16 protein-coding genes (2 of these 16 only partly in view) are annotated in these 57,671 nt (G+C 68.8%); 3 read left to right on the plus strand and 13 right to left on the minus strand.

From position 1 onward, the window contains the following. From ACVJ6E_RS02590 to ACVJ6E_RS02620, 7 genes are all read right to left on the minus strand, one after another. Positions 1-299: the beginning of a prohibitin family protein gene (locus ACVJ6E_RS02590; protein ID WP_120269023.1), read on the minus strand. It extends 568 nt beyond the left edge of the window; the window shows 299 of its 867 coding nt (coding positions 1-299); the start codon lies at positions 297-299; its stop codon lies off the left edge, out of view. Positions 300-442: 143 nt separating this feature from the next. Continuing rightward, entirely contained in the window at positions 443-20,779 is a 20,337-nt protein-coding gene (locus ACVJ6E_RS02595) for a non-ribosomal peptide synthetase (protein WP_120269022.1), read from the minus strand. Continuing rightward, complete coding sequence (locus ACVJ6E_RS02600) at positions 20,776-22,113, minus strand: NAD(P)-binding domain-containing protein (RefSeq protein WP_120269021.1); 1,338 nt, start codon at positions 22,111-22,113, stop codon at positions 20,776-20,778. Before ACVJ6E_RS02600 ends, ACVJ6E_RS02595 begins: the two co-directional genes overlap by 4 nt. Further along, entirely contained in the window at positions 22,110-42,806 is a 20,697-nt protein-coding gene (locus ACVJ6E_RS02605) for an SDR family NAD(P)-dependent oxidoreductase (protein ID WP_120269020.1), read from the minus strand. The genes ACVJ6E_RS02600 and ACVJ6E_RS02605 overlap by 4 nt, the downstream gene beginning before the upstream one ends. Further along, entirely contained in the window at positions 42,803-45,151 is a 2,349-nt protein-coding gene (fabD, locus tag ACVJ6E_RS02610; protein WP_199681178.1) for an ACP S-malonyltransferase, read from the minus strand. Before fabD ends, ACVJ6E_RS02605 begins: the two co-directional genes overlap by 4 nt. Positions 45,152-45,159: 8 nt before the next feature. Next, entirely contained in the window at positions 45,160-46,809 is a 1,650-nt protein-coding gene (locus ACVJ6E_RS02615; protein WP_120269018.1) for a cyclic peptide export ABC transporter, read from the minus strand. 2 nt (positions 46,810-46,811) lie between these two features. Further along, entirely contained in the window at positions 46,812-48,449 is a 1,638-nt protein-coding gene (locus ACVJ6E_RS02620) for a cyclic peptide export ABC transporter (protein WP_120269017.1), read from the minus strand. 419 nt (positions 48,450-48,868) lie between these two features. On the opposite strand from ACVJ6E_RS02620, the gene ACVJ6E_RS02625 reads away from it, so the two are divergent. Together ACVJ6E_RS02625 and asnB are read left to right on the plus strand one after the other, a co-directional pair. Continuing rightward, the gene (locus tag ACVJ6E_RS02625; RefSeq protein ID WP_120269016.1) at positions 48,869-49,117 is read left to right on the plus strand and encodes a phosphopantetheine-binding protein; all 249 of its coding nucleotides are present in this window, start codon (positions 48,869-48,871) and stop codon (positions 49,115-49,117) included. Positions 49,118-49,171: 54 nt separating this feature from the next. Next, positions 49,172-51,181: an asparagine synthase (glutamine-hydrolyzing) gene (gene asnB / locus ACVJ6E_RS02630; protein WP_120269015.1), complete on the plus strand. Its 2,010-nt coding sequence runs from the start codon at positions 49,172-49,174 to the stop codon at positions 51,179-51,181. On the opposite strand, the gene ACVJ6E_RS02635 is transcribed toward asnB, so the two are convergent. The 6 genes from ACVJ6E_RS02635 to ACVJ6E_RS02660 are packed head-to-tail and all read right to left on the minus strand — an operon-like array spanning position 51,145 to position 56,737. Next, positions 51,145-51,918: an enoyl-CoA hydratase/isomerase gene (locus ACVJ6E_RS02635; protein ID WP_120269014.1), complete on the minus strand. Its 774-nt coding sequence runs from the start codon at positions 51,916-51,918 to the stop codon at positions 51,145-51,147. The genes asnB and ACVJ6E_RS02635 overlap by 37 nt on opposite strands. After that, a complete protein-coding gene (locus tag ACVJ6E_RS02640; RefSeq protein WP_120269013.1) occupies positions 51,915-53,135 on the minus strand; it encodes a beta-ketoacyl synthase N-terminal-like domain-containing protein in 1,221 nt (406 codons plus the stop codon). The genes ACVJ6E_RS02635 and ACVJ6E_RS02640 overlap by 4 nt, the downstream gene beginning before the upstream one ends. Then, a complete protein-coding gene (locus ACVJ6E_RS02645; RefSeq protein WP_067339097.1) occupies positions 53,116-53,361 on the minus strand; it encodes an acyl carrier protein in 246 nt (81 codons plus the stop codon). Before ACVJ6E_RS02645 ends, ACVJ6E_RS02640 begins: the two co-directional genes overlap by 20 nt. A 44-nt stretch (positions 53,362-53,405) precedes the next feature. Next, entirely contained in the window at positions 53,406-54,662 is a 1,257-nt protein-coding gene (locus tag ACVJ6E_RS02650) for a hydroxymethylglutaryl-CoA synthase (RefSeq protein ID WP_120269012.1), read from the minus strand. Beyond that, positions 54,659-55,915 (minus strand): cytochrome P450, encoded by a 1,257-nt coding sequence (locus ACVJ6E_RS02655; protein ID WP_120269011.1) that lies wholly within the window; start codon positions 55,913-55,915, stop codon positions 54,659-54,661. The genes ACVJ6E_RS02650 and ACVJ6E_RS02655 overlap by 4 nt, the downstream gene beginning before the upstream one ends. Before the next feature lie 15 nt (positions 55,916-55,930). After that, the gene (locus ACVJ6E_RS02660; RefSeq protein ID WP_158592691.1) at positions 55,931-56,737 is read right to left on the minus strand and encodes an FkbM family methyltransferase; all 807 of its coding nucleotides are present in this window, start codon (positions 56,735-56,737) and stop codon (positions 55,931-55,933) included. A 127-nt stretch (positions 56,738-56,864) separates the two neighbouring features. Here ACVJ6E_RS02660 and ACVJ6E_RS02665 point away from each other — a divergent pair, with 127 nt between their 5' ends. Beyond that, positions 56,865-57,671, plus strand: the 5' portion of a protein-coding gene (locus ACVJ6E_RS02665; protein WP_120269009.1) for a metallophosphoesterase family protein. Its footprint extends 60 nt past the window's final position; only the first 807 of its 867 coding nucleotides appear in the window; the start codon lies at positions 56,865-56,867; its stop codon lies beyond the right edge, outside the window.

Raw genomic sequence — 57,671 nt, forward strand, 5'->3', positions numbered from 1 at the left:
GTCAGCAGGCTGTATTGGCGCTGCTCGGTCTGCAAGCGGACATTGTAGACATACATCCGGTTCCAGGGCCACATGATGTGGAGCCCTTCACCGTAGATGTTGTTCATGTCCGTTCCGGAAATCCATCTGTAGAGCACACCGGCTTCGCCCGAATGGATCGTGACGACCACCCTGTTCCAGAGCGTTACCAGCCCGACCCCGAACAAAAGCAAAATCAGCAAAGTATAGATCTGGATCCGACGCTGGCGTTCGCTGCGAAGAAATTCTTCATAATCTTCGAACTCATCGTCCAGCGCCATTCGGCCGACTCGCCAGTCTTTACAGTGAACAGGACGGCAGTATAGGGCGGGCCCAGCCGTGGTTCCAGCCTGCTATAAGCCGGGTTCTTGCTCTCGATTGCAAGGCCGGCATGCCTGGGCCCTCGCCCATATTGCCAGATTTTTCATGCCCGTGCCGCCAGTCCGGCAAGGGCCTGCGAAAGGCGCCCCGCCCAACCCTGAAGATGCGGCGGCTGCAGGAAGCCATGGTGGTCGCCGCCGGTCTCGTGCAGGACGAAGCCGCCGCCGGCAAGCGCCTGCCAGGCCGCTGTTCCGAACCGCGCCAGCCCCTGCTCCGTGCGAACCAGCGTCAGCGGCGCCGCACAGGAGGCCGGCTCGTATTCCGCCAGCGCCGCCTGGTTGGCAGCAAAGACCGCAAAAAGGCGGCGCAGGTCCGCAGCGCTCATGCCGGGATGCCGGCGGGTGAAGGCCGGGAATGCCAGCAGCTGACCGGCAAGGTCGTCGCCTGCGGCAAGCGCCAGGGCTTCCCCACCCAGAAGATCTTGGACGAAGGCCGTCCGGCAGGCCTGCTCCGCCGTTTCTCCCGTCGCGGCATCGCCGACAAGCCAGGGCTCGATGCGCGAAAGCTCCTGCGGTGTGTAGCTGTCCAGCAGAGCCAGGAAGTCCACGCGCTCGCCGGCGGCCTCCAGCTGACGCGCCATCTCGAAAGCAAGGACCCCGCCCATCGACCAGCCGGCAAGGCGGTAAGGCCCCTTCGCACGCAGGGCACGCAGCTGTTCGACATAGTGCGAGGCCATGGCAGGCAGGCCGGTGATCGCCGGACTTTCCCCCGCAACGAGGCCAGAGGCGCGAATGCCATAGACGGACCAGCCTTCGGGCAGCGCGGCGGCAAGGCCGGCGTAGCACGCCACGGTGCCGGCAACCGGATGCACGAGGAACAGCGCCGGAGCATCGTCCCGTCGCGCGACGCGCAGGGGCACGATCAGCGATGGCATGCCCGCGGCATCTGCCTTGCGCGGGATGGCGTCTGCCGGCAGACGGCGGCGCAGCAGGCTGGCCTGTTCGCCCAGCGTTGCGGCCGCGCCGAGATCGGAGACGGACAGGGTGACGCCGAAGCTGCGCTCGATCCCTCCGAGCAGACGCACGGCGGCAAGGCTGTCGCCGCCGCTGTCGGAGAAGCTGACGCTGCGCCGCAGCTGCCCGGCATTCCTGTTCAAAGCCCGCGCCCAGACCTCCAGCAGGAGGGCCTCCACCTCGTCCGGCACGTCATCGGCCTCAGCGGCGTCCTGCGGTACGGTCGGCCGCTCGGCCAGCCTGCGCAGCGCCCGCCGGTCGACCTTGCCGCCGGGCCCGACCGGGAGCGCGTCGATGCGGTGGATCGCCGAGGGCAGCATGTGCAGCGGCAGGCGCGCGGAAAGCCGATCCCGCAAGGCAGCCGCATCGAAGCCCGCCTCGGGCACCGCCACGAAGGCGACAAGGAAGGCCCTGCCCTCGCCATCCGCTTCCGCCAGTACCGCGACCTCGCCCAGCCCCTCGGCCGCAAGGGCTGCCTCGACCTCTCCCGGTTCGACGCGGAAGCCGCGGATCTTGACCTGATCGTCGATACGGCCGTGGAAGGCGACCGTGCCGCCGCTGTTCGGCAGGAAGGCCGCAAGGTCCCCGGTGCGATAGAGACGTACCGGCGGCTCGCCGGGATCGATGGTGCGCAAGACGAAGCGCTCGCGCGTGAGGTCGTCGCGGCCGTGGTAGCCGATGGCAAGGCGGGCGCCGCCGATATGAAGCTCGCCGACGACGCCATCGGGCACCGGATTGCCGTGAGGATCGAGAATATAGATCCGGGTGCCGGCCAGCGGCCGGCCGATGGGCACGGGAGCGCCACGGTCGTCCGGTGCCACATCGTGCACGAGGGCGGTGATCGTTGCCTCGGTCGGGCCATAGGCGTTGAGCAGGCGCGCCCGCTTGAGCCCGCTGTCGGCCCAGAGGGCAACGACATCCGGGCCCAGCGCCTCGCCGCCGCAAATCAGCAGGCGGAGGGAAAGCCCGGACAGGTCCGAGCCGCCGCCCTTCCAGGCCTGCAACAGCTCGCGCAGATAGACCGGCGGCAGGTCGGCGACAGTGATGCGTTCGCGCTCGAGCAGCTTCAGGAAGTCGGAAGGCGCACGGACGGCCGTGCCACCGAGGACGAGACGGGCTCCGCTCGCCAGAGCCGGCAGGATCTGCTCCAGCGCGGTGTCGACGCCGGGCGAGGCGAATTGCAGCACGGCGTCCCGCTCGCCGAGGCCATAGTGATCGACGACCGCCCGGCAGTGACCGGCAAGCGCGCCGTGGGACACGGCCACGCCCTTGGGCGTTCCTGTCGAGCCGGACGTGTAGATGATGTAGGCGGGATCTTCCGCGCGCAGGGAAACAGGACGGCGGCGAGCGAGCTGCGGGCGCAGGTCCCAGCCGTCGCGGTCGAGCCGGACGACGCGGACGCCGGTCGCAGCCAGTTTGCGCGCGCGGGCGGCCAGCCCCTTGGGCGCCAGAACGAGCGTTGCCCCTGCATCGCGCAGGATCAGCGACAGGCGCTCGTCCGGGTGATCAGGATCGAGCGGCACCCAGACCGCGCCGATGGACAGCACCGCCAGCAGGCCGGCTATGCCGACCGCCTCACGCCCGGCGAGCACTGCAACGCGGTCGCCCTGCCGGATGCCGCAGGCCGTCAGGGTGAGGCAGAGGCGCTCGACCTGCCGTTGGAGCTGGCGGCCGGTGAGCGTTTCACCCTGACCGCCGAGAACCTCGGCGGACGGCGCCTGTCGCAGGCGGGCCTCGATCCACTCGTGAAGCAACCCTGCCGGCGGCGCAGCCTCCGTTGCCGCGCTCCAGCTGTAGAGCGCCCGCTCGCGCTCGGCGCGGGTGAGCATGGCGAGTTCGCCCAGCGGCGTTTCGAGATCGTCAAGCATCGCGCTGGCGAGCGTCTGGTAGTGACCGAGCATGCGCTCGATCCGGGAGGTGGCAAACCGTTCGCCGTCGAAACTCGCGACCAGCAGGAGGCCCCCGCCTTCCTCGTAGACCTCAAGGCCGAAGGGCGTGTCGCCCGGCTGGCGGATCTGCGGCAGATGCTCCACCCGGCCGAGTTCCGGCGGCAGGTCGATGCCGGTGCCTTGCGGGAAGTTCTGGTAGGCGTAGCCGACCTGCCAGGGCGCCCGCCCGTCGGCCGCGCCGCCGAGCCCATGCGCGACAGTGGCAAAAGGCACATCGGCGCGGGCCATCCCTTCGCCCAGCGCGCGCTGTGCGGTGTCGAGCAGTGCAGCGGCCGGGAGCTCGCCGTCGACGGCAATGCGCACCGCCATCATGTTGGCGCAGTAACCGATGGTTTCCTCGAACCGCCGCTGCGGCCGGCGCAAGGTCGGCACGCCGACAATCAGGTCTTCCTGGCCGGTGTGACGGTAGAGGAGCACCGAGAGAACCGCGAGGTGAAAGGCGGCGGGGCTGGTGCCACGCTCCTGCAGGATCTCTCGCATGCGGGCGACCAGCGCCCGAGGCAGCCGCTGCTCCACCACGCCATCGCGGCGACCAGTCTCCGCCGCCAGAGTGTCCCTATCGGCCGCAAGGTCGAGCCCCGGCAGCTCGCCAGACAGCGTCTCGCGCCAGTAGCGTACCTGTTCCTCGCCGCGCGCAGACCCAATGACATCCCGTTCCCAGGCGATGAAATCCGCATAGTCGGCACGGTTGGCGGCAGCGGCAGAAGGCGGCGTTCCGCCGGAGGCGAAGGCCGCGTAACCCTGCCAGAGCAGACGGGCTGCGACGGCAGCGGACGCGCCGTCGATGGCGATGTGATGGAAAGTGACGAGGACCAGGCTTTCGCCGGGGCCGAGCGTTCCGCCCTGCAGCAGCTCGAAGCGCACCGGTGCGTCCTTGGCGAGGTCGAAAGGCCGCGCCAGCCGGCGGCGGGCGAATTCAGCCGGCTCGATCTCCTTGGGGATGGAGAGGGTCTCAAGGCGCGGAACGGCGCCGGCCTCCAGCCTTTCGCCCTGCCCCGCAACGCGTGCGGTCAGGACCGGGAAGCTCTCGCACAGCCACAGGCAGGCGCGGAACAGGGCCTGCTCGTCGATGCCGCTCACGCGGAAGGCCAGCGGCACGTTGTAGTCCGTTCGGCCGGGATAGAGCGTCTGGAGGACCCAGAGCCCTTTCTGTCCCTCGCCAAGCGGAGACTGCCAGGGACCGTCCCTCACCGTGGGCGCTGCCACCGGCAGCGCAGCCGGCTCGTTTGCCGCGATGCTGGCGGCAAGCGCTGCAAGCGTCGGATGCCGGTCGAGATCGTCATGGGTCAGCGCATGCCCGTGCGCCTCCTCGACCGCGTAGACCAGCCGCATCCAGCCCATGGAATCGATACCGAGGTCGCGAAGCGGCCGATCCGTGGGAACCTGCGCGGGCAACACGCCCCGGATGGCGGCAACCGTTTGCCGGAGCGTCTCCAGAGGTGTGCTGCCGCTCGCGGTGCTGCCAGGCGCCGATGTCGGCTCCAGTTCCGGAGATGATGCCTCCGGCAGCCTGCCAATCCAGTGGCGCTCGCGAGCAAAGGGATAACCGGGCAGGACCAGCAGGGCGCGCCGGTCGCCTTCCTCGTCCATCTGCGGCAAAGGCGCCATCGACGGGTTGGTCGCGGCGGCCTCCAGCCCGGCGGCCAGTTCGTCCACCGAGGAGGCAGTCAACTCGACGCCGCAGGCCATCGCCTCGCGGCCGAAGCGCAGCGTGCGCGACAGGCGATCCAGCGACACATCCGGCGTGGCCCTCACGAAGGCAGCGAGTTGCCGCAGCACCGCCGCAAGCTGGTCCGGCGTGCGCGCCGAAACGGGGAAGCGGAACGGAGCTGCAGCTTCAGGACCGCACTGCGCAGACGCTGAGGCCGGCGCTTCCTCCAGCACCAGGTGAACATTGGACCCGCCGGCGCCGAAGGAACTGACGCTCGCCCGCAAGGGCTGCGCCTCGCCGTCGACGATGCGCGGCTGCCAGGGCTCTGCCTCAAGCTGCGGCACGAAGGGCGTTCCGGCGAAGGGAGAGCCGGCGGCTTCAAGGCCCGGTAGGCCGGGCGACGGGACGAGACGGCGATGCTGGAACTGCAGCAGGACCCGGGTGAGCTGGGCCATGCCGGAGGCGGCCTCCGCATGGCCGAGATTGGCTTTCACCGAACCGAGCGGAATGCCTTGCGCCCCCGCGAACACCCGGCCCAGCGCCCTCAGCTCGATGGCATCGCCGATGGATGAGCCGTTGGCGGCGGCCTCGACATAGCCGATGGAGCGCGGATCGATACCTGCAGCTTCGAGATTTTCCGCGAGCAGGCGGGCCTGCGCATCGACATTGGGCACCGCATAGCCGGCGGAATGGCCGGCATGGTTGGCCATGCTGGCGCGGATCACGGCAAGCACGGTGTCGCCGTCGGCCAACGCATCGGCCAGCGGCTTCAGCAGCACCGCGCCGACGCCCTCGGACGGCAGGTAGCCGTCGCCGCCGGCAAAGCTGCGGCTGGCGGCATGGCTGCCGACAAGACCGGCCTGGCTGAGCCCGACATATTTTTCCGGCAGCAGCGACAGGTTGACGCCGCCGGCTATCGCCAGCCGGCATTCGCCGGCGACAAGGCTCTGGCAGGCCTGATGCACGGCCTGAAGGCCCGACGAGCACATGCTGTCGACGGCAACGCTCGGCCCCTGCAGATCGAAGAAGAACGAGGTGCGGTTGGCAATCGCCGAATAGGACGAGAGCAGCAGCAGCGCCCGGCTTTCCGCATCCATTTCCAGCGCCTTGTAGTGCTGGTACATGGCGCCGACGAAGACACCGACGCGGTTGCCGTAGCGCTTTCCGAGCCAGGCGCGCGTGTGGCCGGCGCGCTCCAGCAGGTGCCAGGCCGTTTCCAGGAACAGCCGCTCCTGCGGATCGGCGAGCGCCGCCTCGCGCGGGCTGTAGCCGAAGAAGCCGGCATCGAACCGGTCGACGTCGTCGATGAAGCCACCCCAACGGCAATGGCTGGCAAGGGGCTGGCCCTTGCGCGGCGACCAGTTGGTCTCGACATCCCAGCGCTCTGCCGGCACCTCGCGAACGCAGTCGCGCCCCTCTTCCAGCGCCTCCCAGAACTCCTCCACCGTTCGCCCGCCGGGGAAGCGTCCGGCAACGGCAATCACAGCGATGCCATTGGAAGCGGTGGCAGGAACTGCCGGGACCGGCGCGGGAGCCGGCGCCTCCTTGACGCTCGCGACCGTGCCCCGGCCCATTGCCTCAAGCTCCGCCGCCAGCCTCGCGATGGTCGGATGTTCGAAGAGAAGCGTCTGCGGCAGAGAGCCGAAGCGCGTTTCGAGCGCTGCCACGATGTCCAGCGCCGAGACGGAATCGACGCCGAAACGGTCGATCGTCTCGTCCGCCCCCAGCCGCTCGGCGGGGATCTTCAGGACTTGCGAGAAACACGCCCGCACCGCATCGAGAACGGCACCGCTCGCAACTTCAACGGCAGCGCTCTTCACCTCCGCCGCGCGAGCCGGCATCGCAGCTGGGCTGGAGGGCGGCGCAGAGGCAACCGCCGCGTTGTCCGACGGCCGCACGAGCTCACGCAGACGGCTCTTGTCGCCAGCGAGCACAAGGATCTGGTCTTCGCCGGAACGCTGCAAGGCGAAAGCAAGCGTTGCAAGCGCCGCTTCGGTGGCAAGCGGCACGGCGCCGGCCTGCCGCTCCATCGCGGAGACCACCGCCTTGGGCAGGCGCATGCCTCCATCCTGCCAATAGGGCCAGTCGATGGAGAGCGTGCGGCCGCAGCACGCGCCGCGCGCGGTCCGGCGATTGCGCTCCTGCGCAAACGCATCGAGGAACGCATTGGCCGCCGCATAGTCGGCCTGCCCCGGATTGCCCAGGGCACCGGACGCGGAGGCAAAGAGCACAAGGAAGTCGAGCGGATCGCCGCCGAGCGCCGCATCGAGCGCCAGAGTGCCGGCGACCTTGGGCGCCAGAACCGCACGCAGATCGGCCTCGGACTTGTTGGTGATCAGGCTGTCGCGGGTGAGGCCGGCTGCATGTATGACCCCATCCAGATGACCATGCGTTGTCCGGATCTCCGCGACCAGCGCCCGCATCGCGGCGCGGTCGGTGACATCGGCCTGACGGTAGACGGCGCGCGGCCCGAAGCGGGCAAGGGTCTCCTCAAGCGCGGCCGGGCGTGCGGACCTGCCGGTGAGCCAGACGGTCGTGCCGGGCGTGGTCGCCAAGATATCGGAAGCCACATGCAGCCCCACGCCGCCGGCCCCGCCGGTGACCAGATAGACGCCGTCCGGCTTCCACGGCACGGCCAGCGCCTGGGCGTCGGCCTCGACATCCCGCCAGCTCCGCACGAGACGCTGGTCCCGGCTGTGGCGGATATCGTGATCGGACTGCGCAACTGCGGCCTCGCGCGCCAACACGCCGGCCAGATCCGGCCGGGTGAGGTCGAGCGAAATCGCCTGACAGGCAAGGGTCCGATGCTCCAGGCGCGCACAGCGCAGCAGTCCGGCAAGCCCTTCGGCCAGCGTGTCCGCGGCGGGAAGCACGAGCTGCAAAGTGGTGGTATCCACGCGGCTCGTCGCCACGTCCTTGACGAGGGCAAGCAGCCCGGCGGCGTGATCGGCGAAGCGCTCGCCCTCCTCCGCACCCCGGCTCTCTAGCGCCACGATCCGGGCTTGCGGCATTTGCAAACGCAGGCGGGAAGCGGTTTCAGCTGTCGCTCCGCACAGCGCGACCACATGCCGGCCCAGTGAAGCCAAGGCAGCGGCGGGCAAGTCCTTTTCCTGCCAGTGCGGACGGAACAGCAACGGCAAGGCGGGGGCTGGCGCCTCCCTCCGATGGTCCACGGCGGCGCCCTCGGGCAGCCAATAACGCTCACGGGCAAAGGGATAGGTCGGCAGGCCGATAGGAATAGGGCGGGCGCCGCCGCGCAGCTGTCGCCAGTCCACCCGCGTGCCGCCGACCCAGGCAGCAGCAGCGGCCTCGAGCGATGCGGGCAGCGTATCCTCGTTGCGATTGCACGGGGCACGGCCGCGCCAGATACCGGCCCTCTCGCCGCCCTGCAGCGCCGCGTCCAGCAGATGGGCCAGCTCCGCCTTGTCGCCCGCGACGATGGCAAGCCGCTCCTCGAAGGCCTCGCGCCCCTCCTGAAGGGTCGCGGCAGCAGCGGGAAGATCCGCCTCGAGCAGGACGTCGAGGCATGCGCGGAACCGCTCCAGCACCTGCTGCAACTGTCCCGCTTCGCGGGCGGAGAAGGGATAGACCGAACGGGCGGACGCGACCTCCCGGCGAGCGGGTGCCGGGTAGTCCTCGATGATCAGATGGGCGTTCGACCCGCCTGCGCCGAACGAGGAGAGCGCTGCAAGATGCGGCAGCTCGTTGCCTTGCGCGTCCCGCCGCTGCGGCCAGTCTTCCAGGCGTTGCTGGACGCGGAAGGGCGAGGCAGCGAAATCGATCTCGCGGTTGAGCGTCGCCGAATGCAGCGAAGGCGCCAGCCGGCCGTGGCGGAACTGCAACAGGACCTTGGTCAGGCCGGCGATGCCGGCCGCGCTCTCGCCATGGCCGATGTTGGACTTGACCGAGCCGATGGCGCAAAAGCCGCAAGCCTCTGTCTCCCGGCGATAGGCGCGGGCCAGGGCGGCGATCTCGATGGGGTCGCCGAGGCTGGTGCCGGTGCCGTGCGCTTCGACATAGCCGATGTCCTCGGCGCGCACGCCCGCGCGCTGCATGGCGCGGCCGATGACCGCCGCCTGCGCCAACGGGTTCGGCACGGTGTAGCCGTTGGTCTTGCCGCCGTGGTTCAGCGCCGAGGCGCGAATGACGCCGTGGATGCGGTCGCCGTCGGCAACGGCGCGCGACAGCGGCTTCAGCAGCGCCGCGCCGACACCCTCGCTCGGCACATAGCCGTCGCCGCCCTCGCCGAAGCTTTCGCAGCGCCCGCTGCTCGACAGGAAGCGCCCCTGCGCCAGCGCCAGATACTTGTTGGGATGCAGGGTCAGGTTGACGCCGCCGGCAAGAGCCACGCTGCAATCGCCGGCACGCAGGGCCTCGCAGGCAAGGTGGATCGCCGTCAGCGAGGAGGAACACATGCTGTCGACGGCCATGCTGGGGCCGTGGAAATCACAGAAATAGGAGACCCGGTTGGCGATGGAGGCTGCGCTGCCGGACAGGGCGAGCGGCCGGCCGGCGGCAGTGCTTTCGGCACCGTAGAGCTGATACTCCTCGTACATGACGCCGACGAAGACGCCGACATCGCCTCCCGCAACGCCATCGCCGGACGGCGCCACGGTCTCGCGGGTGTAGCCGGCATCCTCCAGCGTTTCCCAGGCGCATTGCAGGAACAGCCGCTCCTGCGGATCGATATAGGGCGCCTCGCGCGGCGCGATGTTGAAGAACAGCGGGTCGAAGCGGTCAAAATCCTCGACGAAGCCGCCCCACTTGCCGCGCGGCAGCCCGCCCCGCCCCTCGGGATCGTGAAACCTTGCATGGTCCCAGCGCTCGGCCGGTATCTCGGTGATGCTGTCGCGCCCCGCCGCAAGGTTTCGCCAGAACGCCTCGACATCGCGCGCGCCGGGATAGCGTCCGGCAAGCCCGATGATGGCGATGGGCTCGTCCCTTGCCCCGCCCATGCGCTCACGGGCGGGCGGAGTGGCGGGCGCAGCAATCGCCGACCGTCTGTCGACGGGCGCGGGCCCTACGATCTCCGAGAGCTTTTCCGTATGGGCGGAGGCGAAATGGCCGGCCAGCGAGGCGATCGTCTGGTGCTCGAAGAACAGCGTGCTGGAGAGCGGGCCGAACACCTTGCCAAGCGTGTCGGTCAGCCGGGTGATCAGCAAGGAGTCGATGCCGTAGGTCTCAAGAGCGGCCTGCGGGTCGATCTCGCCAACCGGAACCTCGGTCTCGCGCGCGACGACCTCCGCAAGGTAGCGCTCGGCGGCCGTGACCAGCGAGGCGGAGGTTTCCGGTTTCGCCGGCGAGCGGATCTCGTCCGGCGACGGCGCTCCGCTCACCAGACGCAGGGTGAAACCGCGGATCGCGACGCGGACGGTGCCTGCGCTGTCGGCGAGATCGATGTCGATGCGGCGCAGACCATCGGCTGCCGGCTGCTCGCGCAGATGCGCCCACATCTCCTCGTCCGTCGGGCCGAAGACATCCATCCGGTTCAGCGCGAAGGGCAGCGCCGCCGTACCTCCGGGCTCTCCGTGGAAGAGGCCGAGCGCCACGTGGAAGGCAGCGTCGAGCATCGACGGGTGGAGATGGAACGTCTCGCCGCGCGCCGCCTCCGGCAGCCGCAGGCGGGCCAGAGCCTCGCCGTCGCCGGCCTGAATCTCGACCACACAGCGGAAGGCCGGACCATAGGACAGGCCGAGCGCGGCATAGCTCGCATAGAGCCAGTCGCGGTCGAGCACGGCCGGGCAGTTTCCGCGCCGCGCCGAAATGTCGAGAGGCGCCGGGGCCGAGCCGGTCGGCAGGGCCGAGACGCTGCCGCGCATGTGCTCGGTCTTGGTTCCCGAAAGCAGGCGGAAGCCCTTGGCGCCAGCCTCGCCATCTTCCAGCGGCAGCCGCACCTCGACCGAGCCGGAGGCGAGCTCCAGCGGCCGGCGCCATGTCACATTCTCCAGGCGCACGGGATCATGCCCGCCGGCGGCGATGAAAGCGCTGCGCGCAAGTTCCAGCCCCATTGCGGCCGGCAGGATCGGCATGTCGCGGAAGCGATGATCGTGCAGGTAGAAGGCCGAGGCCTCGAGGCGGCGGACGAAAGGACCGTCGATCTTCTCGGCAACCGCCGCCGCTTGCGCTGCGTCTGCGGGTTGGGACCGCTCGACGCTGCCGCCGGCACGGTAGATGTCGCGGGCGAAGGGATAGCCCGGCAGACGGATGCGGCGGCGCGGGCCGGCTGCTTCCGCGAAGCCGGAAAGGTCGCCGCCGGTCACGAAATGCCGCGCCCAATCCTCAAGGCTCGCCGGCTCGGACATGGGGGTACGGACGGATGCGGCATCGTCTCCGACCAGAAGGCCGGGGGCAGATGCGCCGCCGAGATACGCCGTCAGCATGCGCACCGCGTCCGCCAGAGAATGCGCGACGAATGCCAGCCGCTGCTTCATCGGCGTGCGGCCGATACGCAGCGTGAAGGCGATGTCGGCAAGGTCGGCATCGGTGAAAGACCCGGCTTCCAGCGCCTCGACAAGATCGCTCGCGCGCTCGCGGAGGCGCGCCGCATCGCGAGCGGAAAGAACGATCAGTTGCCCGCCGGGCGTTGCAGCAGGCTGCGGCGACGATGGATAGTCCTCCAGCACCACATGCGCGTTGACCCCGCCGAAGCCGAAGCTGCTGACGCCTGCCCGCAGCGGCAGCTCGCGGCCCGCAGCATCGCGCACAGCCGTCCAGGGGCGCCCCTGCCGGACGACCTCGAACGGGGAGCCGGCAAGCTCGATATACGGATTCAGCGTATCGCAGTGGAGGCTCGGCACCAGCTGGCGATACCGCATCTGCAGCAGCACCTTGGCAACGCCCGCGATGCCGGCGGCGAGTTCCAGATGGCCGATATTGGTCTTCACCGAGCCGATGCCGCAGGAGCCCTGCACCCGGTCGCCGGCAAAGACCGCCTTCAGCGCGTTGATCTCCACCGGGTCGCCGAGCGCGGTTCCGGTACCGTGCGCCTCGACATAGCCGACGGTCGACGGTTCGATGCCGGCATCCCGATAGGCCGCGTGCAGCAGATCGGCCTGCGCCTGCGTGTTCGGCGCGGTCAGAGAGTTGGCGCGGCCGCCGTGATTGACCGCCGTGCCTCGGATGACCGCGAGGATCGGGTCGCCGTCGCGCAGCGCATCGGAGAGGCGACGGAGGAGGACCATGCCCGCGCCTTCACCCCGAACATAGCCATTGGCTTGCGCCGAGAAAGTCTTGCAGCGCCCGTCCGGCGCGAGCATGCCGGCCTTGGCGAAATTGATATGCGCTTCCGGCGTGACGATGGTGTTCACCCCGCCGACCAGCGCCATCTCGCAGTCGCCGTCGCGGATCGAGCGCACCGCGCGATGCAGGGCGACGAGGGAGCTGGAACAGGCCGTCTCGACCGGCTCGCTCGGCCCGTGCAGATCGAGGAAATAGCTGATGCGGTTGGGCCCGACGGATGCCACCGCGCCGGTCGCCACATAGCCGTCGCCGCCCGTGTCGCTCGCAACGAGATCACGGTAACCGCTGGTGGAGGTGCCGACGAAGATGCCGACCTTGCGCCCGGCGAGATCGCCCGGCGCGTGGCCGGCATCCTCGATGGCGTTCCAGGCATGCATCATCATCAGCCGCTGCTGCGGGTCCATCAGCCGGGCTTCGCGCGGCGAGATACCGAAGAACAGCGGATCGAACTCGAACACGCCATCGATGAAGCCGCCCCAATGGATGTTGGTGCGACCCGGCTCCTCCCTGGGGTCGCCGTCGATGTCGCGCCAATCCCAGCGGTCGGGCGGAATGCGGGTGATGCAGTCGCGCGCGGAAACGAGGTTCTGCCAGAAGGCGCCGGCATCGCGCGCCATCGGGAAGGCGCAGCTCAGGCCGACGATGACGACCGGGTCGTCTGCGGCAAAGGCGTCGTCTGCGGCAGGACGCGGCGCGTCGACCACGGGCGGCAGATCCGCAACAGCGGGCTGCGGATCTGCAAGAGCCGGCGCTGCAACGAAATCGGCCCCGACCAGACCCGCGACATGCCGCGCAAGGCGCGCCAGCGTTGCGAACTCGAAGAAATCCGCCGGTGTCAGCGAGAGGTCGAGTTCGTCGTTGATGGCGGATGCAAAGCCGGTCATCGTGATGGAATCGAAACCGAATTCGCCGAGCTCCGTCTCCGTGTCGAGAACGGAAGGATCGACTTCCAGGACGCGCGCGGCGATTGCGATCACGCGGTCTAGAACCGCAGCAGATACCTCGGCCGGCCGCACGGAAGGCGCCTCCTCCACCGACGACCGACCAGCCGGCGGCGGACTGACCGTGCGGGCGGAAAATCCCTCGAAAAGCGCAAGAACACGACCTGCCTCGTCGCACAGGCGCACGGTATGCGTCGCCCCGTCCCGTTCGCCGACCGCCCACATGACAGGCTCCGTCGGACCGATCACGACGAGACGGCGCAGCGCATAGGGAACGGCAAGCGCGGCCTCGTCGTCCACGGGCAGCGCCAGCAAAGCTTGCAGCGCGCCGTCCAGCATGGACGGATGCAAGGCCATGCCGTCCGTCACACTTGTCGGAAGCTCCAGCCGCGCAAGCACGCGCCCCTCGCCGGTCGCCAGGCTGGTGATCGGCCGGTGGGCAGGCCCGTAACCAAGACCCAGCGCCGCGAACCCCGCATAGAGCCCGGCCGGATCGACCGTTCTAGACATGCCCCTGCGCAGGGCGTCGAGATCGACCGGCGGCAACACGATGTCCGGCGCGGCGCGAACGCGGCCCTCGCCATGCACATGCCGGCCCTCACGACCAGAGGTCAGGATACGGTAGCTGTCGCCGGCCTCGCCCAACTCGACCTCTAGCCGTACGGGCGCCTCGTCGACGGCGACCGCACGCGTCCAGACATGCCCGGTGAATTCCAGCGGCAGGCCGGCAAGACCGCGTCGTTCCAGCTCGGCCCTGACCTGCTCGAACTGGACGACACCCGGCAAGATCTTGCGGCCGCCGACAAGATGATCGCGCAGGAGACTCTCGCTTCCATCGAGCAGCAGGCTTGCGGACCTTGCCGAGGCGGCTTCGCTGCTGCGCACCCAGTGGCGCGTGCGGGCGAAAGGATAGCCCGGAAGCCGGACGCGCCTGCGTCCGGCGCTGCCGGGAAGCTGGGTCCAGTCCACATCGAGACCGCGCACCCAAAGGGCCAGCAACTCATCATGCCGGCCGCGAGAGACGAGGCCGGTTGCCGCCTGCCGGAGATCGGCGTCGCCCTCCAGTACTGAGATGACGGCACGGTTCGCCCGCACCCGACCGACATGCAGCCCGCCCGCCTCATCGCCGGCGAGAAAGGCATCCAGCCGCTTGAGCGCTTCGCTGCGACCGCTGGCGACAAAGGCCAGGCGGTGCTCCATGGCATCGCGCGCTACCTGCAACATGTACGCGACATCGGCCAGCGGCACCGCGTCTCCTGTCTCGTCGAGATACCGGCGCAGATCGCTCGCCATCGTCCGCAACTGGTCCTCGCTGCGGGCGGAGAGGACCAGGACGGCCGGCCCGCCGGTTTCGGCCGGCTGCGCAACCGGCGCGGCGACGTGCTCTTCCAGAACGACATGGGCGTTGCTGCCGCCGAAGCCGAAGGAACTGACGCCCGCCCGGCGCGGCAACTCGCGGCCCGACGCGTCGCGGATGCGCGGCCAGTCGCGCGCCTCGCGCACGACGAAGAAGGGACTACCCTCCAGTTTGAGATACGGGTTCAGCCGGTCGCAATGGAGCGTCGCTGCCATCTTTCCGTGCCGGATCTGCAGCAGCACCTTGATCAGCCCGGCAATTCCGGCGGCGAGCTCCAGATGGCCGATGTTCGACTTGACCGAGCCGATGCCACAGGACGGCGCGGCGCCTGCGCCGAAGCGCCCTTCCGCCTCTCGCGCGAGATCGGTGAAGGCGGCGGACAACGCCTCGACCTCGATCGGATCGCCGAGCGGCGTGCCGGTGCCGTGCGCCTCGATATAGCCAACGGTGCGCGGATCGAACCCTGCGGCGCGATAGGCGGTGCGCAGCAGCTCTCCTTGCGCCTTCGGGTTGGGCGCGGTCAGGGACGCGGCATGGCCGCCGTGGTTTTCCGCCGAGGCACGGATCACGGCAATGATGTCGTCGCCGTCGCGTTCGGCCGCCTCCAGCGGCTTCAGGAACACGAGGCCGACACCCTCGCCCCGCGCATAGCCGTTGGCCGCATCGGAAAACGGCTTGGAGCGCCCGTCGGGCGACAGCATGCCGGCGCGCGAGAACCCGACAAAGGCTTCCGGCAGCAGCAGGGCGTTGATGCCGCCGGCAATCGCCGCATCGCAGTGGCCGGAGCGGATCGCCTCGACCGCGCGGTGGACGGCGACCAGCGCACTGGAACAGGCGGTCTCCACGGCAATGCTGGGGCCATGGAAATCGTAGTAGTAGCTGATCCGGTTGGGCCCGAGCGAAGGCGCAAGACCGGTCATCGAGTAGCCTTCGACGCCGCTGCCGGACGCCGCGACCAGGCGGCTGTAGCCGGTGTCCGCCGTGCCGAGGAAGACGCCGGTGCGGGAGCCGGCAAGATGCGAGGGCGCGTAACCGGCGTCCTCCATCACCCGCCAGGCCTCGGTCAGCAACAGGCGCTGCTGCGGATCGATCATGCGGGCTTCGGGCGCGGAAATACCGAAGAAGGCGGCGTCGAACTCCGCCAGCCGCTCTCCGATAAAGCCGCCCCATTTCACATTGGTGCGGCCGAGCTCGCGCTGCGGATCGCCCCACCAGTCGCGCCAGTCCCAGCGCTCGGCCGGCACCTCCGAAATGCTATCGCGACCCTCGAGGAGGTTCTGCCAGAAGCTGGCGACATCGGCAGCGCCGGGGAAGATGCCGCTCATGCCGATGATGGCAACGGCGCTGGAGGCAGTCTCGGCGACAGCGGCGGGACGAAGGACGGTCGCTGGCGCCGGCGCGGCGGCAGGCGCGGAAACCGTTGGGGCAACCGGCTCCTCGGCTTGCGGCGCCGGTGCACCGCCCAGAACGGCGACCATCTCGTGGGGATGACGATCCGCCAGATGCTCCGCAAGCGTCTCCAGCACGGGATACTCGAAGAACAGGGTCGGCGTCAGGTCGAGGCCGAAGCGGTCGTTCAGCCGATTGGCGAACTGGGTGAAGCTGATGGAATCGAACCCGTATTCGGTCAGCTCCACATCCGGGTCGAGATCGTCGAGCGCGACCTTGAGGATCGCACCGGCCTCCTCGGAGACCGCGCGCAGGACCCGCTGCCGCAGATCGCCCGTATCGACCTTTGGGGCGGCGGCAGGCTCCGGCGCGCTCTCGGCCCTTACCTGCGGGCGAGAAACGGTGCGGGCAACGAGATCGCGGATGCGCTCCCGCTCGCCCGCTGTGACCAGCACGCGGGCGGCGCCCGGCGCGATCTCGTCGGCCAGCAGGGCGGCCAGCACGTTGACGCCGGCGGCGGTTTCCAGCGGCACGAGGCCGGTGGTCCGGCGCATAAGGGCCTCGGTGGCGGCATCCATGCCCATGCCCCCGTCCCGCCACAACGGCCAGGCGATGGAGAGCGTGCGGCCCTGACACGCGCCGCACCGGCGCCGTGCCTCGCGGTCCTCGGCGAAACCGTCGAGGAAGCCGTTGGCGGCGCCGTAGTCGGCCTGTCCCGGATTTCCCAGGACGCCCGAAATCGAGGAGAAGAGGACCAGGAAGTCGAGAGGAGCCGTGCCCAGGGCGCGGTCGAGATTGACGAGGCCTCGAACCTTCGGCGCGAAGACCTCTTGCAGCTGCTCCGCTGTCTTCCTGTGCAGCGCCTCGTCGCGCAGCACGCCGGCAGCATGGAACACGCCGTCGAGGCGGCCATGCCGCGCGCGGATGCCGTCGACCAGTGTCTGCGCCGACTGTGCGTCGGACAGGTCGGCCGTGGCATAGGACAGGCCATCTTCGGCACGCGGCGCGGCGGCGCGGCGGCTGGCAAGCACCACCTTCGCACCCGGAGCCGAGGCAAGGATCGCCCGCGCCAGATGTCGGCCGAGACCGCCGGTTCCGCCGGTTATAAGATAAACGCCGCCGGCGCGAAGCGGCAGCGCCCCCTCGCCGCGCGAGCTGCGCGTCTCCTCCCCAAGCTCTTCCCAGGTTTCAGCCTCAAGGCCACCCGACCCAAGGCGGAGGCGGTCGAGCGGAAGATGGCCGGCGGCCTGCAAGAGGTGCGCGGCGACCGATGCCGCATCGACACCCGGCTCCGACGCAATCAGCTGTCCGTTCATCAGCCCGGCATGCTCGCGCGCGGCGCTGCGGAGCAAGCCGACGAGGCCGGAGAACGCCTGCCGCCCCTCCCCGCCCGGCACAACCACCTGCACCAAGGCGCGGCCGGACTGCGCCTTCAGCATATCGAGAAGCTGCAGCGCTGCTGCCTCGAACCGCACGGCAGGATCCCCTGCGGGATCGCCCGCGAGCTCGACGACCTCGGCATCGGTAAGATGCAGCACAAGCTCATCGCGTTTGACGGCATCCGGCGCAACGAGCACGAGGTGCCGGCCGGCTAGATTTGCCGCGCCTTGCCCCTCCACCGGACGCCAGACCGGCACGAAGCACGGCGTGTCCTGAGGCAGCGCATCGACATAGCTGCGGGTCGCGAAGCCGCGCAGGGCAACGCGTGCGTTTCCGGCATCGTCCAGCAGCAGGAGATCCATGCGCCGCGTACGGGGATCGCCGCCGGATGCAGGGCGCGGCTGGATATGCACCCAAAGGTCTGTTTCCAGCGGCCCGAAGATCTCGACACCCTCGACGGCGAACGGGAGCGCTGCCCCTTTTGGCGCGGTCCCGTCCTCCTCCATGACGAGGCCAATGGCCGCCTGGAACGCCCCGTCCATCAGGCTGGGATGCAGAGAATAGGCGCTGGCCGTCGCCGCTATCGCATCCGGCAGGCGAAGGCGGGCCAGTACCGAGCGCTCACCATCCGCGCCGGGTCCAAGGGCAAGAGAGGCAATCGCCCTGTGCCCCGGCCCATAGGCAAGGCCCATGGCATCGAACGCGGCATAGACCCGCTTCGCCGGGATCATGCGCGGATGCGCCAGCTTCAGGGCCGCCAGATCAACCGCCGCCGGGGGCGCAACGAGAGCGTCCGTCACCAGCATCTGCGCATGCAGGTGCGGCTCCTCGCCGGCCGCAACGCTCAGAACCTCTGCGCGGCGGGCGCCATCGGCGGCCTGCGTGAAGACGACCCGCAAGCGAACGGGGCTTTCCACGCCAAGCGGGCTCATCCAGACGACCTGCCGCAGGAGCGGCCGTGTCAGGCCCGCCTTCACTGCGGCAGCCCGCACCAGCTCCAGATAGGCGACGCCGGGCAGGACCGGCCGCCCGCCGATCCGATGATCGGCAAGGAAGAACTCGCGCCCCGTCAGATCGATCTCGAACGTACCGGCACCGGTCGGGTTCGGCGAAAGACCGCTCGCGGGCGCCGCCGGCGCGGCTTGCAGCGGCAACCAGTAGCGCTTGCGCTGGAACGGATAGGACGGGAGCGCGAGGCGCCGACGCGTCGTGCCCGCATGCAGCTGCCGCCAGTCGATGCCGGCGCCGCCGACCCAGGCACGCGCGACCTCGAGCGGATCGCGGCCGGCAGGGTCGAGTATCGCCTCTTCGGCGCGCCGTCCGCGCGGAACCGTGCCGCGAAGCGCGTCGCCATCCGCCCCCGCCTGCACGGCATCCATCTGGCGCAGGAGATCCTCGGCATCGCGGGCGACAAAGGCGATCCGCTCGCGCATCGCATCGCGCCCGACCTGCAACGTCCAGGCAAGATCACCGAGATCCGAGCCCGCCACATACGGCCGCAGGCGGCGGATGGCATCGGCCAACGCGTCCGGCGTGCGGGCCGACAGCGGCACGATCATTGGAGACGAAATGGGCGTCGGCACAGGCTGCGGCCCGCGATATTCCTCGATCACCATGTGGACGTTGGCACCGCCCGCGCCGAAGGAACTGAGCCCGGCGCGGCGCGGCTGCTCGATCCCGTCGACGACCGGGCGGTCCCAGTGTCGCGCGGCCTGCAGCAGATAGAAGGGACTGCCCTCCAGCTGCAGAAGCGGGTTCGGTTCCTCGCAATGGAGCGTGCGGAACAGCGTGCCGGTGCGCATGGCCAGCAGCACCTTGATCAGCCCGGCAACGCCGGCCGCGGTTTCCGCATGGCCGATGTTCGACTTGACCGAGCCGAGGCCGATATGCGGGACATCCGGCGCAGGCAGGCCCTGCTCGCGGTAAAGCTCGGCGAAGGCGGTCTTCAGCCCCTCCACCTCGACCGGATCGCCGAGCGGCGTGCCCGTGCCGTGGCACTCGATCAGGCTGATGCTGCGCGGATCGATGCCGGCAAGGCGGTGTGCCTCCGCCACCAGACGAGCCTGCGCCTTCGGGTTCGGCGCGGTCAGCGAGGTTGCCCCCCCGCCGTGATGCTCGACGGACGCGCGGATGACGCCGAGGATCGGGTCGCCGTCGCGCTCTGCAAGGTCGAGCCGCTTCAGCAGCACCGCGCCGACACCATCGGCGCGGGCATAGCCGTTCGCATCGGCGGAGAAGGTCTTGCAGCGCCCGTCGGGGGTGATCATCCCGACCTGCGAGAACATGATGTGCTGCATCGGCGACAGCATCAGGTTCGAGCCGCCGGCAATCGCCATCTCGCAGCCTTCATGGCGGATGCTCATGATCGCGCGGTGGATGGCCACCAGCGAGCTGGAGCATGCCGTGTCGACGACCGAGCTCGGCCCGTGAATGTCGAGCAGGAAGGACAGCCGGTTGGGGCAGAAGGCGTGGCCGAGGCCGGTAAGCTGCTGGGCATCCATGATGCCGGCCCGGTTCACCATGTCGGTGTAATCGAGCAGGTTGATGCCCAAAAACAGCCCGACCTTGCGCCCGGAAAGCGAACCGGGTGCATGGCCGGCCTTCTCGATCAGGCTCCAGACGCATTCCATGAACAGCCGGTGCTGAGGGTCCATCAGCTCGGCTTCGCGCGGCGAGATGTTGAAGAAGGCAGCATCGAACAGGTCGTGCCCCGGCGTGAACCCGCCGTATTTCACATCCGTGAAAGGCCCCTTCTTCGGATCGCCATGGACGGCCCGCCAGTCCCAGCGGTCCGCCGGCACTTCCTCGATGCAATCGTCCCCGGCCGCCAGATGCGCGGCGAAGGTCTCGAGATCCGGGCTTTGCGGAAAGCGCCCCTCCATCGAGATCACCGCGATGGGCACCTGCTCGCCGACGCTACGCATATCCGGCCGGGTGTCCGGTGCAGGTCGTGGAGCCTCTACCGCCCCTTTGGCCTTCTCGCTGTTTGCGAAGGCGCGGTGGCGGGCGAGCCAGTCCTCCGGCACATTGGTGGCCCCATCGGTGCCGGCCGTCGGAGGCGAGTGCGGCGGGGCGACCGTCGAAGCCGGCTGGGCAGCCACCGGCTCGGGCACGCGGGTGGCATATGAGGCTTCCACCGCCTTGCCGTAGCGGGCCAGCAGGATCGCTGCCAGATCGTCGAGATGCTTCGCCTCGAAGAAGGTCGTCGGGGCGACGGTGATCGCGAAATGGCGGGAGATGCGCGCCATCACCTCGGTGATCGCGATGGAGTCGATGCCGAGATTGGCGAGGTTTTCCGTCGGATCGAGCTTGTCCTGCGGGATGCGCAAGGCCTCGGATGCCAGCCGGTGGACGTCTTCGGCAAGCCGGGCGGACAGCGTTGCCGGCGCTGACGGCTCGTTCACGCGATCACGCTCCGGCCGGCGCGAGGCGGCGCGCGCACGGGCGCGCTCGACCAGCTCTTGTTCGAGCTGCCGCGCCATCCGCGCCTTCAGGTCCTCGGGCCGCCGGTCGTCGGTCATCGGGCCGGCACCTCCGTCAGCTCATGACCCGTTGCCGGATCCCCTTCTGCCAGCATGTCGCGATAGCGGCGCATGTGGGACAGCAGCTTCCACAGATCCGCCTCCCACTGGTGACGGTAGCTGTCGATGAAGTACCCTTCGCCCAGGTCTGGACGGTCGGTCTTCTTCGCCGCCAGGAAGCGCTCGAGCCCGGCGCTGCGGGCGAAAAGGGCCCGGGCGTAGTTGCGCACGAAGAGCCCTTGCGTCTTCAGCCCGTCGCCGAGACCGCCCGCGGCATTGATGAAGCCCATGAACAGCAGGTTGTCATGGTTGCGCGGGGTCGAGTGCAGGAAGAGGTCGGGGATCTCGCCCTTCCACTCCAGCATGTCCCGGTCGAGGAAGGGAAAGTCGCGGCTGTAGCCGGTGGCGTAGAGGATCGTGTCGAACTCGCCCGAGCTGCCATCGGCAAAGGCGACCGTGTTGCCCTCGAGCGAGGCTATGTCGCCCTTCGGCACGATGTCGCCATGGCCGATGTGATAGAGGATCAGCGAGTTCATCACCGGATGGGCCGCGTCGAGCGGATAGTCCGGGCGCGGCAATCCGTAGTCGGCTCCGTCATAGCCGGCGAAGCGGAACACTTCCTCGATATAGGCCAGTGTCTCCTCGCGGGTGGCGAACTTGTTGCCGAGCTCCATCATCCATTGCGGGGTCGGCTTCCCGTTGATGAACTTGGGCTGGTAGTAGTAGCCGCGGCGGGTGCTGTGATGCACGCAAGCAGCCGTCCGGACCGCATCGACGGCGATGTCGCACCCTGAATTGCCTCCGCCCACGACCAGGACGCGCTGATCCTTGAGCTGCTCGGCGCTCTTGTAGTCGCGGGCATGAAGGATGGTGCCGGTGAAGGTCCCGAGCCCGCTCGTATCGGGCAGGCGCGGCACCCGCTGCAGCCCGTTGCAGACCACGACCAGACGATAGGTTTCAAAGTGCCCGGCAGCCGAGCGAAGCGTCCAGCCGCCCGCTACCGGCTCCAACCGATCGACCGCCGCGTTGAAGCGGGCACGGTCGTAGATGCCATGCGCACGGGCATAGTCGCGGATATAGGCCAGCATCTGGCGATGGTTGGGATAGGGCGGATAGTCCTCAGGCATCGGAAAATCCGGCACCTGGGTGTTGAATTTTGGCGAAATCAGGTGAAGCGAGGCATAGGCGCGCCCACAAGGGGCCTCGGCATTCCACACCCCGCCGAGATCCGCTTCGGCCTCGTAGAGGTCGACCGCGAACCCGTCCTCGATCAGCTCGCGCGCGACGCCGATGCCGGTCGGGCCGCCGCCGATGATCGCGATCTTTCCGCTCATCGCACGCTCTCCCCGGCAAGACCGATCCTGCCGCCGTCGGCCTCCATCGACCCCAGCCGCACGTCCCGCATCACCATGCACGCATTACCCTGTTCGTCGTAAAGCGAAAGAACCAGCGGAAGGCTGTTGCCACCCTCCACGTGAAGCACGGCCCGCTCGCCGGCGCTCGCCCATGCGGCCATGCTCTCGATGGCAACGGGCGGCTTGAGCGCACCGGCGGTCGCCGGCGCCGCCAGATGCCCACTGAAGCGGAAGGCGAGCAGCCGCCAGGCCGCATCCAGCCATGCCGGATCGAACAGCATGGCACCGGTCGACCCTGCCTCGCCGCGCGGACGCCGGAGCTCGGCAACGAGGCGATCCCCGACGAGGCTCACCCTGCCGACACTAGCGGCCTCGGGCGCTGCCGGTCCCGAATGGATGGCGCAGCGCTCCGAAAAGGCCCGATAGGCATCGCCCAGGTCAGTGCCGTCCCCTGGCGCGAGCGGCTCCACCCGGCCGGGCCTTCGTGGAAGCTGATCTTCTGCGGCGGCGGCGCCGAAATGCCAGGGCTCGGCCTCCTCACCGTCCGCCACGACACGATACAAAAGCCCTTGCCCGTCGTCGCCGACCACGACCGTCAGCTGCCGCGCATGGCCGTTGACCGAAAGCGGGCTCCCCCACAACAGGTGCCGCAACCCATGAACCGGGCGGCCACTTGCACGCTCCAGCGCGCCGCGCGCAAGCTCGGGCAGGAAGAGACCGAGAACCAGCCGCCGGTCGGCGGAAAGATGGCTGGTGAGAGAGGGTTCATCGCCCGTGAGCGCGACGGAGAAGCGAGCAATCTCACCGCGTGCAGCGGCGCCGTCCAGCATCGGATGCGGTTGCAGCGACGACGGCACCACTGTCGCCGGCTCCTCGTTCACGGCTGTCTCGCCCGGCTCGACCCAATAGCGCTCGCGGGCGAAGGGATAACCCGGCAGGCGGAGACGGTCTTGCGACGGCAGGACCGACCAGCCGATGGAAAGCCCCTTGGCCCAGAGCTCACCGACACGCGACAGGCGGTCCATCTCGCCGGACGCAAGCCAGCGCGCGACAAGTGCCCTTGCATCCTCGTCCGTCTCGAACGGCGCGGTCGCGGCCCGCTCGCCATCGGAGACATGCAGCCCGGCGAGCGGACGTCCCGCAGCGACCGAGGCGAGCGCACGCAGCAGGTCTTCCCGGCTTGCGAAGGCAACGGCCAGCCTGCTGGCGAACGCGGTGCGTCCGACCTGAAGCGTGTGCACCAGCGCGCCGAGATCGAGGTCTGGATGTGCCGCGACGAAGCGCTCGAGGCCTGCAGCATGCTCCTGCAAGCGCTCGCGATCGCGGGCCGACAGGACCAGCAGCCAGGGACCCGGCGTTGCGGAGCGGCGCGCAGGGGCCGGCGCCTCCTCCAGCACCAGATGCGCGTTCGTACCGCTGAAGCCGTAAGAACTGACGGCAGCACGGCGCGGCGCGGCGCCTCTCGCCGGCCACGGCTCGGCCTGATGGGTCAGCGCGAAGGGCGTGCCTTCAAGCGAGATATGCGGGTTCAAACTGTCGAAGTTCACCACCGGCGGCCGTTCGGCCTGCTCCAGGGCGAGCATCGCCTTCAGCGCACCGGCGACACCGGCAGAGGCGAGACAATGGCCGATATTGCTCTTCACCGAACCGATCCGGCAGTCCGCGTCCACCGGGACGCCGTGGAAGGCATCTCGCAGCCCCTCGATCTCGATGGGATCGCCGAGCGGGGTGCCCGTGCCGTGGCATTCGACAAGGCCGATGGTCGCCGGATCGATCCCGAAGCGAGCCTGCACCGAGCGCATCAGCGCGGTCTGGGCCTGCGGGTTGGGCGCGGTAATGCCGTTGGTGCGGCCATCCTGGTTGGTTCCCCAGCCGCGAAGCACGGCGCGGATGGGATCGCCGTCGCGCAAGGCATCGTCCAGCCGCTTCAGCAGAACGGCTCCGACCCCCTCGCCCGGCACGAAGCCGTTGGCGCGCGCATCGAAGGTGAAGCATCGCCCGTCCTTCGAAAGCATCGAGACCTTGGACGTGTCGATGAACATCTTCGGGCCGACGAGAATGCAGGCACCACCCGCCAGCGCCATGTCGCAGGTGCCGGCGGTCAGGCTCTCGCAGGCCTCGGCAATCGCCACCAGCGAGCTGGAGCAGGCCGTGTCGATGGACAGGCTCGGGCCGCGCAGGTCGAGCAGGTAGGACATGCGCGCGGCGAGGATCGAGCCGGAACTGCCGAGCAGGCTGTAGGCGTTGCGCTCCTGGATCAGGTCCTCGTAGCCGCTGGGGCCGGAGGAGACATAGATGCCACAGTTTCGGCCCGCCAGCGACTGCGGATCGATGGCGGCATCCTCGATCGCGTGCCAGGCGACCTGCAGGAACAGCCGCTGCTGCGGGTCCATCAGCTCCGCTTCGCGCGGGGTGATGCCGAAGAAGCCGGCATCGAACTGATCGACACCATCGAGCGCACCCATCCACTTGCAGTAGGACGCGCCGGGATGCGCCGGATCGGGATGATAGAAGCGCGCGACATCCCAGCGGGAGGCCGGCACCTCCTCGATACAGTCGCGCCCCTCACGAACATTGCGCCAGAAGGCGTCGAGATCGCCCGCCTTGGGGAAGATGCCGGAGGCGCCGATGATCGCGACGGCGGGCGGCTCGTCGGACTTCGGAGCGGGTGTAATGGCGACGGCAGCGGCTGGCGCGGTAGAGGCTGGGGCCGCGATCTGGGCCACGACCGTGGCGACCGGCTGCGCAGCAGCTTTGGCCGGGACGAGCCCGGAGACATGGGCCGCGAGCGCGCCGACGGTCGGATGCGCGTAGACCACGGTAGCCGGCAGTTCGATCTCGAAAAGCGCGTTCAGCTTGCGGATCCAGGTAACCGCAAGGATCGAGTCGAGCCCCAGCTCCAGGAAGCCGGCATCGTCGCGGATCTCGCTCACGTCGATCATCAGGTCCTCGGCGAGCGAGGCGACAAGCCGCTCGCGGATCGCTGCATGAGGCACGTTGGCCCCGTTCGCCATGGGCGACGCTGCGTCGACAACAGGCGCTGCCGGCTCCGGCACAGCCTGCGGAAAAGCCTGCAACGGGACAAGTCCGGCGACATGGGTCGCAAGCGCTCCGACCGTCGGATGCGCATAGACCGCGGTCGCCGGCAGCTCGATCCCGAACAGCGCGTTCAGCTTGCGGATCCAGGTGACCGCGAGGATCGAGTCGAGCCCCAGTTCAAGGAAGCCGGCGTCGTCGCGGATCTCGCCTGCGTCGATCATCAGGTCATCGGCGAGCGAGGCGACGAGCCGCTCGCGAACACTCGGCCGCGGGTCGGCACGCCCGGCGGAGGGGGGCGCCGGCTGCTGCACCGGGGCGAGCGACGCGTCGCCGAATTTCTCCGCAATGCGGGCACGAACGCGGTCGTTGCCGATGAAGGTCGTCTCGTGCATGGCGAATTCGCGCCGCAGCACCTCGTCGAGATGCCGGGCGACGGTGGCCGCGCCGTCCGCCTTGGCGGCGGTGAGGTCTGCCCTCGGCTGGCGGGCCAGCGCATGCGCGCGCGCCAGCGCCTCGTCCAGAACGCGCGCGGCCGGCAGCACATCGAGATGGGGCGCCCGGCCGGCCAGCTCGCGGCCGCGATACTCGCGCGCGCTGAAGAGCACTTCCCGGCCGAGATCATCCCCCAGCCGATGCGGGAAGATCAGCGTCGCGCCTGCGCCCGGCGTGAAGCCGTACCAGAGGTAGTTGCTGTGATAGAGGCCTTCGGTCGCGAAGATGGCCTCGTCGCAATAAAGGCCGAGCGACCATCCCGCGCCGATGCCGTGCCCCTGCATGGCGGCGATCACCGGCAGCGGACAGGCGAGCGGCAGGCTGTAGATTCGTCGGTCGGTGAAGCGTGCCTCGCCGGCCTGCAGCTCGGTCAGTCCTTCGGACGTCCCGCCGCAGGCGAAGTAGCCGTCGTGACCGGTCAGGACGACAACCTTGGCCTCGGGCATCGTCGCGATGGCGGCAAAGGCCTCCTCGATCCCGTCCATGAAGGCGGTGGTGAAGGTGTTGCGCCCTGCCCGCTCCAGCATGCGCAGCAGCACGACGCCATCGGGGTAGGCTTCCAGCTCCATCACCGGGGTCGCCAAGGGCACCCGGCGCGAAGACATTGCAGGCGGACTTGAGGTCCCCCCATCCCGCATGAGCTGTCGCAGGCGGTCGAGACCCGACGATCCCGTGAGCTCCGCGCCAACAAGCTGGGGCATGGCCTTGCGCATATGCGCCTTCAGCAGCACCAGCGCCTCGCGCGGCGCGCCGGCGATGGAGGCGGCAAGCTCCGTCGCGGCGGCCTCGACGCGATCCACAGCCACAGTCTCCATCTCCGTCTCGATCCGGCGCGCGGCAAGCTGCCAGGGCAGCCCCTCCGGCAGAACCGGCAAGGACGAGATGGCCGCACCCTCGGCACGGACGACGAAATCCGCCAGCAGCGCGGATGCTGCGCCGTCTCCTGCGACCGGGGCGTCAAGGACGGCCACAACCGGCAACGGGCAGTCGAGCAGCGCGGTGGTCATCGTGTCGCCGGCTGTTGCGCTGGAAGCGCTCCATGCCTCACCACCCTGGACGATGACCGCGCGGAGCGCCTGGTCCTCTCCCGCTTCGCGCAGGGTGCGCTCGAGATCGCGGCGCGTTGCCTCGCCCCAGCGGCCCGTCAGCTCCAGTCGGCGCACGCCGTCCTGATCGCCAGCTAGGCGTACGCCGCCGGTTTCCTGAGGATACGGTGCCATGGCAGGAGCGGCCATCGCCTCCAGCGGCGCAAGCCTGACGGACGGCTTCCGTCCGCTCATCGCCTCATAGGGCCCCGCGAGCGCTTCCGGAGCGGCAAGGCGCAGCGGCATCGCCGGCTCGGCAGAGACAACAGGCGCAGACCGTTGCTCAGCGCGAGGCGCATCAGTCGCCACGGCGCGAGGGGTAGGCTGACGGGCGGCGTCCTTCTGCATCTTCGACGCCCAGTAAGACTTTGCAGCAAGCGGCGAGGCCGGCAGCGGCACCCGGCGGCGGCCGGCACCGAACAGCCCGGTTCCGTCGATTTCCGCGCCCAGGACCCAAGCGCCGGCAAGCTGATGCAACCCCTCGCCCCACGCTTGCGGATCCGCCCCCTGCGAGGCTTTGAGAGCCTCGACGATCCGGCGGCAGTCGGCCGCAAGCGCTGCATTGCCTCTGTCGTCCGTGGGCGATGCCGACGCGCGGTGGACGCCCTCCAAGCTCTCGCCACGCGCCCATGCCCGCAGCCGCGCGGCAAGATCCCGCATTCCGCCCGCAACAATGGCCAGCCGCTCGGCCATGGGGCGACGGCCGACCAGCAGCGTGTGGGCGATGTCGGCGGGCTCGATGCCGTCTGCCGTCTCCAGATGGGCGGCCATGCGTTCGGCGAGCTGGCGCAGCAGCGCCTCGTTGCGCGCGGAAAAGACGAAGAGGAACGACGGCAGTCCGCTTGCCGCCTGCGGCTGGGCGGGTGCTTCCTGCAGGACCGCATGCGCGTTCGTGCCGCCGAAGCCGAAGGAGCTGACCGCGACCCGGCGGGGCGCCCCGCCCTTCGTTGGGAAGGCAAGCGGCTCGCCGTTCACCCGGAACGGGCTTTGCGAGAAATCGATGGAAGGGTTGCCGCTGCCGAAATGCAGCACCGGCGGCACCATGGCGTGCTTCAGGCTCCAGACCGCCTTGATGAGGCCCGCAATGCCGGCGGCCGTCGTGGCGTGGCCGATGTTCGACTTGACCGAGCCGAGCAGCTTTCCGCCTGTCTGCCCGCTCCCGTGCACACGGGCAAGAGCCGCATGCTCAATGGGGTCGCCGAGCGGCGTGCCGGTGCCGTGCGCCTCGACAACGGCGATGCTCTCCGGATCGATGCCGAAGCGCTCGTAGACGTCGCGCATCAAGCGCTCCTGCGACAGGGCGCTCGGGGCGGTGATGCCGTTGGTGGTGCCGTCCTGGTTGGTGCCGCTGCCCAGAATGACGCCGTGCACCGTATCGCCGTCGGCCAGCGCCTTCGACAGGGGCTTGAGCAGGACGGCGGCCACGGCCTCTCCCGGCACGATGCCGTCCGCACCCGCCCCGAACGGGGCACAGCGCCCGCTCGGCGACAGCATGTTGGCCTGGTTGGCATAGAGGAAGAAGCGCGGCGAACTCTGGACGAAGACGCCGCCGGCCAGCGCCATGTCGCACTCGCCCTCGCGCAGACTGCGGCAGGCCATATGGACGGCGACCAGCGAGCTGGAACAGGCGGTATCCACCGCAATCGCCGGCCCCTTGAGATCGAGCCAATAGGAGAGCCGCGAAGGGATCAGCGATGTCGTGTTGCCCCAGAACGCCTGGCCCGGCGGCTGCTCGCGGAACAGCTCCTGATAGTCGCCATGGGCGCAGCCGACGAAGACGCCGCAGCGCGAGCCGACGATATCGGAGCCCGCATGGCCGGCATGCTCCAGCGTCTTCCAGGCTTCCTCCAGGAACAGCCGCTGCTGCGGGTCCATCCAGGTCGCCTCGAGGCCGGAAATGCCGAAAAACACCGCATCGAAGCGGTCGACATCCTCGATGAAGCTGCCATGCCGGCCATAGCTGCCCTCCGGCACGCCCCGGTAATGCGGCGCAAGGTCGAAGCGGGTCACCGGGCCGACGAGGTCGTCGCCCGCCATCAGGTGCTGCCAGAACTCCTCGACGGTCTGCGACCCGGCAAAGCGTCCGCTGACACCGATGATGGCGATGGGCTCGGCAGGGCTTTCCGTCGACCGTGCCAGAGCAGGTGCCGGAGCGGCGAGCGGCGTGGCGGGCACGGCATCCGTGCTGTTCAGCGCGGCCACCGCGTCGGCATGCTCGCGCCGCAGGAAGGCCTCCAGCTGGCCGACGCTGGCGAAATCGAACAGGCGCGTCTGGTCGAACGGGATGCCAAGCGCCTTGCGCAGGCGATGGGCGAACTCCGCGCCGAGGATCGAGTCGAGGCCGTAATCCGCGAAGCTGCGCGTCACGTCGATGCTCTCGGGCGCGACATTCAGCGTCGTCGCGACAAGCCCGCGCAACAGGCCGCGCAGATCCTGGCGGACATCGCTTGCCGCCGCCTGCGGGCGGGATACCGCCACCGGTTCGGCAAACGGCCTTTCCGCGGGCGCCGCAGCGGACGCGCTGGCTCCGATCGCCCGCGCGGCAAACAGCTGCTGCCCCAGTCGCCGCTCAGCCTCTCCCGAACCGGCAATCCAGTCGAAGCCCGCCTCCCGCAGGGCCGCGGCCCAGCTTTCAGGCGCCAGCGACGGCGTGCCGGGAATACGGCGCTCGCCATCGGTGAAGCGCCACCAGCCCTCCAACAGACCGAAGGTGACGTGGGTGAACAGCGTCGCCCTGCTCGTCTCGTTGACCAGCAGAACGCCTTCGGGCGCCATGGTCTCGCGCACGGTCTTGAGCGTGCGGACGATGTCCGCCGTCGCATGCAGGACGTTGGCGGCGACAACAAGATCGAAGCGTCCCGGCTCGACAGCCTGCCCGGCGAGCGGCTTTTCGATATCCAGCAGCGCGGTCCTCAGGCCCGGCACCCGGCTCGCATAGCTGCGCTCGGCATGGATCAGGAAGGCACGCGACACATCGGTGTAGCAATACTCAGTGATGCGACCGGCAAGCGGCGCGAGCGCCGCGAAGACCGGCTCGCTGGTCCCGCCTGTCCCCGCGCCGATCTCCAGGATGCGCAAGGGGCGGTCCGTCCGGCTTGCGCCAACGTGTTTCGCGGCGGCCTGCGCGAGGACCTTGCTGAACCGCGCCGCAACCGCATTCTCCTTGTAGACCGCTTCGACCAGCTCCAGCGAGCCCTGCGGGAACAGCACGTCCGTCGCCTTGCGCGCTCCCGTCAGAATGTCCGGTAGGGCCGCCAGCGAGGCTTCCGCAAGGCGCATCTGGGCTGCCAGACCGCCCGCCTCGCGGCTGGCGTGCCAGCGGGCCCAGGCGTCGTCCTCGGAAAGGGCTTCACTGTCGGTCTGCGCCAGCAGGTCGCGCGCGGCGCGATACCAGCGGCGAAGACCCTGCGTGACGGCCTCCTCGGGCACCCGGGCAAGCTGCGCCGCCAGCACCGACGCGACAAGCCGGTCGAGCCGGTCCTGCTCGGCCACCAGCTGCTCATCGCCCTGCGCTGCGGTGATCGCCTGTTCCAGCTCTCCGCCCACCGGCGTTTCGGTCTCCGGCAGCCAGTAGCGGTCCCGCGCGAAAGGATAGGTCGGCAGCGAGACAATGGCCGGGCGGGTGCTGCGCGGCAGCCGCGCCCAGTCGATGTCGATGCCCCCGGCCCACAGGGCCAGCAGCTTGTCGAGCCGGCCTTCCTGCCAGGCGCGTTCCGCGAGTTCCTGCAACACGCCATCGCCGCGCAGGGTCGCGAGCAGGCCGTCGACGCCCTTCGCCTCTCCTGTATGGATGCCGGCGCCCGCCTCGCCCGACAGCCAGTCGCCCAGCCGTGTGACCAGTTCGTCGGTGCTTGCCGCCTCGATGCCGAGGCGATGGGCAAAGGCCTCGCGCCCGACCTGCAGCGTATAGGCAACCGCCTCGAGCGGCAGGGCCGCACTCCTCTCTGCCGAAAGCCCTTGCGCAGCCACGGTCTCGGCCAGCGTCTCGATGGTGGCGAACCGGTCGAGCAAGGGCAGCCGGGCGGCGGGCAAGCGCTCTTCGAGCCGGCGCCGCAGCGCCAGCAGTTCCGGCCTCTCCAGCCCCAGAGCATCAAAGCTCTCGCCCGGATCGATATCCGCCACCTCGACGCCGAGCACGGCGGCAAGGTCTTCCGCGATGCCGGCCGCAACGGCCTGCAGCGAAACAGGAGTGCCCGTCGCAATGCCGGACCGAAGCGCCACCAACAGGTTCTCCGCCTGCGCGCGCAGCTGCTCCGGCGTGCGGGCCGACAGGACGATGGCCTGGGGTGCAGGCGCGGGCGCGGCGCTTGCAGGGCCCTCCCGCCACTCTTCGACGATCACATGCGCATTGGCGCCACCCGCCCCGAAGGAGGAAATGCCGGCAATGCGCGACCCGTCCGTGCGCCACTCCGCCGCCTGTCGCTGGAGCGCAAAAGGCGTTGCAGCAAGGTCGAGATTGGGATTGACCGTCTCCGAGTGGAGGGTCGGCGCCAACATGCCGTGGCGCATCTGCAGGATCACCTTGGTCAGCCCCGCGATGCCGGCTGCCGCCTCGAGATGCCCGATGGCGGATTTCACCGATCCCAGCGCACAGAAGCCGGTGTCGGCCGTATCCGGCGCAAAAGCCTGGGTCAGGCCGTCGACCTCGATGGGATCGCCAAGCACCGTGCCGGTGCCATGCGCCTCGATATAGCTCACATCGCGCGCCGACAGTCCCGCCTGTTCGAGCGCGGCGCGCACCACGTTGCGCTGTGCCGCCGGGCTCGGCACGGTGTAGCCGTTGGCGCGTCCGCCGTGGTTGATCGCGCTCCCGCGGATCACCGCATGGATACGATCGCCGTCGGCGAGCGCGCGGGAGAGCGGCTTGAGCAACACGCAGCCGACACCCTCGCCGGGCACGAAGCCGTCGGCTGCTGCGCCGAAGCTGTGGCAGCGCCCGCTCGGGCTCAGCATGTGCGAAGCACAGAGCTCGACGTAGTTCGAGGGGTGCAGGTAGAGATTGACGCCGCCGGCCAGAGCCATGGCGCAATGACCGGCCCGCAGCTGCTCGCAGGCTTCGTGGATCGCCGTCAGCGAGGAAGAGCACATGGTATCGACCGGCAGGCTCGGCCCGGCAAGGTCGAGCGCGTGCGAAACCCGGTTGGCGACGCTGGCGAAGGAAGTCGACGGGCGCACCATCGCCCCGCCCTCGCCCCGGAACGGGCCGTGCAACGCGTAGCCGGTCTTGGTCACGCCGGCGAAGACGCCGACATCGGCGCCCTCCCGGCCGCCGGCCACAGCCTTCAGCCGCGCGCGGGTGTAGCCGGCATCCTCGCAGGCCTCCCAGGCGCTCATCAGGAACAGGCGCTCCTGCGGGTCCATCGCCGCTGCGTCCCTCGGCGAGATGCGGAAGAACAGCGGATCGAAACCGGCAAAGTCCTGAAGGAACGCTCCCCAGCGCGAATAGCTGCGCTGCAAGGCGACCGCTTCGTCGGCATCCGGCTCGAAGAAGCCCTCAAGGCCCCAGCGCTCGGCCGGGATCTCGCCCACCATGTCGCGGCCGGACCGGAGGTTCTCCCAGAAGGCATCCAGGGTGTCGGCGCCCGGATACCGGCCGGAAAGGCCGATCACCGCAATCGGCTCGGCGCGTTCCATCGGTCCACGGCGCAATGAAGCGGCGCTCGCTTGTGCCGGCGCAACGAAGGCCGGCGCGGACGCTGTGACATCGCCCAGGCCCGTCCAGCGACGGCAGGCCTCGGGCTGGCGCTCGGCGAGCCAGCCGGCAATCGCGGCGAGCGTGCGATACTGGAAGAACAGGGTTTTCGGCAACGCATCGAAGATCCCGGCCAGCTCGCTGTTGAGCCTGGTGATCATCAGCGAGTCGATGCCGTAGTCCTCCAGCGGAGCCTGCGGATCGATCCGCCCGGCAGGATGACCGCTGATCGTCGCGAAGAGCTCACCCAGCCGCACCGTCGTGCGGGACAGCAGCTCCGAGGAAACAGCACTACGGCCCGTCATCGCCTGAGGCTCGCTTGTCAGAACTTCGGAAGCGTCCTGTCGCGAGAAGAACCGACGAGCGAGCGCCGCGTCGCCAGCAATGACAGCGGCCTGCGCATGGCCGGCGCCGAGAATGGCGTGCATCGCGGCAAGCCCTGTGCCGGTTTCCAGCGGTCGCTGGCCCATGCGCTCGAACAGCGCCGCCTGCACCTCCTCGCCGGCCTCCATCCCACCGCCCAGCCAGAGCGGCCAGCCGATGGAGGCGATCCGGCCGCCCGAGTGCTCTGCCAGCGCGTCCAGGAAGCCGTTTGCGGCAGCGTAGTCGGCCTGTCCGGCATTGCCGAAGGCGCCGGCAAGCGAGGAAAACAGCACGAAGGCGTCGAGATCCAGCCCGCTGCACGCCTCGCGCAGGGCCAGCGCACCCGTCACCTTGGGGGCGAGAACCTCGGCAAGGTCCGTCTCCCGCTTCCAGGCGAGATGCGCGTCGCGGAGCGTCCCGGCGCAATGCACCACCGCATTCAGCGTGCCGTGCACCTCGATCACATGGGCAACGAGACCTGCGACAGCCTCGGCATCGCCCATGTCCACCTGCCGGTAGCCGGCAACCGCGCCGAGCGCCCGGAGCTCGTCGAGGAACGCCTCGCGGCTGCCGTCGAGCGGCCGCGAGCCGGTCAGAACCAGCACCGCCCCCTTTGCCGTTTGCGCGATATCGCGCGCGACCAGCCGGCCGAGCCGCCCCATGCCGCCGGTGACCAGTACGACACCGCGCGGCCGCCACTGGAAGCCCGCACCGCCTGCCGGCACCTCGCGCCAGGTGCGCTCGAGGCGTTGGCCGTTCGAATAACGGATCCGCGTGCCCGCCCCGGTCCCTGCCTCACTCGCCAGCAGCCGGGCGGCATGATCGGGCGCCAGCCCTTCGGGCAGTTCGATCACCTGCCCGAGGATGCGCGGATCCTCGATGCCAGCGGTGTCGAGCATTGCGCCAAGCCCCGCAAGCAAGGCGCCCTCGCGCGCCGGCGACAGTGCCAGCTGCACCAGGACCTTGCCCTCGCCGGGCTGTTTTACGAGGTCGCGCAGCACGCCCAGCAGATGCGCCGCCGCGCGGCCATAACGCGCCGTAACCGCGCCTCGTCCGAGCGCAAGCGAGACGAGTTCGCAGCCCGGCCTTGCTTCGACGGGAACGTCGCAAGCAACGACGATGCGCCGGCCCGCAAAGCCTACGGCCGGGGCTTTCTGCTCTCGCCATTCCGGCACAAAGACAAGCGTCTCGCTGCTTGGGGTCTCGTCCGCAGGCGAGATCCCGGGGATCCAGTGGCATGTGGCGGCAAAACGGCGCGGCGGCAAAGGCCGGCGCTGGGGCGGGTGCTCGCCCGCGTAGTCCTCAAGCACCACGTGGGCATTGGTTCCGCCGAAGCCGAAGCTGCTGACGCCGGCACGGCGCGGCAAAGGAGCGCCGGTCGCATCGACAGGCCGGGGCCACGCCTCGCGGCTCCGCACCAGACGGAGCGGACTGCCGGCAAGGTCGACATGCGGATTGATCTCGTCGCAGTGAAGCGTAGGCGGCAGCTCGCCCCCTTGCATCGCCATAAGCACCTTGACGACACCGGCAAGCCCCGCAGCAGCTTCCAGATGGCCGATGGACGACTTGACCGTGCCGAGCCCGATATGCGGCTCCGCAACGCTCTCGCGCCCGCTCAGGTTAGCGAAGGCCCGCTTGAGGCCGTTGACCTCGACCGGGTCGCCGAGATGGGTACCGGTTCCGTGCGCCTCGATATAGCCGATGGTCGCGGGATCGATGCCCGCCATCGCCTCCTCGACAAGCGCCGCCTGCGCCTTCGCATTGGGGGCGGTCAGGGCACCGGCGCGGCCGCCATGGTTCTGTGCGCCGCCGATGATCGTGCCGAGAATGCGGTCGCCGTCACGCTCTGCGTCACGCAGCCGCTTGAGCACCAGCACCGCGACACCCTCACCGCGGGCATAGCCGTCCGCTCCGGCGCCGAAGCTCTTGCAGCGCCCGTCCGGCGACAACATGCCCGCATTGTGCGGTCCCTCGAAGCCTTCCGCGGCGAGGCAGAGATTGACGCCGCCGACGAGTGCGGTCTCGCAACGCCCGTCCTTCAGCGCTTGGGCAGCACGCAGCAGGGCGACGAGCGAGCTGGAACAGGCCGTGTCGATGGCCTCGCTCGGGCCGGAGAGGTCGAAGGCATGCGACACCCGGTTGGCGACCATCGCCAGCGAGTTTCCGGTCGCGACATGCCCGTCCGCGGCGACCTCGTGGGCGGCAAGAAGCGCCGCATAGTCGAGGCTGGTCACGCCGACGAAGACACCGGTCGCCTTCGGCAGATCGGACGGCTCCACACCGGCGTTTTCGACCGCATGCCAGGCGGTTTCCAGCAACAACCGCTGCTGCGGGTCCATCCGCTCGGCCTCGGCCGGCGAGATGCGGAACGCGGCCGCATCAAAGCGGTCGATGTCGGAGAGGAACCCGCCACGCCGGGGGAAGGATGCGGCCGCAACGCGGGTACGATAGGTCTCCCCGTACCGCTCGAGCGGCAGGTCCCGCGTCAGGTCGCGCCCGGCCAGCAGGTTGTCGAAGAAACTCTCGATGTCCGGGCTGCCGGGGAAGCGGCCGGCCATGCCGACAATCGCGATACGGTCATCTTCGCGTGTCTGCGCCGCTCCGGCGACCGGCTGCGAGATGGTCGGAACCGCGGCTGCTGCCAAGGGCGCGGCGCGGTGCGGGGCTGCTGCGGGCACGCTCTCGGCCGGCGGCGCGATGTCGTGGCGTCGCACCAGATGGTCGGCCAGCGCCTCGACATGCTCGCATTCGAAGAAGATCGCCGGCGAGAGCTCGATCCCGAAGGCGGACCCGATTTCGCCCGCATAGCGCGTCAGCGAAATGGAATCGAAGCCGAGATCATGGAAGAGATCGCGCAGGCCGAGATCGTCGGGATTGAATTTCAGGATCCCGGCGGCGATCCGGCGGAGCTCCTGTGCCGCCCAGTCCGCCGTCGGGCTGGTGTCCTGTGCGACCGTCCTTGCCGGCTCGGGGGCCGGAATGGATGCCGAGGCCACGAAGCGAGCCACAGGCACCGTGGCGACACCCTCGCAGCGCGCGAGAATGCGCCCACGCCTGTCCAGGAACGAGAGGTCGAACGCGCCGGAGCCGCCCGGCTCGCAGAGTACGGCTGCGACATCGCCGGTTGAAACCTCAGTGCGTGTGACACTCGCCAGCGCCAGCGGTTCGCCGCCCGCCGCCAGCAGTTCCAGCGCCTGCCAGCCTGCTCCGAGCGCGGTTGATGGAAGCGCCAGGTTCTTGCGGAACCAGTCCTGCTGCGGACCATCCTCGCGCAGCTCGCAGAGAAGGCCGCCACCGGCAAGACGGAAGGCGCGCGCGATCCCTTCCAGATAGGGACCGAAGCCGAGGCCATTACGGGCAAGGTCGCCATAGATCCGCGCGTGGTCCAGAACCTCGGGGCTGGCAGCCTTCAGGGCGTCGAGATCGACCTGCCCATCGCGTGCCGTACCCGTTGCAACCCGCGCCTGGAGCCAGGGCGTTTCGACCGCCTCTCTATCGCGGGCGACGACGCGGGCAAGGAACCCGTCGCCCGCCGGCTCCAGCGTCAGGGTAAGGGTCTTGACCGCCGGCCATTCGGGCAGGCTGAGCACCTGCAGATCCTCGACGGCCACCGGTCCGGACAGCCCGGCGATCCGGGCGAGGGCCGCGACCGTCTCGACAGCGACCATCGGCAGGACCGTCTGTTTCCGGCCGCGCGTTTGCACATAGTCCAGCAACTCGCCGAGATGGATATCGGTCTCGTAGCGCAGGCCGGACAGCGTCGAGACGTTGCGCCCGACGAAGGGATGCAGCTTCAGCCGCGAGCCCAGCGGATTGACCACAGAGGGCGCATCCGGCTGCTCGGGATACCAGCAGCGGATCTTTTCGAACGGATAGGTCGGCAGCGGCACGCGGCGCGGCTCGCGGTCCCGCCAGAGCGCAAACCAGTCGATGGCCGCACCATGCGTCCAGGCATCGGCAAGTTGCCCCAGGTCACGCGCAGCGACGGCTGCCGCCAGCCGTTCCGCGTCCTCCGGCGGATCGACATCGAGGATCGAGCGGACATGATGCCAGCGCCCGTCCGCGTCGGGCGCCTCGGTGAAATCGGCAAGGCGCCGGCGGGCGTCGGCCGGATCGCTCGCCGCCAAGGCCAGTCGGCACGGCAGCTCGGTCCGCCCGACCTGCAGCGTGAAGGCAATGTCGGAGAGATCCGCATCCGGGTGCCGTTCCATCCAATCCAGATGCCGGCGGACCAGCGCCACGAGGCGGTCCCGGTTCATCGCCGAGAACACCAGAAGCTCGGGGCCCGCCGCCCTCGCCTGCCTCGGCTGCGGCCGATACTCCTCGATCAGGATGTGCGAGTTCATGCCGCCCGCGCCGATGGAGGTCACGCCGGCTCGGCGCGGCTGCTCCCGGCCGTCGGACCCAAGCGGACGTTGCCAGGGAGCAAGCTCCCGCTGGACGCGGAAGGGCGAGGACGCGAACGGAATGTCCGGGTTCAGCGTCTCGGCATGCAGCGAAGGCGCCAGCATGCCCTTGCCCAGCTGGGCCACCACCTTGGCGATGCCGGCAAGGCCGGAGGCACCGAGCAGATGGCCGACATTGCTCTTCACCGTGCCGATGGGACAGGCGCCGACCGCGTCGGTGTGCTTGCGGAAGGCCTGAGTCAGCGCCTTCACCTCGATGGGATCGCCGAGCGCCGTGCCCGATCCGTGCCCCTCGATATAACTCACCGTATCGGCGGTGATGCCGGCATCGTCCAGCGCCCGTTCGATGGCGACCGCCTGCTGGTGCGGATTGGGCACCGTGAAGCCGTTGCGCACGCCGGCATTGCTGATGCCGGTGCCGATGATGACGCCGTGGATATGGTCGCCGTCGCGCTCGGCATCGCAGAGCCGCTTCAGCACCAGCGCACCGACGCCCTCGCCGAGGATGGTGCCCTCGGCGCCGACGCCGTAGCCGCGTATCACGTCCGCCGACTTGGTGGTGAAATGCTCCTGCGAGGTGGCGATGAGCTTTTGCGGATGCAGCAGCAGGCTGACGCCGCCGGCCAGCGCCATCTCGCAGCGCCCCGAACGGAGCATGTGCACCGCCTCGTGCACGCAGGTCGAGGCGGCCGAGCACATGGTGTCGAGGAAATAGGACGGGCCGGTGAACCCGTAATAGTAGGACACCATGTTGGGCACGGTGCCGGTATAGCTGCCGCTGGCGGGCGCGCCACGCATCAGCATGTTCTGGAAGCCGTAGAGGTCGTACTCGTTGGTCATCGACCCGACGATGACCGCAACGTCGCCGCCATGGCGCCGTTGCAGGGTCTCGCGCGAGTAGCCGGCATTTTCGAACGCCTCGACGCTCGCCTGCAGGAACAGGCGCACCTCGGGCGACATCAGCTCCGCTTCGGTCTGGGAAATGCGGAAATAGCGCGGATCGAACCGGTCGATATCGTCGAGGAAGCAACCCGTGCGGACCACGGTCTTGCCGAGAACATCGCGCTCGGGATGCAGCAGGGCCGCATGGTTCCAGCGTTCCTGCGGATAGGGCCGGAAACCGTGGATGCCGCCGGCCAGCATCTCCCAGAACTCGTCCTGCGTCGCCGCGCCGGAGACATGCAGCGACAGGCCGACGATGGCGATGGCGTGGTTGTCGGTCTCCGCATTCGGCTGCGACACGCTCGGGCCGGGGTCCGCGCGCGCAGGGATCGCTTCGGCGGGAGCCTCGACAGGAGTGGCCGGCGGGGAAGCCGCCTCACCCAGCCCCTCTTCGGCAAGAGCGGCGGCCAGCGCATCCCGGTGGTTCTCGACCAGATGGCCGGCGACGCCTTCCAGGTCGACATATTCGAAGAACAGCGTCTTCGACAGCGAGCCCAGCCGCTCTTCCAGGCGGTTCGTCGTCTCGACGATGGAGATCGAGTCGAGGCCGTATTCCTCGAGCTTGCGGTTGAGGCGGATGCGTGAAGGGTCAAGTTCCAGCACATCGGCCAGAATATCGCGCACGAAGAGCGCGCCCTGTCGGGCAAGCGCGGCATCGTCGCCCGCGGCCTGCGGGGCGTCCGAGGGGGCCGGTGCGTCCTGCTTTTCCACCACGCCCTCGCGCGCGGAAAGAAATGCGCCGATGCGCGCCGTGTCGCCGTAGAGCACAGTGGCGCAAGGCTCCTGCCCGGCGACAAGCAGCCGCTCCAGAGCGACAAGGCCCGCCTCGCTCGGCAGCGGCACGGTGCCGAAGCGTCGCTCCATCGCCTCCAGCGTCGGCATGTCGACGCTCATGCCACCCTCAGCCCAGAGCGGCCAGGCAACGGCAAGCGTCCGCCCCTGCCGCTCACCCCGCCCGACCATCGCCGCGCGCTCGGCGGCGAAACCGTCGAGAAAGCCGTTGGCGCCGGCATAGGCCGCCTGCCCGGCATTGCCGAACCGGGCCGCGACGGAGGAAAACAGCACCAGGAAATCGAGCGGCGCGGCGCATGTCGCCCGGTCGAGATTGAGCGTGCCGGCGAGCTTCGGCGCAAAGACGGGCGCGAAATCCCGCCCCGCCTGCGTCAGGATATAGCCGTCGTCGAGCAGGCCTGCCGCATGGATGACGCCCTTGAGAGGGCCGATCTCGCGGGCGATCCGCTGCGCCAGCTCCTCGACCGCCGCCGCATCTCCCATGTCGCACGCGGCATAGGTGACAGCCGCGCCGGCCGCGCGCAGCGCCTCGAACCGGCTGTCGTCCTGCGCGCTGCGGCCGCTCAGTACGATCTTGCGCGCGCCCCGTGCTGCCAGCCAGCCGGCCAAGATCAACCCGAGGCCGCCGGCCCCGCCGGTGATCCAGTAGGCGCCGTCCGGATCAAGCTTCATCTCTCCCCGCCCGGCAGGAAGATCGACCGGATCGATGCGCAAAGCCTCGCGCGAGCCGTCGGCGCGGTACCGCAGCTCGGTGAAGGTATCGGCAGCCTCGACCTCCTGCCGCAGGAGACCAGCAAGCCGTCCCGCGTCCACTGGCCCCTCAATCCGAACCAGTGCGCCGGAGATCTTCGGGTTTTCGGTTGCGGCCGTGCGCAGGAGCGCGGCCAGCGGGGCCGTGACCGATTGGAGCAGGCTCTCCGGTGCCAGCACGAGGAAATGCCGCGGGCGACGCGGCTTGTCGCGCATCGCCTCGACGATCCGCGCGTGCAGAGCATCGAAGAGGTCGGCTGCCGCAGCCGCCGGATCATCGGCGTCCGGAACTTCGGCCAGCACGCTCACGCTCTGCCCGCTGGCCTCCGACAGGTTTCTGACGAAGTTGTTGGAAAGGTTCGCCTCCTCGAAGCCTGCCAGCAGCACGGAGACATCCCGCTCGCCAACCTGCCCGGTACCGGCCGGCGCGGGCCGCCATCGGCTTTCGGCCAGCACAAGAGGCAGGTCGTCGGCGGTCTCGCCCCCAGCCACCTCAGCTGCCGTCTCGTCCGAGACGACGATCCGCAGGGCCAGATCCTCGAAGGACACACGTAGCCTGCCGTCCCGGTCCAGCATGTGAATGTCGAGATGGCGCACGGCGGCGGTCGCACTTGGCGTTCCCCGCTCGGTGACCAGCGCCCACATCAGCGGCTCGCAGGGCCCGTGCACCACCACCCGGCGGCAGGCGAAGGGCACTGCCGCGCCCGTCGGGCCGGTCTCGTCCAGCGCGATCCAGGCCTGGATGGCTGCATCCAGCATCACCGGATGCAGCGGCAGGGCGGCGAGCGTCGGATGAAGCCGCCGCGGCAGTTTCAGCTGTGCCAGAACACGGCCGCTCCCTCGGGTGACCCGCGCCATCGCCCGGAACGCCGGGCCATGATCGACGCCGCTTGCCCGCAGGCGCTCATAGCAAAGAGCGACCGGCACATCCTCGCGCAGCTCGCCCTGAAGCTGTGACAGCACCGGCGCGGATGGCGCAGCCTCCGGCGACGGCGCGATCGTGCCGCGAACGTTGTGCCCCTCGCCTTCGGCGGTGCGGATCGTAAAGCCAATGCAGCGATCCGTCTGCCGCCTCAGATGCGTCTCGACCGCGACCGGCGTCTCGCGCGCCGCAATCGGCCGCGACCAGACCACATCCTCCAGCGCGAAGGTGCTGCCGAGGCCTGCCCCGGCAAGATCGGCGGCGGCCCGTGCCATTTCCAGCGCCGCAACGCCGGGCAGGATCTGGCGACCGCGCACCTTGTGATCGGCCCAGAAGAGTTCCGGCCCGCGCAAGGAGCTTTCGAAGACCGGACCGGCGAAGCCCGAGATGTTCCGGTGGATCATCGGATGCGGTGCCGGCCGGTCGTCCTTCACGCCGAGCGACTCGTCCATCCAGTGCCGCTCGCGCGCGAAAGGATAGAGCGGCGCGCGCACCCGCCTGCCCTTCGGCAGGCCGGCGGCCAGCCAGTCGACATCCTCTCCCGACACAAAGCGCAAGGCGAGATCATGCAGCGGCTTGCCGGTTGCCCCTGCCGACGCGTCGACCACGGCAGGATGATCGGTCCCGCCGAGACGGGCGTGAAGGGCCTGCGCCAGCTCCTGCCGGTCGCGGACAAGGAAGGCGACACGGACCTCGAGCAGCGCCCGCCCGATCCGCAGCGTGTGGGCAAGATCGGCAAGAGCGGGCGCATCCGCCGCCTCGACGGTCGCCAGCAGCTCGCCAAGCAGCGCCTGCAAGCGCTCCTCATCCGCCGCCGACAGCGGCAACAGGTGCACCTCTGCCTCGCCGGCGAGTGGAGCCGCCTGCGCCTTGGGCGCTTCCTCGATCAGCACATGCGCATTGCTGCCGCCGAAGCCGAAGGAGCTGACGCAGGCGCGCCGGGGCGCGCCGTCAGTGCGCGGCCAGGGGCTTGCCTCCTTCTGGATGCGGAACGGCGTGCCGGCCAGGTCGACCAGTCGGTTCTGCGCCGTGAAGCCGACATTGCCGGGCAGATCCTCGCGGGCCAGCGCGATCAGCACCTTGACGATGCCGGCGACGCCCGCCGCACCTTCCAGATGGCCGATATTGGTTTTGACGGAGCCGATGCCGCAGCTCGCCTCGCGCGGGGCGGTGCCCGCCTCGGCGTGCAGGTCGGCGAAGGCCTCCTTCAGGCCGGAAATCTCGATCGGGTCGCCCAGCGGCGTCCCCGGGCCGTGGGCCTCCACGTAGGAAACGCTATCCGGCGCAACGCCCGCCTCGCGGTGAACGGCCTTGATCAGCGCCGCCTGCGCGCGCGGATTGGTGACGGTAAGCGAATTCGTCCGCCCGCCATGGTTGACGCCGATGCCGCGAATGACCGCATGGATCGGATCGCCGTCTGCCAGCGCCTGCTTGAGCGGCTTGAGCAGCAGCACGGCACCGCCTTCGCCCCGGACATAGCCGTCGGCCGCATCGTCGAAGGCGTTGCTACGCCCCGTCTTCGACAGCATGCCGGCCTTCGAAAAGGCGACGAAATGGTTGGGCGACCAGATCAGGTTGACGCCGCCGGCCAGCGCCATGTCGCATTCGCCGCCCTGCAGCGCCCGTACCGCCTCGTAGACGGAGGTCATCGACGCGGCGCAGGCCGTGTCATTGGTGATGCTGGGTCCCTGCAGGTCGAGGAAATGCGAGACCCGGTTGGCGATGATCGAAAAGGCGATCCCGGTCGGCAGATAGGCGTCGACATGCGGCAGGTGCTTTTCCAGCAACTCCGCATAGTCCCAATGGCAGACGCCCATGTAGACGCCCGTCCGGGTACCGGCGAGATCGGAGGCGCGGTAGCCGGCATCCTCGATCGCATGCCAGGCCATCTCCAGCGCAAAGCGTTGCTGCGGGTCCATCCAGGCGGCTTCGCGCGGCGAGATGCCGAAGAACGATGCGTCGAAGCAGTCGGCATCCTCGACGAACCCGCCCCAGATGCTGCTGGTCCTGTTGCCCCGCGCCGGGTCGCCCAGCAGCTCCTCCGCATTCCAGCGGTTGGCCGGCACCTGCGAGATCAGCGAGCGGCCGGCGGCGAGATGCGCGCCGAACGTCGCCAGCCGGTCCGCGCCCGGAAGCCGGAGCCCGACGCCGATGATCGCGACCGGTTCCTTTCCCCCCTCCCGGCTCATCGGGTCCGGCCTCCCCCGCCGATCATCACCGAGAGCCGCCGGCCGAGCACGTCGGCCGCGCCCTCCAGTAGCCGCGCCGCGATGGCGTCGGCATGGCGGGCGCGCCAGGACGCAAGCTCGCTGCCCTCGACCCACTGGTTGAACGCGCCGAGCGCCGGGCCGCAATGCACCTGGAAGTCGACCTTGTGGTCGAGATCGCCATTGAGCGCCCAGGTGGTCGTGTCCTTGAAGTAGCGACGGAAGACGAGGCCCATGCGGTGCCGGGGCGAGCGCTCCGCGCGCTCGATCTCGGATGCCGGATAGCTCATCGCCACATCGCGGAACACCTCGTCGAAGCTGCGACGGAAATAGCGTTCCTCGATCTGCTGGCGCAGCTTCGCTTCGATCTCGTCGAGGCTCTCGTGCTGACGGTAGAGCGAGACCAGCTTTTCGGCGCGGGCGGGGAAGAACAGCCCCTTCTTCAGTACCTGCACCTTGGCGCCCAGCTCGAACATCTCGCCCGACGGCGCATAGGCCGTATCATGGACGTTGATGCCTTCCAGCAGGTCCTTGACCGCATCGCTGGTCCCGGCCTCGACCGTGCACTGGTTGACCGATCCGGTGACGATGAAGTCGGCCCCCAGCATGAAGACCGCCGCGGCCGCCTCCGGCGTGCCGATGCCGCCGCCCGATCCGACGAAGATGGGGCCGAATTTCGCAAAGCGCGCCTGCGCCTCGTCCCGCACCTTCAGCACGGCCGGGATCAGGGCGAAGGGCATGCCCTGGTCGGTATGCCCGCCCGAGTCCGCCTCGACGCAGATGGCATCGGCCATCGGTACCTGGCGCAGCAGGTTGGCCTCGTCAGCGGTGATCGCGCCGCTTGCGAGCAGCTTGCTCAGCAGCCGTTCGGGCGCGGGCGCCAGAAACTGCGAGGCAACATCGGGCCGGGACACCTTGGCGATGATGCGGTTGCGCGCGGCGATCCGGCCACCGCCCTCGTCCTCAAGCCCGGCGGCGCGGTAGCGCACCAGAGCCGGCGTCACCTCCATGAAGGCGGAGGCCTCGATGATGCCAACGCCGTGCCGGATCAGGAGATCGGTGAGCTCATCCTCCAGGTGCGGCCTGTTCACATGGGCGATGAAATTGATGCCGTAGGGCGCGCCCTCGGGAAGCACGTCGCGCAGGCGAAGGATCGCGCGCTCCACCTCGGCCATCGGCAGGCCGCCCGCCCCGAAAAAGCCGAGCAGGCCGGCGCGGGCCATGCGCTCCACCAGAGCGACCGAGGCGATGCCCTGATACATCGCGCCGGCGACATAAGGGTATTCGAGCCCGAACGCCTCGCAAAAGGCACGCGAGCCGAGATTTTCCGGACTGAACCGGAAAGACGCATGGCCGTTGAGCCTGGGAGACGGCGTTTCGTCCGACGCCTTTCGGGCGGTCTCCGGCTCCGGCTCGGCGATCCTCGCGGCCGCAGCCGCGTCCGCCTCCTCGCGCGCCAGCAGGCTCGCGTCGAGCGGCCCCGCCTCGAGTTCCGTGCGCTTCACCATCGGCTTGACCACGGCGCTGCCGGCCGGCCCCAGTTCGGTGACATCGGCAAAGGTGACGCCCTTGGCCAGCAGGTAGCGGATGCTCTCGGCCCAGCGCACCGGCGCGGTGATCTGCTCGATCATCCGCTCGCGCAGCTGTCCCGCCTCATGCGGCCGCGCGGTCACGTTGGAAATGACGGGGATCTCGGGCGCCTTGAAGGTCAGGCCTGCCAGATGCTCGGCAAACGCTGCGCGCGCAGCCTCCATGTAGGGCGTGTGAAAAGCCCCGCTCACCGGCAGGACGACATAATGGCTGGCTCCCGCCTCGCGGAACAGCGGCTCGGCGGCGACCACCGCCTCGCGACGGCCGGACACGACGATCTGCCGGGGCGTGTTGTAGTTGGCGGCGAAGACGTCCCTGAGGCCATTGCGGTCGATCACCGCCGCAATGCCGTCGGCATCGAGACCGATCACAGCGGCCATGCCGCCGCCGCTTGCCTCGCCCATCAGCGCCCCGCGTCGCGCTACCATCGACAGGCCGCTGGCGAAATCGACGGCTCCCGCGGCGAACAGGGCGACATATTCCGAAACGCTGTGCCCGAGGACGAAATCCGGCCGTTCGCCGGCCTCGCGGACATGACGGAGATAGGTCAGCGCGTTGACCACATAGAGCGCGGGCTGGGTGAACTGCGTGCGGGTGAGCCGATCCATCGGCCCATCCAGGCAGAGCTGCGCGATGGAGTATCCCAGAACGGCGTCCGCCTCGGCAACGAACTGCGGAAAGGCCTCGAACAGCCCCTCGCCCATGCCGACGCGCTGCGCGCCTTGCCCTGGAAACATGAAGGCCTTCATTGCTCCTCCAGCCCGGCCTGATCCTTCACCCACTCGATCTGGCCGAGGTCCATCTTGATGACCCTATCGGCAACGCCCCAGTATCGCTCATCGTGTGTTGCCGCGATGACAAGTTTTCCTGCCGCTTTGAGTTTCGGGATAAACGTCTGGTAAAAATATTCGCGAAAATGAACATCCTGTTCCGCCGACCATTCGTCGAAAACGTAGACAGGCCGGTCCTCCAGAACCGCTGCGATCAGGGCCAGACGCTTGCGCTGCCCGGTCGACAGGTGAAGCTGGGAAAAACGACCGTCCGTGAAACGGACCTTGCCGGCAAGGCCCATCTCGTCGATCAGCGCATTGACCCGGTCCGGGTCGACGCGTTCGAGCCCGTAGAGCCGGTCGAACAGGTGGAAGTCGACGAAGATCGCCGAGAACAGCTCGCGGTAACCGCCGGCCGCCGCGCCCTCAACCGCATGACCATCGACATCGATGCGCCCGCTCGACAAGGGATAGAGGCCGCACATCATGCGCAGCGCCGTCGACTTGCCGCTGCCATTTCCGCCGACGAGGAATACCACCTCGCCCCGTGACAGGGTGAGCGACAGCGGGCCGACGTGATAGCCGACGCCCTGCTCCGCCGGATAGCTGAAGCCGATCTCGCGCAAGTCGATGGTCTGGAAACCGCGAAAGGCATGGGCATGCTGGCGCGCCTCATGCGTCGTGATCCCCTTCGAAGCATCGAGCTCGCGTTCCACGGCGAGGATCGACTGCAGGCCGAACTCGGCACGCATGAACATCGGCGACTGCGCAACCGTCTTCGTCAGCGTGCCGAGGCAGACCAGCAGTACCGGCACCAGCTGGAAGACGATGACCGTGTGCCCGGACACAAGCGCGGGGAAACCGAAGGCGACGACACCGAGCAGCGCGAAGGTGACCAGGCTGCCGAGCAGGATAAGCGACACCCAATGGTCGATGGTGCGCACCAGCATCAATTCGAGCACGTTGGAGCGCTTGCGATAGGCCTTGGAGACGGCCTCGCTACGACGGGCGTTCAGCCGCAGTTCCTTGCTGCCGTGGATGATGTCGGCGATCGCATCGAGCATCTGCGCTTGCAGCTTTTCGACGAGCCCGAGAATCCGGCCGAACCGATTGTTGATCGCCTTGTAGCCATAGACGCCACCGATCACCGCCAGCAGGAAGCACAGGAAGGCAAGCGGCGACAGATAGAGCAGATAGAGCAGCGCCACGGCGAGCAGCACCATCTGCTGGATCGCGTCCATGATCAGCGGGAAGGTCACCGACAGATGGTTGGTTTCCTTGGCGATCAGTCCGTAGAGACGGCCCCGGCCGATCCGGTCCACGGTCAGCAGTTCCGACTGGCGCAGCTTCTCCGCCAGTTCCAGCCGCAACTCGTTGAGCCGGTCCTCGATCAGCGTGGTCGCCCGCACCAGGGCGAACTGGTTGGCCAGATAGTAGGTCAGGAACGCGGCGCCGAAGGCAGCCCAGGCGATCAGTCCGGGATGCTCGGCCCGCGCCACCTGCTCCGCGACCGTGGTGATCACCACCACCAGGGCGGCGTTGGCGATGCCAGCCAGCAGGCTGAGGGCAAACATCAGCTGCAGCTTGCGGCGGCCGGATGCGCGGATGAAGGCGATCAGCTCCATGCTCACGCCTCCCCGGTCACGTCTGAAAGGCGGCCGAGATCCAGCTCCAACCGCCGGTCGCAGCAGGACCAGAAGCGGTCGTCGTGGGTCACCGCAACCACCGTCTTGCCGCGCGCCTTCAGGTCCGGCAGCAGCTCGGTGTAGAAGACCTCGCGGAAATGGGCGTCCTGGTCGGCCGCCCATTCGTCGAAGAGATAGACCTCGCGGTCCTCCAGCAGCGCGACGATCATCGCCAGCCGCTTGCGCTGCCCGGTCGACAGATCCGTGGTGGAAAAGCGCCCGTCCTCGAAGCGCACCTTGCCGTCCAGCTCCATGCGGGCGATCAGCCTCTCGACCTCGCGCTGCGTGACGTGCTCCAGCCCGTAGAGCCGGTCGAACAGGTGAAAGTCGGTAAAGATGCTGGAGAATATCTCGCGGTAGTCGCGCCGCGTCTCGGCGCTCACCAGCGCACCGTCGCAGGAGATCTCGCCCCCGTCCGGCGTGTAGAGCCCGCACAGCAGCTTCAGCGCCGTCGACTTGCCGCTGCCGTTGCCTCCCGTCAGGAACAGGATCTCGCCGCGCTTCAAAGACAGATCCCAGGGGCCGGAGGTGAAGAGCGCGCTGCCCTGCCCGTCGAGATAGCTGAACGTGACGCCGCGCATCTCGATGGTGCGGAACGAGCGGTAGCGCGAGGGCGCGCGCGCAGAGGCTTTCGGCTCCGGCGCAAGGCCTGCATCAAGGCGCCGCTCCAGAGCATAGACATGGGCAAGGCCCGCCTCGGCCCGCGCGATCAGCCGCACGACAGAGGTGATCGCCGCGATGGGGCCGAGCGCGAAGACCGTCGCGGCGGTGATCTTGTAGATCGTGTCCGTATAGCCCTGGAAGAACACCGGCAGGACCAGCACGACGACGCCGATGAGCAGGAAGATGAAGGCATTGGCGAATTGCAGCAGGGAGACCCAGCGGTCGCCCAAGCCCACCACTACCTGCCGCAACCGCGAGGTCACGTCCGCGAAATGCGCCTGCAGCGCGTCGTTCTTGTCGGCGTTGAGCCGGATTTCCTGAAAGCCCAGCGTGAAATGGGACAGGCTGTCGAGCATTTCCGCTTCGCGGTGATGCACGTCGGCCAGGGCCCCAGTCAGTGCGCTCTGGCGCCGCCAAAAGACATAGAGCCCGGCAGCCAGAAACACGGTGACCACAAGGAAGGAGATCGGCGACAGGGTCGCCACATAGAGCAACAGGAAAACCAGCAGGAAGGCGTTCTGGGCCGCACCGATCAGCAGCGGCAGCGTCTGCGACAGGTGGTCGGTTTCCTGCGAGACGGTGACGAAGACGTCGCCATGGCCGAGCCGCTCGAGCGTCCTCAGGTCTACACGGCGGATCTTGCTGACGATTCGTCGACGCGTCGCCTCCAGACGGGACTGGACGAAACGGTTGGCTTCATGCAGCGAGGCTCGGCTCGACAGCAACACGAAGGCGAGCATCGTCACGTAGACAAGAAGCAGCTGCGTCCCGACGGGTTCCGCCAGCACCGCTTTTTCGGCCGCCTCGTTGATGAGGCCGACAAGCCCCGCATTTCCAAGGCCAGCAAGGCTGGTGATCAGCAGGATCGACCGGCGGTTCACGGGTGGGCCGGATCTGAGCAGCCGCAGGATGTTCATGCAGATGAAACCACGGTGACTGCCCCTGTCCCGATGCCGCGCAACCCGCCCCACGGTGCATCCGGCCTGCCGGCAGCGCCCTGTTCACGGATCAGATTTCACTGGTGTTTCGTCATCTTCGGCAGCTCCGACCGCCGTTACGGAATGCTATTCAGCACGCCTTCCGCTGGCAAGTGCACGCCTTGCCGGCGCGTCCGGGATTTTCCTCCTGGCGTGCATTAAGCTCGTTCGCAGAGCACGTCGTCCACAGGTAGCGGAAAGACTGTTGCGGCGCACACTTATTCGCTACCGTAAGGTCGTTCCGCTTCGTGCGGGGCACCCGGGGGGACGACAGGGGCGCCGACCAGAGGCGACCTGCATGTCCGATCTCCATAGGACACCGAGCGGCTTTCCAGCCCGGCTGCAGGCGATCAGAGCGCATGGACAAAATTCGGGACTTCATCGAGGAACAGTTCCTGATCGAGTTCGACGACTCCTTTCCCGAGGACTCCGACCTGTTCAAGGAAGGCGTGATGGACTCCTTCGGCTACGTGCAGCTGATCCGATTTCTCGAGCAGGAGTTCGACATCCGCTTCACGGAGCAGGAAATGACCGGCGACGTTCTGGTGAGCCTCGTCCAGATCCGCGAAACGGTCGCCCGAAAGGTCGCCGAACGCGCAGCGGGCTGACCGCCGGACGCCTAACGCCAGCAAGCAGAGACCGACCAGGGGGCACGCGACGTCATGTGCGGCATTGCCGGCTTCATCAGCGCCGATCGCGGCTGCGACGATCCGCGGGGCCAGATCAGCGGCATGCTGACCGCAATCGCCCATCGCGGGCCGGACGGCGCCGGCTATGTGCTCGACGACGGGTTGGCCATGGGGACGGTGCGGCTGGCGATCCTCGATCCGGCCGCCGGCATACAGCCGATCAGCGACGAGAACGGGCGCTACTGGCTCTGCTACAACGGCGAGGTCTACAATTATCGGGAACTGCGCGAGACGCTTGTCGGCCTCGGCCACGTCTTCCGCACGGACTGCGACACCGAAGTCGTGCTGCGCGCCTGGATGGCCTGGGGCCCGGATTGCCTGAAGCGCTTCAACGGCGGTTTCTCCTTCGCGCTCTACGACCGCCGGCAGAAGGAGCTGTTTCTCGCCCGCGACCGCTACGGCAAGCGCCCGCTGTTCCTCGCCCGCCACGGCGAGACGATTCTCTTCGCCTCCGAGATGAAGGCGTTCCTGGCCGTTCCCGGCTTCCGGTTCGAGCAGGATCCCGAGCAGCTCGCCTCCATTCTCGGCCAATGGACGCCGCTGCCGCACCAGTCGGGCTTTCGCGGCATCGAGAGCCTGCCCATGGGAGAATGGGCAAGGGTGTGCGAAGGCCGGATCGAGCGCTTCGTCTATGACGAGCTCTCCTTCGCACCAAGCGAGACCATCTCCAGCGAGCACGAGGCGGTCGAGCGGATCCGCGCGCAGCTGACGGACGCCGTTTCCCTGCGGCTGCGCAGCGACGTGGAGGTCGGCGTCTATCTCAGCGGCGGGGTGGATTCGGCCATCGTCGCCGCGCTCGCCCGCGAGCTGACCCCGCATCCGCTCTCCACGTTCTCGGTCGAGTTCGAGGATGCGGAGTTCGACGAGTCGGCAGAACAGCGGCTCGTCGCGGAGCATCTGGGCACCCGCCATCATGCCCGCCGCATCAGCCATGCCGACATCGCCGAGGCCTGCCCCGATGCGGTCTATCACGCGGAAGTGCCGGCGTTTCGCAGCGCCTTCATCCCCATGTTCCTGCTGTCGCAGCGCACCCGCGAGGCCGGAATCAAGGTGATCCTCAGCGGCGAAGGCGCCGACGAAGCGTTCCTCGGCTACGACCTGTTCAAGGAAACGCTGCTGCGCGCCGCGTGGAACGAGCTTCCCGAGGACATGCGCCGGAGCCGGCTGGAGCGGCTCTACCCGCACCTTGCCCATTACGGGCCGAAGGACATCGCCGCCGTCACCGGGCTCTACCATCAGTTCTCGGCCGAGAAGATGCCGGGCCTCTTCTCTCACGAGCTGCGCTTCCAGAACGGCCAGTTTTCGGCCCGCCTGCTGAGCGCGCCCGGCGACCCCTTCGCCGAGATTTCGGCGCTTGTCGCCGGCAATCCGGCGTTCGGCTCGATGAGCGCGGTCGAGAAGGCCCAGTGGCTGGAATACAAGACCCTGCTGCCCGGTTACCTGCTGTCGACCCAGGGCGACCGCATGAGCCTTGCCCATGGGGTGGAGAACCGCTGCCCGTTCCTCGATCCGTCGGTGATCGGGCTCGCCTCCTCGGTCAACCTGCGCTTCGACGACGGGTTCACAGAGAAGCGGCTGTTGCGCGATGCCTTCCGCGACCGGCTGCCGGGTGCGGTCGCCGACAAGCGCAAGTTCCCGTACCGGGCACCGGACGCGGCGGCCTTCGCAGCCTGCCGGCCCGACTATCTCGATCTCGTCCTGTCGGAGAGCGAGCTGGCGAACCTGCCCTTCCTCAATGCCAAGTTTGCCCAGCGCCTTGCCACGAAGGTGCTGACCAAGCCGGCCGAGGAGGTCAGCACGAAGGAAAACCAGACCTTCCTGTTCCTGCTGTCCATCGCCTTGCTCGACCGGTTCTTCGTGCAGCGGCAGGGGCTGGCGCACACAGGCGGGTCAAGTGTCCTGCCGCCGCTGCAACGCGCGGTGGACCTGCGTGCCGAGGCCGCGCCTCAGGCCTCCCAGGGAAACTTTGCGTCCCTCACGTAACGGCGGATATCGGCCCGGATCTGCGGATCGGCGAACATCTCGCGATTGGCGGCAAGCGCTGCTTCGCGCTGGCCCTCAAGGTCGTCGAGCCCTGCAGCCGCATGCGTCTTGAAACGGGCGATGCCCGCCCGCCCCGGCAGCCGAAGCCGCATCAAGTGCTGGCGCAACAGCTCGTCGGCCCGCTCGCCCAGCGCATCGACAAGCCCGAAGGACAGGGCATCGCGCGCGCCCACCGGCCGCGTCATCAACGTCATGTAGCGGGCGCGCTGCGCCCCGACCCGGCGCGCCAGGAACGGCAGCACACAGGCCGGAAACAGGCCGAACAGCAGCTCGGACAGGGCAAAGCTCGCGCTCTCGTCCGCCAGCACGATATCGGCCGCGGCGGCCAGTCCGACGCCGCCGGCATTGGCCCTGCCCCGCACCACGCTGACCGTGACGAAGGGCCCGCGCACCATGCGCAGCCACAGATCGTAGAGCGGGGCCGGGTCCATTGGCACGGCATCCTCCGCGACGGCGTCAAAATCGCCGCCCATGCAGAAGACATCGTCGCTGCCTTCCAGCACAACGACCGTGACCGCGCGGCCATCCGGCCCTTCGTCCGCCTCGCAAAGGTCGAAGGCGGCATGCAGCTCTTGCACCATCTGCGGCGTGATGCTGTTGCCCGCCTCCGGCCGGACGAAGCGGATACGGCAAATGCCCTGCGCGATGCTGCAGGAAATCGTCGAGAACCCGCTCATATCGCCTCTCCCTCCGGCGCCCCGAAGACCAGCGCGACATTGGTGCCGCCGAAACCGAAGGAGAACTTCAATGCGTGGCGGATGCGGTGCTCCTGCGCCGCGCCCCGCACCCAGCCGAAGTCCTCATCCAGCGGCGCATCGAGATGAAGCGTCGGGTGCAGCAGCGCCTCGCGCATCTGGATCAGCACGGCAGCGGCCTCGACCGCGCCGGCCGCGCTCAGCCCATGCCCGATGATCGACTTGGTGGCGTTGACCCGCGCGTGACCGAGGCCAAGCCTGCGCATGGTGGCGAGCTCCGCCTCGTCGCCGGATGGCGTTCCCGTGGCATGGCCGTTGACGTAGTCGATGTCGGCAGCCACCAGTCCGGCCGCGGTCAGCGCGTCTTGCGCGGCACGGACCTGCGCGTCGGAATTCGGCTCCGGGCCGCGGCTGCCATCGGTGCAAAAGCCCGTTCCAAGCACGCGGCCATAGACCGTGCCTCCGGAATGCTCCGGCCGGGTGACGACCAGCGCAGCGCAGGCCTCGCCATAGAGGAAGCCGTCATGGCCCGTGTCCATCGGCCGGCAGACCGGCCCGGCGCCCAGCGCACCGAGCGCGCGGAAGCCTTGCAGGTCCATCATGGAGACGTCCTGCAACGCGCCGAGGGCGATGCAGGCATCGACCCTGCCGCTCCGCACGGCCTCGACCGCCTCGACGATGGCGGCCGCGCCGCTCGCCGAGGCCGCGCCGACCGTGTGGGCAAAGCCGCGGATGGGAAACTGCGAAGCGCACAGGCCGCAGATATCGGTGTCTAGGAAGACGTGGCCGTGTCGCGGCGGCAGGAAGTCGAGCCGGTCGGCGTATTCGCGCAGGCTCAAGAGCTGCTCGCGCGCCATCAGGTTCGACCCGCCGACGATCAGGCCGATCCGCTCGGGCATCACATGGTCCAGCCCCGCTTCGCGCCAGGCCTCGTCCAGGACGGCGACCGCCGCACGCCCGCTCAGGCCCGCGGTGCGCTCGACCCGGGGCGGCAGAATGGAGGGAGGATCGGGCATCTCGAAGCCGAAGAACGGCGGGCTGCCGTCGCCGCGCTGCCGGCCGGGACGGGCAAGCGGCGCGAAAACGCTCCGCCCCTCGAACAGTCCGGCGCGGAACGCATCCTTGCCGTGGCCGAGACCGCTGGCGACCCCGATGCCGGTGACAACGAGCGAGTGCAGGTCAGGCCTTGGACTTGGCATGCAGGAGATCGGCCAGCTCGCCGATGTTGCGCGGGCCGTGCAGCTGGACCATCGGCACCTTCAGGCCGATGGCCTCCAGCGTCGCCAGGATGATCTCGCTGCGCTCGATGGAGTCGACCCCGAGATCGGCCATGGAATCGGCGCGGGTGATGGGCTGCGCCTCCAGCTCCGGCACGGTGCTGCGGATCTCGGCAATGATGATCTCGGCAATCCGGTCGCTGTCCAACTCGCCCCCTTTTCCAGGTTCTGCCGCTGTTGCGACAGCCCGGCTCAGATCCAGATGTACTTGCGGTGGTAGCCGACGACCGCATCCAGCACAAGCCGATCGCCGGCCGCATCGACCGGCCAGGCGTCCGGCACGATCTGGTGGTTCAGCTCGGCATCCTTCGTGCCGAAGCGTACGACGCTCTCGCCGCGCAGCAGCGTCTCGTATTCCTCGATCGTGAGGCGGTGGCGGCGGTCCAGCGCCTGCGGGATGCGCATCGCGCGCAGACGCTCGCTGCTCTCCGGCGTCACGACGCCGCTGTAGAACTCCGAGCAGCAGCCCGAGCCGTAGGAGAACAGTCCGACCCGCATCGGCGCATCGACTGCGACCGTATCCAGCATGCCGGCAAGCGCCACGAAGACCGAGCCGCCGGCGGTGTTGCCGACCCGCTTGCCAAAGGCAAGGCTCGGCGCCAGGCGCGCCTGGAAGTCGGCTTCGATCTCCTTGGGCGGCGCCTTGTAGAGCCGGCGCATCAGGTGCCGGTGGGCGCCCTTGACCATGCCGCCGAACGGCGTGTGGAAGCACAGCTGGCCGAAGCTTTCGCGAAAGTCCGCATTCTCCACCCGGCGGCTGTAGTCGCGGAACGCGCCCTCGCAGCAGTCGAGATAGGCCATCAGCGACAGGTCCGCATCACCCGCCTCCGTATCGGGACCCGGACGGCAGGTGTCCATCACCTCGAAGGCGTGATTGCCATAAGCCCCGGCATCGATGCGCAGGACATGCGGCGTATCGGAGACCAGCATCGCCACCGCGCCGGCGCCGGAGCTCGGTTCCGAATAGGCCCATTCCTCCACCGCGCCGGCATCGGCGAGCGCGAAGCGGGAAATGTCGGTCGCCACCACCAAGGCCTTGGCGCCGGGCGAGGTCTGGGCGAGCAGGAAATTCACCGCCATCTGCAAGCCGGCCGTGCCCGAGTAGCAGGCCTGCTTGATCTCGAAGAGCCGGCAGTTGGACGGCAGGTCCAGATGCGCATGCACATAGGTGCTGAGCGACTTGCCGAAGTCGATGCCGGACTCGGTGCAGGTCACCACCATCTCGATGCGGGCTCGCTCCTCCGGCGCCAGCGCATCGATCAGCGGCCGGGCGGCATTGACCGCGAAGGTGACCGGATCCTCGTAAGGCAGCGCCACCGTCTTTTCCTGAACCAGCAGGTTCTCGAACCGGGGCATGTCGAGCCCGCGATGAAGGCAGAGTTCCTTCACATCGAGGCAGGCCATGCCGCCATAGACGTTCATCGCCTCGATACCGACGGCGCGGGTCATGCGGCAACTCCAACACGAACCGGAAGGCGGCCGAGCCCTCGGGCGTTCAGCCGGTCGAGCCGCCATTCGGGCTCGCCGGCCAGTTCGATGGAACCATATCGGTCCAGCAGCGCGGAAAAGGCGACATGCGCCTCAAGCCGGGCCAGCGGCGCACCGATGCACACATGCGGGCCCGAGCCGAAGGTCAGCTGGGCATTGGCGGGACGGCCGATATCGACCTCGTCGGCGCGCTCGAACCGGGCCGGATCGCGGTTGATCGCCCCGACAAGGCCAAGAACCGGAGCACCCGCCGGGATCAGCGTGCCCTCGACATCGACATCCTCGCGCGCCACCCGCAGGATCATGTTGCCGCCAGGCTCCATGCGCAGGAACTCCTCGATGGCGGTGCGCAGCAGGCTCCGGTCGGCACGCAGCCGCGCCATCTCGCCCGGATGCCGGAGCAGCAACAGCAGGCCGTTGCCGATCAGCGTCACCGTGGTCTCGTGGCCTGCGACCAGCATGGAGACGAGATTGGTCAGCGTCTCCTCCTCGTCCAGCGTGCCGTCGTCATGGGCGCGGATCGCAAGGTCCATCAGGCTGTCGCCCGGCCGGGCCCGGCGGGCGGCGACGTGCTCGCGCAGGAAGGCCTTGAACTCGGTCAGCGCCTCGAGCGCTTCGCTTTTCTGGTCCGGCGTCATCAGGATATCGCCGATGCGGATCAGCGAGGCGCTCCAGCGCGCGACCGTCTCGTCGAGGCTTTGCGGAATGTCGAAGAGCTTGCACAGGACCCGCAGCGGCAGGGGACCGGCAAAGGCCTCGATGAAATCGACCGTGCCCTCGCGAGGCATCGCATCGAGCAGTTGCGCGGCCTCGGCCTCGACAAGGGCGCCGACATCGCGCACCGCCTGCGAGCGGAAGGCCGGCTCGTAGACCTTGCGCATGCGCGCGTGCTCCGCGCCGTCGCAATTGATCATCTGCGGCTGGAACTCGCTAAACAGCCGATAGCCGACGGGGTCGTGCACCCTGTAATCGGGCGCGGTCCATCCGTTCTTCCAGTGGCGGGTGTCGCGGCCGAGCTCCGAGGACTTCGCGACCTTCAGGAAGGCGCGATGCCCGAGCACGAAATAAACGCCGGACGCCTCGTCGAGATGAACGGGGCCGAGCGCCTGCAGCCGCTTCAGCTCGTCATAAGGGTTCTCCAGGAACGCCCGGTCGGTCAGGATCGACCACCAGTCGATCCCCTCGCCCGTCGCAGCAGCCCCTTGCTCGCTCATGCGCCCCGCCCGCTCCTATCGCGCCGCGTAGATGTGAAACACCGCGGCCCCGCCTTCGGCGAGCGGATGCGTGTCGGTCGTCACCCGATAGCCGCGCGCCGCCAGCCCGGACGCGATCTCTTCCAGTTTCGGCCGGCCCAGATGCACCTCGACCATCAGCTGGCGGATGCGCGGCCAGTCGGCCTCCTTGATGCCGGCAAGCACCTCCTCCTCGGCGCCTTCCGTATCGATCTTCAGAAGGTCGATCGCCTCGACACCGTAGGCTGCCATCTGCGACGACACCGTGTCGATGCGGGCCCGCACCCGCTCCACCCGGAGCAGCGTATCGAGAAAGCCCTCCGTCTGCGCCAGTTCGCCGGCACCGGTGCGCTCGATCACGGCGCGCACCGCCTCGCCGGCGCTTCCCGTGAGAAGGTCGCGAATGCCGCCGGCCATCCGCTCGCCGACCTCGCTATGCGCCGTCGACAATGCTGCAACGCCGGGAAAATAGTCGAACTCCACCTCGCCGGCCTTGGCGCCAAGACCCAGCGGCACAGCAACGGCCTGCGGCTCGGCGGCCTCCAGGTTGCGTTCCAGCGCGGCAAAGACCTGCGGCACCGGCTCGAAGGCGATGATACGCGCGGACGGCGCCTGCTGGAGCGTGTAGAGCGAGAACAGGCCGATATTCGCCCCGACATCGAAGACCGTTCCGTCCTGCGGCAGGCTCAGGCCATGCGCTGCAAGGTCCTGCGAAAAGATCTCATGCACTGCAAAATCAACCTCGTAGGGGTTGATGCAGGCGATTTGCCGGCCGTCGGGCAGAAGCGCAGTCTTCAAGGTCACGGGGTCGTCCGTCGCCGAAGGGGAATCATGACGCGCCTCAAGGGGTTGACGTCGGTAGCGAGTGTTCCCCATGTGAAAACAGGGGTCAAGGAACGATCCCGGACATGGTTCCCGCCAAGGCCCCCGCATGAAACTTCGCGCCATCAGCGACCTGCATCTCGCCAGCCCGGCAAACCGCGACGCCCTGTTCGCGCTGCCCGACTATCCCGAAGACTGGCTGGTTCTGGCCGGCGATGTCGGCGAGCGGTTCGAGCACATGCGCCTTGCCTTCACCGAGCTGACACGCCGCTTCGCGCGGGTGTTCTGGGTTCCGGGCAATCACGACCTGTGGGCAATTCCGGAGGAGACGGGGCTGCCCGCGCTGGTGGGCGAGGAGCGCTACCGCCGCCTCGTCGAGACGGCGCGCGCGCATGGCGTCGTCACCCCGGAAGACCCGTACGAGATCTGGACCGGCGACGGCGGCCCCTGCGCCATCGCGCCGTTGTTCCTGCTCTACGACTACAGTTTCCGCCCGGCGCATGTCAGCCGCGACGGCGTCGTCGGCTGGGCGCGCGAGATGGGCTCGGTCTGCGCCGACGAGATGTTCCTCAATCCCGCGCCCTTCGCCTCGCGCGAGGCCTGGTGCCGCGAGCGCCTGCGGCAGACGGAGGCGCGACTGGCCGCCCTGCCCCCGGACATGCCGACGGTGCTGATCAACCATTTTCCGCTGCGCGAGGATCTCATCCACATTCCGCGCGCGCCGCGCTTCACGCCCTGGTGCGGGACGCGGGCGACAGCCGACTGGCATCGGCGGTTCAACGCGCGAGCCGTGGTCTCCGGCCATCTGCATGTGCGACGCACCGACTGGCGCGACGGAACCCGCTTCGAGGAGGTTTCGCTCGGCTACCCGCGCCAATGGGACCAGTCGCGCGGCATGGCCGCCTATATCCGCGAG

Source organism: Stappia sp. G46H5W, from assembly GCF_058448995.1.

Bases quoted from the DNA above. Each gene is read 5' to 3' on its own strand.
- asnB (WP_120269015.1), top strand. From the start codon at position 49,172: ATGTGCGGCATTGCCGGCTTCATCAGCGCCGATCGCGGCTGCGACGAT.
- ACVJ6E_RS02620 (WP_120269017.1), bottom strand. From the start codon at position 48,449: ATGAACATCCTGCGGCTGCTCAGATCCGGCCCACCCGTGAACCGCCGG.
- fabD (WP_199681178.1), bottom strand. From the start codon at position 45,151: ATGTTTCCAGGGCAAGGCGCGCAGCGCGTCGGCATGGGCGAGGGGCTG.
- ACVJ6E_RS02625 (WP_120269016.1), top strand. From the start codon at position 48,869: ATGGACAAAATTCGGGACTTCATCGAGGAACAGTTCCTGATCGAGTTC.
- ACVJ6E_RS02595 (WP_120269022.1), bottom strand. From the start codon at position 20,779: ATGACCGACGACCGGCGGCCCGAGGACCTGAAGGCGCGGATGGCGCGG.
- ACVJ6E_RS02605 (WP_120269020.1), bottom strand. From the start codon at position 42,806: ATGAGCCGGGAGGGGGGAAAGGAACCGGTCGCGATCATCGGCGTCGGG.
- ACVJ6E_RS02640 (WP_120269013.1), bottom strand. From the start codon at position 53,135: ATGCCAAGTCCAAGGCCTGACCTGCACTCGCTCGTTGTCACCGGCATC.
- ACVJ6E_RS02650 (WP_120269012.1), bottom strand. From the start codon at position 54,662: ATGACCCGCGCCGTCGGTATCGAGGCGATGAACGTCTATGGCGGCATG.
- ACVJ6E_RS02615 (WP_120269018.1), bottom strand. From the start codon at position 46,809: ATGGAGCTGATCGCCTTCATCCGCGCATCCGGCCGCCGCAAGCTGCAG.
- ACVJ6E_RS02635 (WP_120269014.1), bottom strand. From the start codon at position 51,918: ATGAGCGGGTTCTCGACGATTTCCTGCAGCATCGCGCAGGGCATTTGC.
- ACVJ6E_RS02600 (WP_120269021.1), bottom strand. From the start codon at position 22,113: ATGAGCGGAAAGATCGCGATCATCGGCGGCGGCCCGACCGGCATCGGC.
- ACVJ6E_RS02655 (WP_120269011.1), bottom strand. From the start codon at position 55,915: ATGAGCGAGCAAGGGGCTGCTGCGACGGGCGAGGGGATCGACTGGTGG.